This is a genomic window from Deinococcus deserti VCD115 (assembly GCF_000020685.1).
Taxonomy (GTDB): Bacteria; Deinococcota; Deinococci; order Deinococcales; family Deinococcaceae; genus Deinococcus; species Deinococcus deserti.
Map to the genome: position 1 here is coordinate 57,672 of NC_012528.1, position 57,671 is coordinate 115,342.

General features: G+C 62.2%; 48 protein-coding genes and 2 pseudogenes (2 of these 50 cut by a window edge). 27 read left to right on the forward strand and 23 right to left on the reverse strand.

Features of this window, described 5'->3' with window-relative positions:
• From DEIDE_RS16260 to cuyA, 4 genes are all read right to left on the reverse strand, one after another.
• Window positions 1-30 carry the start of an LLM class flavin-dependent oxidoreductase gene (locus tag DEIDE_RS16260; protein ID WP_012694822.1) on the reverse strand. Its footprint begins 993 nt before the window's first position, so the window shows 30 of its 1,023 coding nt (coding positions 1-30); the start codon lies at window positions 28-30; the stop codon falls past the left edge of the window.
• A 124-nt stretch (window positions 31-154) separates the two neighbouring features.
• The gene (locus DEIDE_RS16265; protein WP_012694823.1) at window positions 155-1,435 is read right to left on the reverse strand and encodes a carboxylate--amine ligase; all 1,281 of its coding nucleotides are present in this window, start codon (window positions 1,433-1,435) and stop codon (window positions 155-157) included.
• Window positions 1,432-2,163, reverse strand: a complete 732-nt coding sequence (gene cuyB, locus DEIDE_RS16270) for a cysteate racemase (protein WP_012694824.1) — start codon at window positions 2,161-2,163, stop codon at window positions 1,432-1,434. Before cuyB ends, DEIDE_RS16265 begins: the two co-directional genes overlap by 4 nt.
• Window positions 2,160-3,155: a D-cysteate sulfo-lyase gene (cuyA, locus tag DEIDE_RS16275; RefSeq protein WP_012694825.1), complete on the reverse strand. Its 996-nt coding sequence runs from the start codon at window positions 3,153-3,155 to the stop codon at window positions 2,160-2,162. Before cuyA ends, cuyB begins: the two co-directional genes overlap by 4 nt.
• Window positions 3,156-4,074: 919 nt before the next feature.
• Between cuyA and DEIDE_RS19420 the strand changes: the two are divergent.
• Window positions 4,075-5,056: pseudogene (locus DEIDE_RS19420) on the forward strand (IS630 family transposase).
• 16 nt (window positions 5,057-5,072) lie between these two features.
• Here DEIDE_RS19420 and DEIDE_RS16290 read toward each other — a convergent pair.
• Both DEIDE_RS16290 and DEIDE_RS16295 read right to left on the reverse strand, forming a co-directional pair.
• Window positions 5,073-5,558, reverse strand: coding sequence for a DinB family protein (locus DEIDE_RS16290; RefSeq protein WP_012694828.1), 486 nt, complete (start codon window positions 5,556-5,558; stop codon window positions 5,073-5,075).
• Window positions 5,559-5,850: 292 nt separating this feature from the next.
• Window positions 5,851-6,498: a phospholipase A2 gene (locus tag DEIDE_RS16295; RefSeq protein WP_012694829.1), complete on the reverse strand. Its 648-nt coding sequence runs from the start codon at window positions 6,496-6,498 to the stop codon at window positions 5,851-5,853.
• A 1,012-nt stretch (window positions 6,499-7,510) separates the two neighbouring features.
• On the opposite strand from DEIDE_RS16295, the gene DEIDE_RS16300 reads away from it, so the two are divergent.
• Together DEIDE_RS16300 and DEIDE_RS19830 are read left to right on the forward strand one after the other, a co-directional pair.
• On the forward strand, window positions 7,511-7,945 hold the full coding sequence (locus tag DEIDE_RS16300) for a response regulator (protein WP_012694830.1): 435 nt from the start codon (window positions 7,511-7,513) through the stop codon (window positions 7,943-7,945).
• A 31-nt stretch (window positions 7,946-7,976) separates the two neighbouring features.
• The gene (locus DEIDE_RS19830; RefSeq protein WP_012694831.1) at window positions 7,977-8,192 is read left to right on the forward strand and encodes a response regulator; all 216 of its coding nucleotides are present in this window, start codon (window positions 7,977-7,979) and stop codon (window positions 8,190-8,192) included.
• 610 nt (window positions 8,193-8,802) lie between these two features.
• Here the strand turns inward: DEIDE_RS19830 and DEIDE_RS16310 are convergent.
• The 4 genes from DEIDE_RS16310 to DEIDE_RS16325 all read right to left on the reverse strand — a co-directional run bounded on the left by DEIDE_RS16310 (window position 8,803) and on the right by DEIDE_RS16325 (window position 14,981).
• Window positions 8,803-9,819 carry an alpha/beta fold hydrolase gene (locus DEIDE_RS16310; RefSeq protein ID WP_012694833.1) on the reverse strand — a complete coding sequence of 339 codons (1,017 nt, stop codon included), beginning with the start codon at window positions 9,817-9,819 and terminating at the stop codon, window positions 8,803-8,805.
• 355 nt (window positions 9,820-10,174) lie between these two features.
• Window positions 10,175-12,739, reverse strand: a complete 2,565-nt coding sequence (locus DEIDE_RS16315) for an alpha-mannosidase (RefSeq protein WP_012694834.1) — start codon at window positions 12,737-12,739, stop codon at window positions 10,175-10,177.
• 113 nt (window positions 12,740-12,852) lie between these two features.
• On the reverse strand, window positions 12,853-13,485 hold the full coding sequence (locus DEIDE_RS16320) for a response regulator (protein WP_012694835.1): 633 nt from the start codon (window positions 13,483-13,485) through the stop codon (window positions 12,853-12,855).
• Entirely contained in the window at window positions 13,482-14,981 is a 1,500-nt protein-coding gene (locus DEIDE_RS16325; RefSeq protein ID WP_012694836.1) for a sensor histidine kinase, read from the reverse strand. Before DEIDE_RS16325 ends, DEIDE_RS16320 begins: the two co-directional genes overlap by 4 nt.
• A gap of 86 nt (window positions 14,982-15,067) precedes the next feature.
• Here DEIDE_RS16325 and DEIDE_RS16330 point away from each other — a divergent pair, with 86 nt between their 5' ends.
• Entirely contained in the window at window positions 15,068-17,017 is a 1,950-nt protein-coding gene (locus DEIDE_RS16330; protein WP_012694837.1) for an APC family permease, read from the forward strand.
• A 5-nt stretch (window positions 17,018-17,022) separates the two neighbouring features.
• The gene (locus tag DEIDE_RS16335; protein ID WP_012694838.1) at window positions 17,023-18,378 is read left to right on the forward strand and encodes a TrkH family potassium uptake protein; all 1,356 of its coding nucleotides are present in this window, start codon (window positions 17,023-17,025) and stop codon (window positions 18,376-18,378) included.
• A gap of 391 nt (window positions 18,379-18,769) precedes the next feature.
• On the opposite strand, the gene DEIDE_RS16340 is transcribed toward DEIDE_RS16335, so the two are convergent.
• Window positions 18,770-19,978, reverse strand: a complete 1,209-nt coding sequence (locus DEIDE_RS16340; RefSeq protein ID WP_012694839.1) for an MFS transporter — start codon at window positions 19,976-19,978, stop codon at window positions 18,770-18,772.
• Window positions 19,979-20,173: 195 nt separating this feature from the next.
• On the reverse strand, window positions 20,174-20,515 hold the full coding sequence (locus DEIDE_RS19285; RefSeq protein ID WP_041228007.1) for a DUF5615 family PIN-like protein: 342 nt from the start codon (window positions 20,513-20,515) through the stop codon (window positions 20,174-20,176).
• A gap of 191 nt (window positions 20,516-20,706) precedes the next feature.
• Here DEIDE_RS19285 and DEIDE_RS19290 point away from each other — a divergent pair, with 191 nt between their 5' ends.
• Window positions 20,707-20,961: a hypothetical protein gene (locus tag DEIDE_RS19290; RefSeq protein ID WP_162485729.1), complete on the forward strand. Its 255-nt coding sequence runs from the start codon at window positions 20,707-20,709 to the stop codon at window positions 20,959-20,961.
• A 339-nt stretch (window positions 20,962-21,300) separates the two neighbouring features.
• Here the strand turns inward: DEIDE_RS19290 and DEIDE_RS16365 are convergent, their stop codons facing one another.
• From DEIDE_RS16365 to tcuA, 3 genes are all read right to left on the reverse strand, one after another.
• Window positions 21,301-22,923, reverse strand: coding sequence for a bifunctional metallophosphatase/5'-nucleotidase (locus tag DEIDE_RS16365; RefSeq protein ID WP_012694843.1), 1,623 nt, complete (start codon window positions 22,921-22,923; stop codon window positions 21,301-21,303).
• A 457-nt stretch (window positions 22,924-23,380) separates the two neighbouring features.
• Window positions 23,381-24,328, reverse strand: a complete 948-nt coding sequence (locus DEIDE_RS16370) for a Bug family tripartite tricarboxylate transporter substrate binding protein (protein ID WP_012694844.1) — start codon at window positions 24,326-24,328, stop codon at window positions 23,381-23,383.
• A gap of 63 nt (window positions 24,329-24,391) precedes the next feature.
• On the reverse strand, window positions 24,392-25,921 hold the full coding sequence (gene tcuA, locus DEIDE_RS16375; RefSeq protein ID WP_012694845.1) for an FAD-dependent tricarballylate dehydrogenase TcuA: 1,530 nt from the start codon (window positions 25,919-25,921) through the stop codon (window positions 24,392-24,394).
• 96 nt (window positions 25,922-26,017) lie between these two features.
• On the opposite strand from tcuA, the gene DEIDE_RS16380 reads away from it, so the two are divergent.
• From DEIDE_RS16380 to DEIDE_RS16390, 4 genes and pseudogenes are all read left to right on the forward strand, one after another.
• Window positions 26,018-26,752: a GntR family transcriptional regulator gene (locus DEIDE_RS16380; RefSeq protein ID WP_242403029.1), complete on the forward strand. Its 735-nt coding sequence runs from the start codon at window positions 26,018-26,020 to the stop codon at window positions 26,750-26,752.
• Window positions 26,753-27,050: 298 nt separating this feature from the next.
• Window positions 27,051-27,450: pseudogene (locus DEIDE_RS19700) on the forward strand (hypothetical protein); the annotation flags it as partial.
• Window positions 27,451-27,653: 203 nt separating this feature from the next.
• The gene (locus DEIDE_RS16385; protein WP_041228013.1) at window positions 27,654-30,332 is read left to right on the forward strand and encodes a GAF domain-containing protein; all 2,679 of its coding nucleotides are present in this window, start codon (window positions 27,654-27,656) and stop codon (window positions 30,330-30,332) included.
• Window positions 30,329-30,703: a response regulator gene (locus DEIDE_RS16390; protein WP_012694849.1), complete on the forward strand. Its 375-nt coding sequence runs from the start codon at window positions 30,329-30,331 to the stop codon at window positions 30,701-30,703. The genes DEIDE_RS16385 and DEIDE_RS16390 overlap by 4 nt, the downstream gene beginning before the upstream one ends.
• Window positions 30,704-30,735: 32 nt before the next feature.
• Here DEIDE_RS16390 and DEIDE_RS18780 read toward each other — a convergent pair whose 3' ends face one another.
• The 5 genes from DEIDE_RS18780 to DEIDE_RS16410 all read right to left on the reverse strand — a co-directional run bounded on the left by DEIDE_RS18780 (window position 30,736) and on the right by DEIDE_RS16410 (window position 34,621).
• Window positions 30,736-31,122, reverse strand: a complete 387-nt coding sequence (locus DEIDE_RS18780; RefSeq protein WP_083764313.1) for a DUF433 domain-containing protein — start codon at window positions 31,120-31,122, stop codon at window positions 30,736-30,738.
• A gap of 565 nt (window positions 31,123-31,687) precedes the next feature.
• The gene (locus DEIDE_RS19295; RefSeq protein ID WP_041228015.1) at window positions 31,688-32,020 is read right to left on the reverse strand and encodes a hypothetical protein; all 333 of its coding nucleotides are present in this window, start codon (window positions 32,018-32,020) and stop codon (window positions 31,688-31,690) included.
• A gap of 191 nt (window positions 32,021-32,211) precedes the next feature.
• Window positions 32,212-32,607 carry a hypothetical protein gene (locus tag DEIDE_RS16405; protein ID WP_012694854.1) on the reverse strand — a complete coding sequence of 132 codons (396 nt, stop codon included), beginning with the start codon at window positions 32,605-32,607 and terminating at the stop codon, window positions 32,212-32,214.
• Window positions 32,608-33,213: 606 nt separating this feature from the next.
• Window positions 33,214-33,363, reverse strand: a complete 150-nt coding sequence (locus tag DEIDE_RS19300; protein ID WP_162485730.1) for a helix-turn-helix domain-containing protein — start codon at window positions 33,361-33,363, stop codon at window positions 33,214-33,216.
• Entirely contained in the window at window positions 33,347-34,621 is a 1,275-nt protein-coding gene (locus tag DEIDE_RS16410; RefSeq protein WP_012694856.1) for an MFS transporter, read from the reverse strand. The genes DEIDE_RS19300 and DEIDE_RS16410 overlap by 17 nt, the downstream gene beginning before the upstream one ends.
• 776 nt (window positions 34,622-35,397) lie before the next feature.
• Here DEIDE_RS16410 and DEIDE_RS16415 point away from each other — a divergent pair.
• Window positions 35,398-35,844 (forward strand): SMI1/KNR4 family protein, encoded by a 447-nt coding sequence (locus DEIDE_RS16415; protein ID WP_012694858.1) that lies wholly within the window; start codon window positions 35,398-35,400, stop codon window positions 35,842-35,844.
• A 311-nt stretch (window positions 35,845-36,155) separates the two neighbouring features.
• Here DEIDE_RS16415 and DEIDE_RS16420 read toward each other — a convergent pair whose 3' ends face one another.
• Together DEIDE_RS16420 and DEIDE_RS16425 are read right to left on the reverse strand one after the other, a co-directional pair.
• Window positions 36,156-37,532, reverse strand: coding sequence for an IS701-like element ISDds6 family transposase (locus tag DEIDE_RS16420; protein ID WP_012694859.1), 1,377 nt, complete (start codon window positions 37,530-37,532; stop codon window positions 36,156-36,158).
• 402 nt (window positions 37,533-37,934) lie between these two features.
• On the reverse strand, window positions 37,935-38,753 hold the full coding sequence (locus tag DEIDE_RS16425; RefSeq protein WP_041228019.1) for an SDR family NAD(P)-dependent oxidoreductase: 819 nt from the start codon (window positions 38,751-38,753) through the stop codon (window positions 37,935-37,937).
• Window positions 38,754-38,895: 142 nt separating this feature from the next.
• Here DEIDE_RS16425 and DEIDE_RS16430 point away from each other — a divergent pair, with 142 nt between their 5' ends.
• The 15 genes from DEIDE_RS16430 to DEIDE_RS16505 all read left to right on the forward strand — a co-directional run bounded on the left by DEIDE_RS16430 (window position 38,896) and on the right by DEIDE_RS16505 (window position 54,871).
• Window positions 38,896-40,467, forward strand: coding sequence for an ABC transporter substrate-binding protein (locus tag DEIDE_RS16430; RefSeq protein ID WP_012694861.1), 1,572 nt, complete (start codon window positions 38,896-38,898; stop codon window positions 40,465-40,467).
• 66 nt (window positions 40,468-40,533) lie between these two features.
• A complete protein-coding gene (locus tag DEIDE_RS16435; protein WP_012694862.1) occupies window positions 40,534-41,472 on the forward strand; it encodes an ABC transporter permease in 939 nt (312 codons plus the stop codon).
• Window positions 41,473-41,506: 34 nt separating this feature from the next.
• Window positions 41,507-42,364: an ABC transporter permease gene (locus DEIDE_RS19705; protein WP_012694863.1), complete on the forward strand. Its 858-nt coding sequence runs from the start codon at window positions 41,507-41,509 to the stop codon at window positions 42,362-42,364.
• Window positions 42,361-43,362 carry an ABC transporter ATP-binding protein gene (locus tag DEIDE_RS16445; RefSeq protein ID WP_012694864.1) on the forward strand — a complete coding sequence of 334 codons (1,002 nt, stop codon included), beginning with the start codon at window positions 42,361-42,363 and terminating at the stop codon, window positions 43,360-43,362. Before DEIDE_RS19705 ends, DEIDE_RS16445 begins: the two co-directional genes overlap by 4 nt.
• On the forward strand, window positions 43,359-44,396 hold the full coding sequence (locus DEIDE_RS16450; RefSeq protein WP_012694865.1) for an ABC transporter ATP-binding protein: 1,038 nt from the start codon (window positions 43,359-43,361) through the stop codon (window positions 44,394-44,396). The genes DEIDE_RS16445 and DEIDE_RS16450 overlap by 4 nt, the downstream gene beginning before the upstream one ends.
• Window positions 44,396-45,406: a GntR family transcriptional regulator gene (locus DEIDE_RS16455; protein ID WP_041228020.1), complete on the forward strand. Its 1,011-nt coding sequence runs from the start codon at window positions 44,396-44,398 to the stop codon at window positions 45,404-45,406. Before DEIDE_RS16450 ends, DEIDE_RS16455 begins: the two co-directional genes overlap by 1 nt.
• Window positions 45,396-46,124 carry a creatininase family protein gene (locus DEIDE_RS16460; RefSeq protein ID WP_012694867.1) on the forward strand — a complete coding sequence of 243 codons (729 nt, stop codon included), beginning with the start codon at window positions 45,396-45,398 and terminating at the stop codon, window positions 46,122-46,124. Before DEIDE_RS16455 ends, DEIDE_RS16460 begins: the two co-directional genes overlap by 11 nt.
• On the forward strand, window positions 46,121-47,152 hold the full coding sequence (locus DEIDE_RS16465) for a ketopantoate reductase family protein (RefSeq protein ID WP_012694868.1): 1,032 nt from the start codon (window positions 46,121-46,123) through the stop codon (window positions 47,150-47,152). Before DEIDE_RS16460 ends, DEIDE_RS16465 begins: the two co-directional genes overlap by 4 nt.
• Window positions 47,149-47,778, forward strand: a complete 630-nt coding sequence (locus DEIDE_RS16470; RefSeq protein ID WP_012694869.1) for an RraA family protein — start codon at window positions 47,149-47,151, stop codon at window positions 47,776-47,778. The genes DEIDE_RS16465 and DEIDE_RS16470 overlap by 4 nt, the downstream gene beginning before the upstream one ends.
• A gap of 1 nt (window position 47,779) precedes the next feature.
• On the forward strand, window positions 47,780-49,306 hold the full coding sequence (locus DEIDE_RS16475) for a carboxypeptidase M32 (protein ID WP_012694870.1): 1,527 nt from the start codon (window positions 47,780-47,782) through the stop codon (window positions 49,304-49,306).
• Window positions 49,303-50,058 (forward strand): SDR family oxidoreductase, encoded by a 756-nt coding sequence (locus DEIDE_RS16480; protein ID WP_012694871.1) that lies wholly within the window; start codon window positions 49,303-49,305, stop codon window positions 50,056-50,058. The genes DEIDE_RS16475 and DEIDE_RS16480 overlap by 4 nt, the downstream gene beginning before the upstream one ends.
• 276 nt (window positions 50,059-50,334) lie before the next feature.
• Complete coding sequence (locus DEIDE_RS16490; protein WP_012694872.1) at window positions 50,335-51,711, forward strand: amidase; 1,377 nt, start codon at window positions 50,335-50,337, stop codon at window positions 51,709-51,711.
• Between the two features lie 52 nt (window positions 51,712-51,763).
• Window positions 51,764-52,528 carry an SDR family NAD(P)-dependent oxidoreductase gene (locus DEIDE_RS16495; RefSeq protein WP_012694873.1) on the forward strand — a complete coding sequence of 255 codons (765 nt, stop codon included), beginning with the start codon at window positions 51,764-51,766 and terminating at the stop codon, window positions 52,526-52,528.
• Complete coding sequence (locus DEIDE_RS16500; protein WP_012694874.1) at window positions 52,525-53,925, forward strand: dipeptidase; 1,401 nt, start codon at window positions 52,525-52,527, stop codon at window positions 53,923-53,925. Before DEIDE_RS16495 ends, DEIDE_RS16500 begins: the two co-directional genes overlap by 4 nt.
• 4 nt (window positions 53,926-53,929) lie before the next feature.
• Window positions 53,930-54,871, forward strand: coding sequence for a succinylglutamate desuccinylase/aspartoacylase family protein (locus DEIDE_RS16505; RefSeq protein WP_049760578.1), 942 nt, complete (start codon window positions 53,930-53,932; stop codon window positions 54,869-54,871).
• A gap of 507 nt (window positions 54,872-55,378) precedes the next feature.
• Here DEIDE_RS16505 and DEIDE_RS18255 read toward each other — a convergent pair.
• Complete coding sequence (locus DEIDE_RS18255; protein WP_162485732.1) at window positions 55,379-56,368, reverse strand: ankyrin repeat domain-containing protein; 990 nt, start codon at window positions 56,366-56,368, stop codon at window positions 55,379-55,381.
• Window positions 56,369-57,109: 741 nt separating this feature from the next.
• Here DEIDE_RS18255 and DEIDE_RS16520 point away from each other — a divergent pair.
• Window positions 57,110-57,671 carry the beginning of an ABC transporter substrate-binding protein gene (locus DEIDE_RS16520; RefSeq protein WP_012694878.1) on the forward strand. 923 nt of this gene lie beyond the right edge of the window, so 562 of the gene's 1,485 nt are visible here — the first part of the coding sequence; its start codon is at window positions 57,110-57,112; its stop codon lies beyond the right edge, outside the window.

Here is a 57,671-nt window from a genome sequence, read left to right on the forward strand (position 1 = left end):
AAAAATAGGCATCCAGTAACCAAAACGCATGACGTCTCCTTAAAGTGTCTGCCAAAAAGACAATCTCTTTCTGGCTGAGTGCAGTGGGTAGGTAAAAAGGGGCGCCTGGGAGATCCAGGGCGTGAAGCAGGCCTCTCCGTCTCGGGCCGCCGGTCTAGCAGGCGCAGGTATAACGAAACCCGAACAGCTCACCCTTGAGCACTTCGTAGAAGGGTTCGGGATCGTCGGGATCGAGGATTCCGTCGACCAGGGTGCCGCCTGCTGGAATTTCACCCCGGATCAGGCTGAGCCACTCGTCTTTGGTGACATGCTCCTGCGGCATGACGCCCGCGCGTTCACGGACCAGCTTCACGTAGTCGCGCAGAAAGGTCCACCGCACCCCATCCCGCTGCTGCGGGGCGTCGAACGCCTCGCCAATGGCGTCGCGGTAGGCCAGCGATGGCAGATCGATGCCGCTGGCGATGGGCAACCCGATCCATTTCCAGCTGCGGGTGTTCACATCGAGCAGGAGGTGCTCGCCTGTATCAGGGTCCTGCACGAACTCGATCTCGCTGATGCCGTGAAAGCCCAGCGCCTGTAACACCCGCACGCCCCGCTCGGCGATTTCAGGAACAAACCGGGCGTCTGCCAGGCAGGAGGTGCCGAAATCAGGCGGGTACTGTTCGAGCTTGCGTCCGACAAACACGCCACGCGGACGGCTTTGCGCGTCAAGGTAGCTGCAGACACTGTAAAAGCCGCCCGGCCGGGTCCGAACGATGCGCTGGGCGACCAGCCGAAGACCCTGCTGCGCCGCTTCCTGCACGCGGGCTTCAAACTCACTGGGAGTTTGCACGACAAAGACCTTGGCCCGGAAGGCTTCGTAAAAGGCGCGCGACTCATCGGGTTTGAGGATGACGGGGTACGGCACCTGCGCTGCAACCTGCCGCACCTGTTCGTGTGGCCCTGCAGCCAGGTCTGCCACAGGCACGCCGTCCAGATACCAGCTTTGCGGAATGGGAATGCCAAGTTTCTCCGCGGCCCGGTACAGGCTGGTCTTGTTCAGGGCCGTGTCAATCACATCCTGTCCACTGAACGGCACATGGTAGAAACGCTCCAGCTCGGTTTTATGGCGCGAAGTGGCGAACACCCAGTCGTCATTCGTAGGAAAGAGAACCGGTTTCTGTGCGAAGTGCGGGCCCAGGTCAAGGAGGAAGTCGGTGAACTCGCGCCCGCCGTCCGCCACGTCCGGGCATAGGGCCAGGGCGCTGAGGTGCCGGCTCCGCTGTCCCAGGCCGCCGCCTTCGCGGTCCAGGCCAAGAACCGGGATGCCCTGTCGTCCCAGACTGCGCGCAATGGCGAGTGCGGTGATGTGAGTGTTGAAAGTGATCGCGGCGGGCAGACCCACCCCGTTGAGCTGGTCAATTGCAGCAAGCAGGTCGGAACGTTCAGTAATCATGCGGGGGTCTTCACACTTCTTTCGGGAAGGGGCACCAGGCCCCGGGCGTACTGGAGCGTGCGCTCCACAAGGACATCGGTCGAGTTGACGAGCGGCACGGGCACATCCTGCGCGTCCAGCACCAGAGGGACCTCGGTGCATCCTGCCACCAGCACCTCGGCCCCCGAATCCACCAGTTCTAGCGCAAGCGTACGCATCTCAGCCCGGACGCGGGGACCGGTGTCTCCCGCCTTAATCTGGTACAGGAGGTCCATGAAGCGCGCCAGAGCGGAGCCTTCCAGGGCAAGGGTACTGACGCCATACGGCGCGAAAGCTGACTGGTACAGACCGGCGCCGAGGCAGGTGCTGGTGGCAAGCAGGCCGACCCGTTGCAGTCCCGGCTGTTCACGCAGAGCTGCGTCCCGCGTCTCCTCGATCAGGCTGACGAAAGGAAGGGTGGTGGCGTTGAGGATGTCCTCCTCAAAGGCGTGCGCGGTGTTGCATACCATCACCAGAAAGTCTGCGCCGGAGGCCTGCAGCCCGCGCGCCATCTGCGCCAGTACGGGGCCGGGGGACTCGCCCCGGCCGGACAGCGCGGCGTTACGGTCGGGAACACCGGGATTGTTGTCAATCAGAAGGCGGAGATGGTCCTGGTCACTCCTGGCCCCAGCCCGGCGCAAGACTTTGGCAAAGAAATCCAGCGTGGCCTCCGGACCCATGCCACCCAGCACGCCGACAGCCCTGTTCATGCGAGAAGCACGTCCTGGTAGGCATAAAGCGCGGGTGCTCCCCCGGTGTGCACAAACAGGACCTTCTGCCCCGGCTTGAATTCGCCCCGGCGCACAAGGCCAATGAGTCCTGCCATCGCTTTGCCGGTATAGACCGGGTCAAGCAGGATGCCTTCCAGGCGTGCGAGAAGCTGAACGGCCTCGACCATATCGGTGGTCGGTAGAGAATAGCCCGGCCCCACCCACTCATCCAGAGCCCGCACCGTTTCCCGGGGAATCTCTGGCACGCCCAGCAGCTCCGCCGTCTGTTGTGCGAGGGCGTGCACGTTGCCTTCCTGCGTCTCGCGCTCGCGACGGACGTTGATTCCCGTCAGCGGGAGGTGTGCGTTGTTGCCGGTCAAACCGACAAGCAAACCAGCATGCGTGCCGGCACTGCCACTGGCACACACAATATGATCGAGGTCCAGGCCCATCCTGTAGGTCTGCCCCAGAATTTCTTCGGCGCAGGCGACATATCCCAGCGCTCCAAGGGCGTTTGAGCCGCCCCCGGGAATGACATAGCCCTTACGGCCCTCCCGGGCAAGATCGTCGGCAATGCTCTGCATGGTGCCCGCCAGGTCGGCGCCACCTTCCACCACGGTGAGGCTTTCGGCTCCCAGAAGCCGGAACAGGAAGTTGTTGCCGCTGGCGTTTTCCTGGTAACTTCCCGCCACACGCTCTTCAAGCACCAGGCGGCACTGGAGGCCTTCTTTAACGGCAGCAGCCAGTGTCAGGCGGCAGTGGTTGGATTGGACCGCTCCGACGGTGATCAGGGTGTCGGCGCCGCGCGCGAGAGCATCGGCCACCAGGAATTCCAGTTTGCGCGTTTTGTTGCCGCCTCCAGTCAGGCCGGTCAGGTCGTCCCGCTTGATGTAGATGTCTGGCCCGCCGAGAAAAGCGCTGAGGCGCTCGAGTTTCTCGATAGGTGTGGGATCGGCCGTGTACTGACGCCGTGGGAAGCGGGCAAGATGCATGGAATCCTCCTTAAAATCTGACTCAACCTATATTGGTTGATAAACCTTGTCAACAAGGCAAACAGGCCTCAGTCAGGGTCAACTGTTGGGTGCGCTGATGGACCGAGGAAAGTAGTTGGAAGTGCGTGACACAGCTGGACCAGATTGAACAGGTGTGGCCTGCGCGACCCTGATTTCGGGTGGCCACCATAAGCATCCGACGACGATACAAGGGTAGCCAGCAGATCAAAGATTTCCTTGAAAACGAAGTGTACGCCATTCAAGGGGTCCAAGGGGCTCTGGAAAACAAGGCGGCTTTCACCATTCGTTCAGAGGAGCGCGGGTGGAGATTGGCTGAAGTGACCAGATGGGCCTGGTGCGTGAAGCGATGGCGGCAACGCAGGCGTCGAAATTCTCGAGGCTATGGGAAAACCAGGCCGCCAGTCGTGAGCGATCATGCTTTCAGCGCCGCAGAGGTATGCCGTAACAGAAACGTAGCTGAACGGGCAATCCGAAAAAGGAAGCTGATCAGGCTGGTTCACAACCGGGGATACTTCTGAAGCAGCGCGCCCGACTCGATAAGCTTCACAAGCCCCGGATCACTCACAGGCTCATGTTTGTCCCCCACGGCCCTTCCCCCACCGCGCGGGGAAAGTCGTACACCCCTGCGACACCTTTTGACAGGAGATTGATTGTCCTGGCAACCCGCCTCGTACCTGAGCAAGGGCGCATGCCACGGTTTACGGCGTGGCATACGCCCTATAAGGGCGATGAGCATCAACCCAGGCACTCGGTCGTACCATACTTGTCAACGGTCTGTTGCACGGACGCCTCTTTCAGAGAAAGCATTCGCAGGTTCACGCACTGCAGCTTTTGCACCCACGCGTCTTATTGATACCTGCGTAATTTGGGAACAGCTTACCCTGCGGCTATGCCACAGATTTGGCGGCCTGAAAGGCTGACCCGTCCTCAACTGGAGGAACGGCGTTTGTTCGCGGAACCCTACATCCGAGAGGACAAGCTCAGTTCCGCTCAGCTCAGCGAGCTGTGCGGCGTGGGTTCCAGCACCGTCCGAAAATGGCGTCAACGACTGCGTCACCAAGGTTCACTGGAAGCGACCTTTGCCTGAGGCCCGCCCAGACGCCTCCCGGATGAGCAGATAGCGGATGTGATGGCTCTGCTGCAAGCAGGGCCTGATCCACACTTTTACCCCGACCAACGCTGGACCTGCCCCCGAGTGCAGGAAGTCATCGGCGTGAAATTTGACGTCTGGTACCACGTGGATCACCTGAGTCGCTTACTCCATGCGTGGGGGTTCTCACGGCAAAAACCGACGAAGCGGGCAGCAGAACAAGATCAAGAAGCGGTCATGTCCTGGATCCAAATGTGGGGCCTGAGCTCGAAAAGAAGGTGGAAGACGGAGAAACGCTTGCTTTTCTAGTTGAAGTGGGTTTCAGTTTGAAACCCACGGTATCGCGGACTTGGGCGCCGTGTGGGCAGAGCCCAGTGCTCGACGCCAAAACGAACTGGGACAAGGTGTCGACGATTGGGGCGATCACGACGACAGGCAGTTCTTGCAGCAGACTCATCAGGCCGCCATCAAAGGCACCCAGGTCATCCATTTCCTGACCCATCTGCTCCGACATGTGCCTGGGAAGGTCACAGTGATCCCAAGCATTCACAAAACGAAGGCGCTGAGCGCCTTCGTCGCCGGTGAGGTTCGTCTGTCTCTCAAGTATCTGCCGCCGTACTCACCAGAGTTGAATCCTATTGAACTGGTCTGGGCCTACATCAAGCAACACATGTTGGCGAATTTCTGTCCAAAAGATTTGCTCACTCTGAAGTCACGACCGCTTCAGGCGTGGCAGCGTGTTTGGTACATCCAACTCTCGACCCGATTGTTTTACGGCAGCCAAGCGTGACCGATTTAAGAAGGTATCAATAATGGCGGAGGGTCACAGCGAGGAGCCGGATTGCACCCAGGTGATAAGCACTGTGCGTCAGGATGCTCAAAAAACCACCGATGGGCTCGTCGTCCCAGACCTCAATCTGATGGAGGTGCGTCATGGCAGCGGCATACTCATCACGAATTGCCCGCTTGAGGTCGCTCCATTCCTCAGGGGTGACCGTACGGGTTTCCCAACTTCCCGGCCAGTCAGGTCGCACATCTTCCTCCTGGGCGATGAAGCGGCGGAGAATGTGGATGTAATAGCGAATGTGTTCCGTGTGCGCCGCAATGGTTGCTCCATCCGGCTTCAGAGGTGTTGAGGCGAGTTCATGATCAAGATCATCTAGTGTTTCAAAGACGCTCCCGTGGCCTCTCCCATCGATGTAATGGCTTCCTTGGCCGCCTGTCCCTTCAAAGGTTTCGCGGAGAAGATCGGTTAAGTTGCTGAGGTAGTCCGGAGCATCAACCGTAGGCATAGTGCCTCCAGCGCGCCTTATAAGGCGACGCAGAATAAGTGGGGCGTGGGCGACGCGTTGGCCTCGCCTTGTGGTGACTCAATTCGGTTTAAGTGGGGAGTACGAAGCGTGGTTGGCCATGACACACCTGTCGGCGCATACGCGAGATCAGCGGAGGCGCGCGGAACACTGCACACTCTACGCGGTTTATGACGTGTGAGGTCTGTTGGCCTCACTGTTCCTTATCTACGCAGGCATCAATACTGGCAACCACGTCATGGCCTGAAAAGCGCAGGCGGTTGAACTCGTCACATCAGAAGCTGCCGCCGCCGCCCACGCGCACACCCTGGTAATAGGCATACGCAGCGCTGTAACAGGCTGGTTCGGCATACCAGGATTTTGCGGCGCAAATCACTTTCATGTTGCTGTAAAACACGTCGTCACTGGTCTTTCGGTTGGCATCTGTTCGTTGATAGACTTTGAGATTCCGGTACGCAAAGTCATGAACGTTGCAAGCGGGGCGAAAGTCTTCCCGGTAGCCGAGACCGAGTCCGTCGGGTGCGCTGCATCCATCCCGTGTCCAGTTCAGGCCGCTATAGGGCAGTGTGGTGCCGGCATAGCTCGCGTATTGACCGTTGTAATAAGTGACCGTCCTCCAGCCGACACGCTTGATATAAGCCAGGCGGTCAGCAGCAAGATCCTGGCCTGTGATCGTTGGTGTCTCTGGGAAACTCAGAACTGTAGGCCGCTCGCCATAAGCTTCCTGAAGCGCCTGAACCAGTCCTGGATCGTTGGCATATCGGCTGAGGATCGCCTGCGATTCCGGATCCTGTAATTCGGGTCTCTCTGCATAGGCGCCCACCAGAGAGTCCCCTGGAAGTGTGACGGCGACGTCGGGGACAGTCTGTCCACAAGAGGCCAACAGAGAGACAAGAACAGCAGCAGAGAGCACCTGGCGCATAAGACTCCTTGTTTTCGGAATTGAATAGGGATGCTTTCTGAGTGTACTCAGTTCATTTTCTGCTGATACCACTAGCTGACGTAAGTAAACGAATGATGAAGCTTATGTAAATGCAGGAATAAGCGGCTCCGATGACGTACGCTTTTTCGCCCAGCTGATAGATATGGCCAGGCGCTTGATTCCTTGTCAGGGAGCGGGAGCCTGACCGTTACATTTCAAAGCCAGGAAAGCCTTTCGAAATGGGGGGTCAGATCTTGGCCATGCGCCCACGCACTCTCAGTGACGCCTGAACGCTGAAACATTACGAATCATGACGGTCATGAGGACCGGAGGCACCATTCCAGAATCCCGGTGATCAAGGCGCGAGCCCTGTCAAGTTGGCCCGATGATGTTGTGTCGTCAGCCTTTGCAAGTCTCCGGTCATGCGGCTGACGACGCCTCGCCCAGCGCCTGGCTCCAAACTGTGTCCACCGCATCTACGTGCGCCGCCTGATAGGGCTGGCACCAGGGTGGTGCTGAGCACGGCTGCATCGTACCGGGGAGAGTCCACCGCCATGTGGCCCTGCCATTCTTAGGAAGGCCCCTGTTCGCCATCTTGCAGGACTGAAGGTGCCATTGATACATGCGTTCGTGGTGACCGATGAAGGTGTCGGTCTCCGCGCAGGGCTTGAGAGGCAACGAGGAGAGGGAGATATGCATTTTGATCCTCGCACCACTGGAAACCGTCGTGGGCGCCGGACTCCTCTGAAGCGTACATCCCACCCGGTACGTGTTCAAAGGATGCAGAAGCCGCCATCCAGGACTTCTCAGGCTGAGAGGCGCAGTCTGTCTCCCCCTCATAATCCTGGCTGGTTATGGAAAATGCAGCTCGATAAGGGAGAATTGGTTGTCGAAGCTTTGGCTGTCGCCAGAGCTTCTGCGAATCAGCCTCTCTTGCGTCGTTCTGCTCCGGACGTGTTCACCTCACCTTGGTTCTCCTGCCTGCCTCTGCTCCCCGCTCGTATCCTGAATTATGAGCATCGCCCCGCGCCACTACCTGCTCGTCGATGACAACCCCACGGACCGCCTGCTCGCCCAGGAAGCTTTTGCAGAACTCCAGCCGGATTGCACGCTGACCTGCGTCGCAAGTGGCTTAGAAGCCCTGGACTTCCTCCAGGTGGCTGTCCCCTTGCCAGACGTGATTCTCCTGGACATCAACATGCCTGGAATGAATGGTTTCCAGCTGCTGGAGCGATTGAAAAACCGTCCGGAGCTCAAAGGGATCCCTGTAGTTATGCTGAGCACTTCAAATGCTGCCGAGGACATTCGGCAGGCATACACGCTGCACGCGAGCTCGTACGTCGTGAAATCACCCTCCTTCGAAGCGTTTATGGCGCAGGTGGAGGCATTCTTGGGGTACTGGCAGGCGACGCGGGTGGCGCGCCCATCAACCGCTGAGCAGCCTTGACCCTGGGGTTCACGCCATATGCTCACATGATATGCCGGTACCCTGCCATGCCCTTCTGATCGGCGACAACGCCAGCGGCCGGATGCTGGCGCAGGAAGCCTCCGAGCAGCTCCGCCCAGAATGCACGCTCACCACCACGGCAGAAGGCAAGAAAGCCCTACAGCTGCTGCGCAACGAGTCCCTTCTGCCGGATGTGGTCCTGCTGGACATCAACATGCCGGCAATGAGCGGATTTGAACTGCTCTAGGAATTGAAGAAGGATTCTGCCTTACGGGAGGTCCCGGTGGTCATGCTGACGACCTCGAGCGCCCAGCGCGACATTACGCAGGCGTACAGTCTGCATGCGAATTCATACCTGGGAAAGTCTCCAGCTTTTGAAGCTGTTCTGGAGCAGGTGGAGGCTTTTTGAAATACCGGCAGGCTAATCGGTTGACAGGCAGGTGAACGGGCGAGCTCTTGCTTAAGCAGGAGGAGCGCAGCGGGCTGAATTCCTTGTGGCCGTGCAGGTGATGACGCACCTGGCAGAATTCCTTTTGCATGTGCGGCTACCGGTCGTCCTCCGTGGCCGTCTTGGTATTCTTCGTGGCGTTCACAGGCCTGCCCATTATCGTCCACTCTTTGGGAAAGATGCCATTTTGCCCGTGCGGCCGCCGTCTTCCTCAGTCGTGTTCGCCACGCTGCCTGAAGGAACTGAGTCCGCCGCCAGATACAGACAAAGGAAACAAAGGTTGGAAAGCGCAAACCGTTTGCAGGTGATGGCTGCAGGTACAGTTTCCGTGACCGTCTCTGTCCACCCACCAAGAGGCATTCAGGCCCTTAACGGGGTTAGTTCGCTTCTCCATCGAAACTTACTCCCTTTATTCTGCGAGCCAGTTCTGTACAGCACTGCTCAGGAAGGTCAATTCCTCAGGAAGTCCAGCGGGACTTCCTGCACGGTGGCCCCAGAGGCTCGGGATCGATCGCAGCTCTGCGGCTTGCAGATACGGCAGTTCTGCGGCATTGTCAGCCACCCGAAAATAGAGGTCGGTCTCGCTGGGCATCAGCAGAACCCGCGCCTGGATGCTGGCCAGTGCCTGGCTAAGGTCCCCGCCGTACAGGTCATTGCCGCTGATGTCACCGTGAAACCAGCTCAGAGCCTGAGCATAGAGATTCGCTGCCCGGTACGGAGCAAACCTCACCTCCCAGTCCGAGCGCAGATACGTCTCCAGGTCAGGGAACCCCAGGACCGTGCGGAACAGTTCCGCGCGGTAGAAGTCCTGGCTCAGCCCCCAGCCTGCGTAGATATGCCCGAACGCCTTGAGCGCCTCGTGGGGCTCAGCAGCGAACCGCCCGTTCCCAAGGTGCTCTGGTGCGGCTTCAAGCGTCCTCAGCAGGCCAGAGAGAAATACCTTGTTGTGCAGGGACGTGCGGGCACTTCCGCAAACCACGATGGCCCGTTCAACCTGACCTGGAAACAGGGCGGCCCAGTGGTAAGCCTGCATCGCCCCCATCGAGAAGCCATACACCGCGGCAACCCGTTGCACTCCGAAAATCTCGCGGAGGAGCCGGGACTGTGCAAGCACGTTGTCCCGCAGAGTGACCAGGTCAGGGTAATCCGGGGTTTCAGCCGCCCCCGAGGAGAGCCCGTTGGAGAACATATCGGGAATGACGATGAACCACCGCTCCGGGTCCAGCACGCCACCCGGCCCGATCAACCAGCTCTGACTGTCATGGGTCGCGGCATAGCTGCAGGGGTACACGATGACGTTGTCGCGGGCGCTATTGAGGGTGCCGTGGGTCTGCCACGCCAGCCGGGCCCCCTGAATAACACCTCCACGTTCGACGTTCAGGTCACCCAATTCGAACACACCCTCCTGCACCGGCCAGGAAGTCATGTCAGCCTCGGGAGCGTGGACTGGAAGGAAGGCTGATCCTGGCTCGGACGGGACATGACCTCACCTTACGCTGCTTGAAACCTCTTTGCGGGTGTTCGACCCAACCTGGCTGCACCCATAGAACACGAGAATACGCATGTACCCACTGACAGGCGCGTGGTCGCGACCCGAGGTAACACTGCTCTGGCCGATATCGGCGGCATCGTTCGGGCAGGGGTCTGCTGCAATAGCGTCCTCGAGCAGCCTTCGCGAGCACCCCGGTTGAAGTGGCGCTCTGGTGGAGGCTCAGCTGCGTCACAGTCTCGGCGCACGTGTGCTCACGTCTTCGGCTGCCCGAGGGCGTGACAGTCCAGCGTCACTGCTCAAGGAAATTGACCTCGCTTTGAGTGCCGTCCTGACCCAGGCGGAACGTTTTGATCTGATGCGGGGTAACCGTCGCTTCAAAGGACAGGTTGAGGAGCGGTACGGTCACTTGAACTGCAGCCGGGCGCCCGTACGGCTCGTACAGACGCAGAATCCAGTCCTCACCTTCCTCCGCCTGTTTGAGCGCTGTAACGAGAACCGCGTCAGGGGGCTCGACCGTCAGAAACGATAGGGTGCGTGGCAACCGGCCAGAATGCGCGAATTCCCGCACGAAGGTGAGTGGCTCGTTGAAATCCTGCGCCGCCGCTACGACCCCAGCGTCCTGCCAGGCTCCCATGTGCGGCATTAACGCCCAACGGGTCTCCGAGAGGCCCTGGTCGAGATACTGATCCACTGGCCTGGGCTGCTCGGGGCGGTCGCCTCCCCCATAGATCGGACTGCGCAGAATGGACAGGCGTACCTCGCCACCGTGCACATCCGCACCGTACTTGCTGTCGTTGAGCAGCGCCACGCCGTAGGGTGCCCGGCCTGCGTGCCGCTGGGCCATGGAGCCGGCCTGATCCCCGAGCTGCTGAAAGTTTGCCTCGGTCGGCTTCCCCGAGCTGGCAAGCACACCGCTCACAGCAAGCCACGCCTGCGAAGGCTCCTCCTGCCCGCCTGCCGGACGCGTGACGTACCCAAATGGCACGGAGAACGTGGCCGTCGTGTCCTCCAGTGCAAAGGGAAAGGCGAGTTTCGCCATTCGGTACTCTTCGTGCCAGTCCAGCTGCAGGTGGCCATGAATGGCGGGGCTGTCCCGGTAGATCGAGAGGTCCTGCCGGGCGGTGGAGCGGCCCCAGCGGGTGGTGACCCGCACCGTGGCCCGGACCGGGCCGGTTTCGAGCAGTTCGATGTGCGGATCGCCGAACACGCCGGCCAGATGGCGGAAGTAGTCGCCTTTCCCCCATGGGTTGGTGGGATCCTCGATCACCAGCACCTGTGCAGCGGCGCCGGCAAGGAGTTCGCGGTCCAGCCTCTTGTCGCGGAGGCTGCGCAGTGCTCCCGTGCGTGGGTCAAGTTCCAGACGCCACCAGGCGTTTTCAAGAACACGGTCAGTGGCGCTGAGTGGACGGGCGTCGGCGCCAGGCTGGTGCGGAGGCCGGTCCACGATGCGGTACACGCGGTATCCCAGTGCGGGAACGTCGGCGAGGAACGCGGCCCGCTTCCGGGGCGGCCCAGCTTCGCCCATGGCAAACTGGTGCACCACCGGCTCGTTGCGGTCATCCAGCACCTGCATGTCCAGGACGTGCCAGTCGTTGAGTTCGACGTCGATCACTTCCTGCCGCGGCCAGGGATTCGGGTTGAACACCACCACCGGGACACCATCGCCCATATCAGCCACGACATTGCCTGCCCCTGTGCGGACACGGCGCATGGTTTCTTCCACCACGACGTCATCGGTGCTTCGTGTGTCGATGTGGCGGGCAATCACCTGCACCGCCTCGTGAAGCGTCCTCTTCGCGGTGCCGACCGCCTCGCCCTGCTCATACCGGGCGTCATCGTACGCCCGGGGAATACTGGTACCGCAGATGATGTCGTGGAACTGGTTGAATAGGAGGTGTTTCCAGGACCGGTCAAGTGCCGCGCCCGGGTAGGCACGGCCGTAACGGGTCGCGATCGTCGACCATTTTTCAGCGGCGCTCAAGGTGTGTTCACCCAGGCGGTTGAACCGTTTGACGCTGCTGTGCGAGGTGTAGCACCCGCGGAACGTGTACTGCAGCGGCGCATGAAATTCAGCCTGGACGTCCCGCTGGGCTGCGCGAGCGAAAAAGCCGGCAACAGTCCCCATCTGCAGGGTAGGCCAGTCGGGATCAACCATCAGGGCGCGCATGTTCGCGATGGCTTTCTTGGTGGGGCCTCCACCGTGGTTGCCGACACCGTACACCACCAGCCATTCCGGGCTGTCCGCCGGTCGCCAGTCGATAGACGCGTTCAAGGTGTCGACGACGTCGCGAGGATTGGAGTTATAGGACTCCACGCGCGCACTCAGCACGCGTGTGCCGTCTGGACCTTGCCACCAGAAGAGGTTGGACGGCAGGTCGACCTCATGAGGGTGGGGGCGCCAGAACACGAAGTGATCCAGTCCAGACAGTTTGAACATCTGCGGCAGGGTGTGGGGGTGCCCGAACGTGTCAGGCAGAAAGGCCACCCGGGATCGTTGACCGAAGGTGTGCTCGAAATACCGCTGTCCGTGGAGCGCCTGGCGGGCCAGGGACTCGCCGGACGGGATGTTCACGTCGGGCTCCACCCACTGTCCCCCCAGCAATTCCCACTGCCCGCGGTCAACTGCTGCACGGATTTCGGCCAGCAGGTCGGGATCCACGTCCATCCATGCGTACTGCGCTGCAGACGTGTGCCCAAACATCAGGTCCGGGTTTTCTTTGAGCCGGTCTAGGACGCTCCGAAAGGTGGCCTTGACGGCTTCGAGACCTTCCTGGCGGTCCCAGAGCCAGACTGGGTCAAGGTGAGCGTGGCCAACCAGGGTGAAGGTCAGGTCTTTGCTGCGGGGGTCAGCCATGGTTCATCCAGTCTACAAATTATTTCAAACTTTTAAAGAATCCGGGCATCGGCCAGGTCAAGCTCTGCGATATGGACCATTTCGGTTGCCTATCTCTACATTCTGCTCTGGAATCACAGCAGGCCCTGACGCAGCGCTTTCACTGCCGCCTGCGTCCGGTCCGACGCCTGAAGCTTTTCCAACAGGTCCTGAACGTGCAACTTCACGCTGCTCACGCTGATCTCCAACTGCATTCCAATTTCCCGGTTTCCCAGTCCGTCGGCGATCAGACGCAGCACCTCCAGCTCCCGGGCCGACAGCTCCACCGGCACGCCCGGCGTGCGCATCGCGCCCAGCACGTGGTGCGCCACCTGTGGGTCCAGGAAAGCGCTGCCGACCGCAGCCGCCCGGATGGCCAGCAGCAGCAGGTCCGGCCGGGCACTTTTCAGGCAGTAGGCGTCTGCCCCGGAGGCCAGGGCCGCCAGAACCTCCGCGCGCAGGTTATGTGCCGTGAGCATCACCACCCGCGTCTGCGGATAATGCCTGCGCACTTCACCCGCCGTCTGAATGCCGTCCATGCCCGGCAGCCCAATGTCCACCACGGCCACATCCACGGCGGTGCGGGAGAGCACCTCGAGGGCCTCCTCGCCACTGCGCGCTTCGCCCACCACCCGCAGGTCCGGTTCGAAGTTCACCGCCACGCGTAAGCCGTCCCGGGTAAACGCATGATCTTCTACCAGCAGGACCCGGATGGGGGAGGCCGTCATGTCGTTTCACCCTTCGGTACGGTCAGCGTGAACACCGTACGCGCCTGGGCAGTCCTGCGGTACGACACGGTGCCGCCGTGCGCTTCCGCGATGCGCCGCGTGAGGTACAGCCCCAGGCCCGTACTGCCGCCCGCGCCACCGGTCCGGAACCGCTGGAACAAATTTCCCGTCCGCGAGGAGGGCACGCCCGGGCCCTCATCGGTGACCTTGATCAGAGCGTCGTCCAGGTCCAGTTTCAGTTCGATGGTCACGGTGCCCTCAGACGGACTGAACTTCACCGCGTTGTCGACCAGGTTCTGCACCGCCCGCCGCAGGTCGTGTTTCGAGCCGTACACCCGGACACTGTCAAGGCGCAGGTCAAACCCCACCCGGCGGGCCTGTGCCCGAGGCTGCACCTGGTCCACGACGCCCAGGACGATGCTGCGCAGGTTGACCTCCTGCGCTTCTTCCTGCGCTTCACCGCCTTCGTAGCGGGCGACCGTGAGGAGCTGATCGGCCAGGCTCAGCAGACTGTCGTTGGCCTCCAGGCCATTGTGCAAGGTGCGGCGGTACTCTTCAGGCAACGGACCAAAGGCTCCCTTGAGGGCCTGTTCCATGTGCAGGGCGTTGGCCATCAGAGGAGTCCTCAGGTCGTGGGAGAACGCGTAGATCAGGTCACGGACCACTTCACCCTGCTCCGCAAGGTGCGCTCGCTGGGCAGCGAGGTCGTCAAGCAGGGTCGTCCGTTCCAGAAGTGGCCGCAGGGTGGTGATGGCCTCGACGAGTTGGGCCGCGTTCACCTGTGGCTGGTGCACACGAACCAGCAGATCCCCGTCTCGTCCTGGCAGGAACGCCAGCAAGTCTGACTCCTGACTGGCAGTCCACACTGATCCGTCGCTCGACGGCGGAACCCGCACATCGAGCGGCAGGGTCTGGTTCAGGTGATGCCGGGCCCCGGCAGGAAAAATGGCGTGCGGGGTTCGCATGGTCGTGCGGTCCACCCGGCCGATCTCCACCTCCTGCGCTCCGGTAAATGCTGCGAGGCCCTCCGCTGCGCGCGCCACGAACGCTTCCAGACCGTACGGACCGCTGACAAACTCCACCAGCGTCCGCAGGTTCCGTTCCTGCTCAGCACGGCGCTTTTCCGCCTCCACCTGCACGGCACGCTCGGAAGCCAGCCGGGCCCGCCAGGTCAGTCCGCCCACGAGCAGCGTTGCTCCCAGACTCACTGCCCGGTTGAGGACATCGAATGTGGATGTGGGCAGGTCATGCCAGTGATGGAAGCCTGCTCCCACATTCGCCACCACAGCGAACACCAGCAGGCCGAGCGCAAACCGCCACGAACTTGCCAGCGCTGCCAGCGCGACCGGCGCGCTGAGCAGCGTCCCGACCACCAGTGCGGGGGGCGTGGCCAGGTCGGCCAGGAACACAAGTGCGGCCAGTACGACAGCGACCACTTCCAGTCCCTGGAAAGGCCTGCGGGACGTCGAGTGTGAGGATGGCAGGGCGAAGTGCATGCGGTATGGAGCTTACTGCGCGCGGACGAGCGCGTCTTGGCCACCTGGCCAGGACAAGGGCACCCAGCGCGGCTTAGCGTACGGTCATGTCGACCGCCCGGACTTCTGGCTCATTTAAACAATGGTTTCTGGAAATTGAGCAGTCCGAGCCAGAAGGGTTCTACGAAAACGAATCTGCCGTACGCGTGCAGCACCACCAGCATCCATGGTGGAAAGTGATGTGCCTGACCGGGGTGGATTACTTCTCCACGCTGGGGTACCAGCCTGGAATCGCGGCGCTCGCCGCAGGGCCGCTGGCACCGGTGGCCACCCTGGTGCTGGTCCTGGTGACCCTGTTCGGCGCCCTCCCCATGTACCGGCGGGTCGCGCAGGAAAGCCCGCATGGGGATGGTTCGATCAGCATGCTCGAGCGGCTGCTCAGCTACTGGCCGGGCAAGCTGCTCGTGCTGACCCTGATCGGCTTCGTCGCGACCGGATTCATCATTACCATCACGCTGTCGGCGGCGGACGCCACCGCACATCTGGTCGAGAACCCGTTCCTGAAAGCGCGTCTGGACGGGTACCAGGTCCCCTTGACGCTGGCGCTCATTGGGCTGCTCGGGGGGGTCTTCCTGAAAGGCTTCAAGGAAGCCATCGGGATCGCCGTTGCCATTGTGGTGCTCTACATCGGTCTGAACCTGGTGGTGATCGGGAAGGGAACTCTGGACGTGCTGGCCCAGCCTGCAGTGCTGACAAACTGGCAAACCGGACTGGCCCAGGCGTACCAGTCGCCGCTGGCCATGACCGGCGCAGCGCTGCTCGTTTTTCCCCGCCTTGCCCTGGGTCTGAGCGGCTTTGAGACCGGCGTGGTCGTGATGCCGCTGGTCCAGGGAGGCCCGGGGGACGCCCGGAAGCGCCTCGCGGGGCGAATCCGGAACACGAAAAAACTGCTGACGACTGCTGCGTTACTGATGAGCGCGCTGTTGCTCGGTTCGGCCATGGTCACCACCCTGCTGATCCCACCGGACGCTTTCCGACCGGGGGGGGAAGCGAGTGGACGGGCCCTGGCGTACCTGGCCCACGAGCGGCTGGGGGACGCTTTCGGCAGCCTCTATGACGCGGCCACCATCCTGATCCTGTGGTTTGCGGGTGCGTCGGCGATGGCGGGCCTGCTGAACATCGTGCCGCGGTATCTGCCCCGATACGGCATGGCGCCTGACTGGTCGCGCGCCTCCCGGCCGCTGGTGGTGATCTTCGTTGCTCTCAGTGCCCTGGTAACCATCCTGTTCCGGGCCAACGTCGAGACCCAAGCTGGCGCCTATGCCACAGGTGTCCTCGCGCTGATGACCAGCGCCGCTGTCGCCGTGTTCTTGACCGAAGTCCGGCGCAAGCATGCCCGGAGCGCAGCCGTGTTCGCTGTCATCAGTGCCCTGTTCATCTATACCAGCGTCGTCACCGTCGCCGACCGCCCAGAGGGACTGTTTATCGCCCTGCTGTTTATCGCTGCCATCCTGACCGTGAGCGTGGCGTCGCGCGTGAGCCGGTCCACAGAACTTCGTGTTCAACACGTCACACTGGATGGGCCGGCCCAGCAGCTGCTCCGAGAAACGGTACTGCGCGGCCTGCCGGTCCGCTTCATCGCCAATCGCCTGCACGCCGGGGATTCCACTGAGTACCACTTGAAAGAATTGGAGGTTCGCCTGGACACGCACCTGCCCCAGGGTGAACCAGCACTGTTTCTTGAGGTCGCCATCACAGACGCCAGCAACTTCACGGATACCGTCCAGGTCCAGGGCGTCCGGATCGGCCGGCACGCAGTTCTGCGTGCCGGTGGGAGCAGTGTGCCCAACACCATTGCTGCCGTGCTGCTTCATGTGCGGGACGTTACCGGCAGCCCTCCACATGTGTACTTTGAGTGGAGCGAGACAGGACCTGCCGCAAACGCCTTGCGCTTCCTGCTGGCTGGCGAGGGCGACATTCCCCCGCTCACGCATGAGGTACTCCGGGTGGCTGAACCAAACCAGCAGCGCCGGCCGATCGTGCACGTGGGCGGCTGAGCACCATGACCAGTCCGAACCGTCGCCTGCTCCTGAACCGCCTGACGCCACCACAGCTGATCGCCTTGTCGTTCGCCGTGGCCATTCTGGTGGGCACCCTGCTGCTGTATTCCCCTGTCACGCACGCTCCCGGGAAGAACGTGACCCTCCTTCAGGCGCTATTTACTGCCACCAGCGCCACGTGTGTGACCGGCCTGAACGTCCTCGACCCGGGCAGCACCTTCAACCGTCTTGGCGAGGTGATCCTGATGGTCCTGATTCAGGTTGGTGGGCTGGGCATTATCACCTTCGGAACTCTGTTTGCCAGCCTCCGGGGCCAGCGGGTAGGCGTCCAGGAACGGCTGCGCACTGCCCAGCAGGCCAACCTGAACGAGTTTGGGGATGTTACCCGGGTCATCAAAGGCATCTTCATTTACACCCTGCTGACTGAACTGATCGGCGCGCTGCTGCTGATGGTCCACTTTGTGCCGCTGGAGGGCTGGGACCGTGGCATCCATCTTTCCGTGTTCCATTCGGTGAGTGCCTTCAACAACGCGGGATTCGGGTTGTACCCGGATAACATGATCCGTTTTGCCGAAGATCCGCTGGTGCTGCTGACCACCAGCACCCTGGTCATCCTGGGGGGTCTGGGGTACCTGGCAGTGCTGGGCGTGGCGCTTTACCTGCGCGACCCGCGCCGGAACCGTCTGAGCCTGAACACCATCATCATTCTGGTCACTTCAGCGTTCCTGATTGTGCTGGGCACCGTGGTCGTCACCGTCCTGGAGTGGAACAACCCCGGCACGCTCGGTCCACTCAGTACAGGCGGCAAACTGCTCAGCGGGTACTACCAGGGGGTCGCCCCGCGTACGGCGGGCTTCAATTCCGTCGACTACGGGGCCATGCACGGGGCAACGCTCTTCATCACGATGCTGCTGATGTTTGTGGGGGGCAGTCCCGGGTCCACGGCGGGAGGCATCAAGACCACCACGTTCTACGTGCTGGTGTCGAGTATCGTGTCTCACGCCAAAGGCGAGCACGAGAACGTCTCGTTCCACCGGCGGATCGAAACCGAGGACCTGCTGCGCGCCTCGGTGGTAACAGCGCTCAGCCTGGTGGTGGTGACGTCCGGAATGTTTCTTCTGCTGGCCACCAATCCGAAACTGCCGTTCGTGAACGTTGCCTTCGAGGCGTTCTCGGCGTTCGCCACAGTGGGCCTGAGCATGAACACCACGCCGCTGTTTAATGCACCCGGGCAGCTGGTGCTGATCGGGCTGATGTTCCTGGGCCGCATCGGGCCACTGACGTTCGCCATCGCGTTCGCCCGGCAGCAGCGGCACCGCGTCCGGTACCCTGTCGATAAATCCATCGTTGTTGGCTGAGTCACTACGTGGTGGCTGACGTGCGGCTCCGATGAAAAGATCGGATCCACGCGCTACTGTCGCATCTACATCATCAGAAACCTCAGAAGAATCGGTGTGAGGTCACGACAGCCACAGGCCCGTTCGAAGGAAATGAATGAAGAATCACTCCTCCTTCACCCATGGAATAACTGAAATTGCGACACCTTGATAGAAGGTCATGCAGTAGCGTCAGCCTGCCGGTATGTGTCCTGCGGACCTGCATAAGGCGTGTCGGCCAAGATTGGCTATGAGCTTGAGGCCGGCAGGCTTGGCCGCTGTGCCCAGAAGAAATGACTGACGATCAATGGCAGCGACTCGCCTCACTCCTTCCTGCACAAGTCGGCTTGGGAAGGACCTCATCGCCCGGCGGCTACTGGATCAGGTTGTCCGCGTCGTTCAAGCGGGGGTGCAGCCGCGCCGGAAGCGTCAGGCATGCGAGGCACGCCAGCACCATCACCCCGGCGAACAACGAGGACGAGTGACTCAGCAGCACGCCGGGCGCAAGCGGCGCAACGGTGCGGGCCAGCAGCCCGGACAGGGACACCAGCGCGTTGTACCGGCCCAGCAACTCCCCGGGCGCCACCACGGCAACGAGCGGGGTGAGGCTGGGAGGCATCAGCAGCTCTCCCAGCCCGAACAGCAGCATGCCCAGCACCAGGAGGGGCACCACCAGCCCAGACGAAGCGGTTCCCAGGAACAGAACCGCCAGCCAAGCAGCGACCCACACCAGGAACATCAGTCGCAGGGCGCTTGTCCGCCGCCGGCCACGCAGCGCACGCGTCACCGCCACCTGCCCGAGAACAATCACGAAGGCGTTGCACGCCACGGCAGCCCCAAAGACGCCTGTCGGGACCGCGCGCACATCCATTGCGACGAGGGCGATGCCGGTGTTGAGCTGGCTGATCCCGATAAACACAAAGGCGAACATCAGGGCGCACAGCAGCAGCAGGCGAGGGTCGCGCAGCGCAGTACGCCAGCCGCCACGCCCACGCGCACCGGACCCGGAGGGTGAGAACAGCCGCGGCAGCCGCGAGGCAAGCCCCCCGGCGAGCAGCAGCAGCAGGGCTTGCAGCCAGAACAGCCGGGCGAATGACGTGAGGTCATCCGCGTGTACGATCACGCCACCGAGCAGCGCGCCAACGCCGATGCCGGCATTCAGTCCTGTGGCGCGCAATGAGAACGCGTTCGAATGCAGGTGGGCAGGCAGCAGCAGCGCGAGCGCGGACAGCACCGCTGGCCCCACCACTGCCTGCCCCGCAAAGACGAGCACCGCGCCGCTCAGCACCAGGGGTAGCGTCGTTGCCACGGCCATCGTCATGGCGCCGAGCAGCGCCGCTCCCAGGCCACCCAGCAGGGTGGCGCGACTGCCAAGTCGGTCCGTCAGGCTGCCCGCCAGGGGGGTGGCGAGCACACCGGCCAGAGACACCAGCGCAACCAACATCCCTGCCTGCGCCGCGCTTTGTTGGTGCACGCGCTGCCAGTACAGCATCAGGAAGGGGAACATGACGCCGGTGGCCAGCCAGGTCAAGGTATCGGCCAGCAGCACAGCCCACGCTGGCCCCCGTATGGACGACGCCACAGGCGGCATCTCCTTCACGCGTCCAACTTCTTGCCGCCGGCGGCCGGCGACCGGCCGCACAGCCACGACACCATCGTGAGGGCATGGGGACGGGGCAGGAGTGACACCAACGGGGACCGAACCAGGCTTGCCATCATGACAGTCTCCACGTTCGCCGGCACCAAAGGCCAGACCTACATACAGCCTGACGCCTCGTTATCCGTCTGCGGAATCGGCGAGCGCGTCACCAAGCTCGACCACGGGTTTTCCCAGGCCAGGCAGCCTGTTCGCCTCCGAAGAAAACTCCTCGAACACCTGCTTCAGAAACCGGGTGCTCGTATGGCCGCAGGTGATGTAGAGCAGCTGGCGCGAAGAGCCCAGGCTCGTGACCCGGTCAGGAAAACCAGAGTCCTTGGAGACGACCACCGCTCCGGCAGCCCGCGCGGAAGACACCCCGTCTGCGGCATCCCGGTATCCCAGATCACTGGCACTGGAGGCTCCGGTACCAATGGTCTGGGTGAGCCAGCGAGCGAGTTGCGGCCGAAGCCGGGCGTCCAGCCAGTACGGGCCGGCAGCATGTCAGGCGCTCAAACACCTCAACGTCCTGCTGGATACTGTGCCGGAAAACGAGTTGTGCCTGATGCTCAGCCCGTGCGAAAAAGCTATTTGCACCGGCAAGTTCGTGGTCGTGCGGATTTGCGGCACGTACCGACTCTTCGGGTGCTTCCAGATTAACGACGGTATTCAGTGTGTCGGAGCCGCTGACCGCCCGCGATGAGTTGTGCCTCGCCTTTAACGCCAGCGAGCATGACGTGCAGGCCGCAGCGTACACCAACGGTGGGGACCAGTACCTCGTTCATCCGGGTGCAGCGGGCGGCGGGACGTTCGGCTCAAACGTGCAGCAGAGCTTCCAGAAGTCTGACGGTAAAACTGCCGTTCCGGGTCAGGATGCCGGACCCCAGCTCCCTGCGGGTGCTGAAGCTGCGGGATGTCCGTCTGGATAACCTCGCCGTTCGCCCTATGCACGCAGGAGTCACGGCTGCTCCCACCGTTTCAGCCTCGGCACCCATCACCCTGAACGGGAAGTACACCTCCGCATTCAACAACTGCAAAGCCGTGGTGTCCGGCATAGTGACCTGCGCGGTGACGCTCACACCCGTCCGGTAAGGCCACCAGCCTTCAGACTCTGGTCGGAGCAGAAAGTGCGACTTCCTCACGCACTCCCTGCTTTCTTGACGGGCGGTGAGGCGGCATGTTGGACCGGACAGACCCGGTGCGTTCGCCTGCTGACGTCGTTTCGCTTATGCCGTGCCAGGCGAGCATCGTCCAGAAAGGTCCTGTGCTCAGCTGCCACCCACGGCCCGGATGCGGGTGCCGGTGGCAGGCGTGATGGTGCCGCGCTGCTGGATATACTCCAGCACGACTTGAGCGTCGGGTTCCCGGCTAACCCCCTGCCCGTCAGCGAACATGGTGTACTCGTCGCCGCCAGCGTTGGTGAAGTCCGACAGTGCCAGAGTATAGGTCGTGGCGTCCCGCAGGACCGGGGCTCCGCTGTCGAGGGTGACACTCACGATGCGTGAGCCGACTGGCCGGCTGACGTCATAGGTAAACGAGAAGCCGGAAATCTGAAGGAAGCGTCCGCTGGCACCGGGAAGCGCGGAGACGCTGTTCTCCAGCGCGGCGTACAGCTGCGAGCCGGTGACGGTGCGGGTCACCGCCGTGTTGCCGAACGGCAGCACGCTGTACACGTCCCCCGCGACAATGTCATAGGGCGGACCCGGCTGGTACCCGGGGGCCGGCCGGCGCAGGGATTTGTCCTGGGGGGTATAGCTTGAAGGCAGGGCGCTGCGGATGCTGCCGCCGTTCTGGATGGCGAGTTGCGTGCCATACCGCGCACGTAAGGCATCCGTGATCAGGTTGCCCAGGGCCACTTCACGTAGACGTTCGATGTTGCTGCCGCGCGCGAACACTTCGGTGGCCACGCCAATCTTGCGGTCGAGCTGCTGGGCGAGCTGGGTGCGGTAGGTCGAAAGCACCTGCTCGACCGCCGGATCCGGCGTGACCCCGGTGGTGACGGGCTCGATGAAGGTGTTGATGCGCTCGGTGACCTGCCCGGTGGAGCGGTCTACCGTCACGTTCACTTTGGAGTAGGTTGCGCCCTTGCTGAGGTTTTCTATCACCAGGGCACCGTTGATGGTGGCGCTGAACTGCTCGTTGGTGTGGTCGCCGAAAATCACGTCGAAGCCGTTGACACTCTTGGCAAAGTCGATCAGCGGACCGGTGTGCGCCTGCGTCACCGGATCGCGGCCAGTTACACCGAGGTGAGCGATCACCACGAAGACGCGTGCTCCCTCCGCCTGAGCCATCAAGCGGGCCTGCGTCGCGGCCGCCACCGGGTCCGTCACACGGAGGGTGCCGAGCGCGCCGGGAGCCACCAGCGTCGGGGCTTCAGGATTCGTGATGCCGATGACGGCGACCTTCACGCCGCCCACCGTAAAGATCTGGTAGCGCTTCACCTTGGTCAGGTTCGCTTCAAGGTTTTCGAGGTTCGCGGAGACGTACTGGAATTTCGCCCGGTCAATCAGGGGTTGCAGGCCCTGAATTCCACGGTCGAAGTTGTGATTCCCGAACGTGTCGGCATCGAAACCCATCACGTTCATTGCCTCGATAGCGGGCACTTCGTTGAAGAAGCTCGACAGGGGCGGTGAGCCACCGTAGGCGTCACCACCGGTGAGGGTCAGCGTGTTGGGGTTTGCGGCGCGGTCCTGCTTGAAGTAAGCGCTGAGCGTAGCGGCGCCCCCGACGGTGCGTTGTGTGGTTCCGCTGCCTACCGTCAGCGGATCAAGCTGCGCGTGCCAGTCAGAGACGTTCAGGAACTGGATCGTGACCGGGTCTGGTGGAGCGACACTCAAGCAGGCGGTGAGGAGGACGGTCAGGGCGGTCAGCGGGAGAAGCCGGATCGACATACAACCTCCTGAAACTGGTGGGCCGTCACCTTTCAGGCTGAACTGCCTGAAGAGATCACCGGACCCTTGTCGGGCACGTATTCGCTCGCTTGAGCGTACGACACGCCGCTCACAATGGTGACCATGATCAAGGGTTTTTCAGTTGGCCTGAGAGGTTAGCCCAAATTGCACAGGCCAGTGGACCAGCGTCAGGTAACTGAACTGATGATGGTAAGAATGTATGCCGGCTTGTATGCCTGTTTCTGCCAAGCCGCGATCTAGGGTGCGACCGGCACCGGGATGCTGGGTAACAGTCAAGAGGCAGATTACTCACCGACCGCTTCACGTCTGACCGGGGGGTCCTTTTCCCTTGAGCCTGCTCAGAATCTCTCTTAACCTCAAGATTCTGAGCGCAATCCGTGTGATACGGATTGCGCTCATTTCGTGGCGCGAGCCCTCAGGCACAGCGCCTGTTATCTCACTTGACGAGGCCGATGGACTTCAAGACCTTCCGGGCACGCGTCTGCTCGGCGGTGAGGAAGGTGTCGAATTTCTCGCCACTCAGGTACATATCTACCCATTTCCTCTGTCGCAGCGTGTCCTTCCAGGCTTTACTGGCATGGAGCTTGTCAAAGGTGGCAATAAGCTGCTTCCGGCGCTCGGGGCTGATGCCAGGAGCCGCGACGACGCCTCGCCAGTTCAACATTTCCACGTTTAGCCCCTGCTCGCGGAACGTTGGCGCGATGATGCCGGGAATGCGCCGTTTGCTGGAAATCCCCAACAGACGCAGTTTGCCTGAATTAATATGCTCAGCCATTTCATTGTAGCCGTTGACGCCCGCGGCCACCTGGTTGCCCAGCAGCGCAGTGAGTGACTCGCCTCCACCGGAGTAAGCCACATAGTTCATATTGGCGGGGTCGATGCCAGCAGCTTCAGCCAGCAGTCCGGTCAGCATGTGGTCCGTGCCTCCCGCACTGCCACCAGCGATGGCAAGTCTGGGGTTGGCCTTCCAGGCAGCGACAAACTGCCTGAGGTTCTTATAGGGACTGGCTGCAGGGACCACGAGCACCTCATATTCCCCGGTCAGCCGTGCAATAGGCGTGACGGTTTCCAGCGTGGCTTTGCTTTTATTTGTCTCGATTGCGCCGACCATGATCAGCCCCATGGCCATCAGGAGGTTGTTGTCACCCTGGGCGTTGTTGAACTGCGCGAGACCAATGGTGCCGCCCGCACCGGATACGTTGAAGACCTGCACGCTTTGGGCAAGTTTCGTGTCGTGAAGGGCAGACTGAATGGCCCGAGAGGTCTGATCCCATCCGCCGCCGGGGCTGGCAGGCGCCATGATCCGGAGACCAGTCAGGGGCTGTGCAGAAGCGGAAAGGGGGAGAAGGAGAAGAGCGGCGGCGAGAAGGGAAAATCTGGTCATGTGATGCTCCTATGAGGCGGCCGGGCCGCTCAGTTGGTTGGCGGTTGGTGTAGGGGTAGAAGATCAGGACGTGAGAGCGAGGCTGGAGGCCTGCACGTACTGTGCCGAGCTTTCTCCAGCGAGTTTTCCGAAGACGGCGCCGGACATCAGGCCGGAACCCCCGGGATAGTTCTGGTAGAAGATGCCTCCGACCATTTCACCTGCCGCGAACAGGCCAGGGATAGCCTCCTGATCTGCATTCAGCACTTCTCCCTGAGGGCTGACCCGTACGCCGCCGAAGGCGAAGGTGATGCCGCACGTAACCGGGAAGGCGTAGAAGGGACCCTGTTCAACAGCAAGCGCCCAGTTGCTTTTGGGAGGTGTGATTCCCACGGTGCCCTTGCCGTCTTTGACGGTTGGATTGTAGTCTCCGTCCTGCACAGCGGCGTTGTAGGTGCCGATGGTTTCCAGAAACTGTTTTTGATCGACGTCAAGGAGCGAGGCGAGCTCTTCCAGCGTGTCCGCCTGGTAGAAGGTGGCTTCTTCCAGGTTGTATTCCTTACGCAGCATCGGCCGGACCTGCGAGTCAAAGATCTGGTACGCGACGTGCCCAGGCTGCTTCAGGATTTCGCGCCCGTATTTCGCATAGGTGTAGTTACGGAAATCAGCGCCTTCATCCACAAAGCGGAGCCCTGATTTGTTGATCAGGAGACCAAGAGGGTAGGAATGCTTCTTGTAGATGTCGCCCGGCTTGCCGAAGTCTCCAACCTTGGGAGCGCCTGCGTCGGTGCCGATGGCGTGGCAGCCCGACCAGTCTCCGTAGCGCTGAGCTCCGACGGCCAGGGCCATGCTGATGCCGTCACCTGTGTTGAACTCCGTGCCTCTGACGATGGCAGCGTCCCACTCCTGGCCGATGTGCTCAGCGCGCAGCTCGCGGCTGGCCTCGAAACTGCCACACGCCAGAACGACGCTGCCTGCCTGTAACGTGATCTCCTGCTCCCCACGCTGCACCAGCACACCAGTCACCCGGCCCTTGTCGGTCAGAAGGCGAGTGGCTCTGGACTCGTACCACACCTCAATGCCCAGTTCCTCTGCCCGGACGTTGAGTCGTTCGATCAGGCCGACTCCCTTGCCGTCGGTTTTGACGGGCAACCCACCCCAGAAGTGATACTTTCCGTCTTTCAGAAAAGACTGGTTGTCATAGATCAGGTCAAACTTCACGCCGTGATCCCGCATCCACCGGATCGTGCTGGGTGACTGCGTGACGATCTGTCGGGCGAGTTCAGGATCACTCTGGTTCCCAGTCACCCGCATCAGGTCACCCAGATAGTCCGCTTCGGAGTAGGACGGCATGACGATCTGCTCAGCTTCCTCATCGCTGATGCGAGGAATCACGTCCCGGATATCGTTGAGGTCGTTGTACGCAAACCGGATGGCCCCATCGGTGAAGTACGAGTTTCCGCCACGCTTTCCATGTGGGCCGCGTTCAAGCACCAGAACGCGCATACCACGCTCACGGGCGGAAAGCGCGGCGCACAGGGCGGCGTTTCCAGCACCTACCACGACGGTGTCAAAAGTGTGTTGGTCAGAGGGTGAATCAGAGTTGAGGTGCATCTGTGCTCCTGAAGAGACCAGTCTCCTGGCCAAAATAATGGGATGCTGGAAGTATACTTCTGTATACAAAGAAGTACAATAGGGACACCCGGAGGAGTGTCGGAAGCACAAACACTCTCCTGGCAGCTAAGATCAAACCAGGGACCTTTTATGGCATTGCCTCCTTTTCAGATCGACACCTCTATCTCACTTGCAGCAGGGCTCTACGAAGCGCTGCGAGGTGCCATCTTGCGAGGAGAATTGAAAGCGGGTGAAAAGCTTACGGAAGTCTCTCTGGCCGAGCATGTGCAAATCAGCCGCACGCCCGTACGTGAGGCGCTCCGTCACCTGCAGCTTGATGGCCTGCTGGAATCGGCCGGGCGCAGTCTGATCGTGGCTCCCGTCAATCTCGACGCCATGATGGAAATGTGCGTAGTGCGTGAAACCCTCGAAGGCCTTGCAGCGCGGCTCGCGGCCTCTTACCGTGGTGAAGCTGATTTGCTGGCGCTTGCTGACCTGCAGGAAACGATGTGCGCCGCCTCTGCTGTCAATGATGTTGCAGCTGTGGTACGTGCCAACCACAGATTTCATGCCACGATCTGGCATGCATCCCGCAACCGCTATCTTGCCCGGCAGCTCCAGGACTTGCGCCAGGCCATTGAACGCCTGCAGACAAGTACGCTTAACTCCTCACAACGCCGGGCTGAAGCTGAACAGGAGCATGAAGAGATCCTCGCGGCGCTGCAAGCAGGAGATATGGAATGGGCAGAGCGCGCAACGCGGCAGCACTTCCGGAACGCTGAATTACTCAGATTACGCCTGCTCCGCCTGAAGGCAGACACGAGCTTCTGAGGTACGGATCGGCGCTTTGCGATGCATGTAGGCCCTGGTCAAGCAGTGCATCCAAGAAGGCCAGGAGCCTGGTGACCTCCCCCGGGAGCCCGACGCCAGTTGGCTCGCCGAACGGCTGCTTGACCCCTGGCAGGGCGTGCTCATGCGCATGAACACCACGCGCTTGCGGGTCTCGCTGCACAATGTCCTGACGTTGTATTTCGATCACTTTCTCAAGCCTTGACCCAGCCCGCACCTGGCCGCACGCCTGACGTGTTCCGCACCTGGCGCATGCGCGGCCTCGATGTAACAGTTCACGTCCTGGGTGTATGGCGGCTGGATGCAGGCGGCTATCACCCATGCTGGACGTCCTTCATACCTACCGGTGGGAAATTGAATGATCGTTCTCTGCTCTGAAGTCACGCGGGCTGAATCTGGGAGCCGCGCACATGACCGCAGTGGGCTGAATCTCCAGGCTGTTCGGGTTGCTCTGCATCGCACGGGCCTGGATGGTATGGGTGAGCAATGACACGCAGGGAACCGCCCCACCGACTCTCGACAAACGGGGTCGCACGGCGCGAAGCCGGGCGAGGCTCGGATGGACCCAGCTCGGTCAGGCCGCGCGGTGGGCTCAGGACGCCTTCTGGACGCACCTTGAGCTCCTTCATACTCCTTTGCCCGCGCCAGCTACGCAACAATCTCGAAGAGTCAGCTGCTGAGGTCCACGGCATAAGGTGTCAGAAAATTCTAGAAGGACCCTCAAGCAGAAGCATTTTTGCGCTGCTTCCGACATCCAGTCAGGGTAGGCCCCGAACGGACGCCAGAGGGATTGCCCGAGGCTTCTGCGGTGCGGCAGGCATAAGCGTGATCCAGTGTGGCTTCAGGAGCTCCCCGTGTTCAGGTTGAACGCTATGCTGGCCAAATGCCCGAATCATTCGGGGCGTCCACCGCGCCCTCCTCCCTGGCGGAGCGCCTGCAGGACGTGACCGAAGCGCTTGCCGCCGCGACCACGCCCGCTGCCGTCTTCAAGATCGTACTCCAGCCCGCTCTGGTGGCGCTGGACGCCGTTGCGGGAGCGGTTCTGCTTGTCAGCGACGCGGGCGACCGCCTGGAGATCGCCGCGACCCAGGGCCGCGAGGACGGAGCGCAGACCATCTGGCAGGACGGCCCGCTGGACGACACGGTCCCTGCCGGGGACGCCCTGAAGCAGCACACGCCGCTTTTCTTCGAACATCAAGGCGAGCTGACGGCCGTCTACCCCGACCTTGAGGAACGCGCCGGAACCACTGCCCCAGTGGCCAGCGCTGTGCTGCCGATGTTCCTTGACGGGCAGCCCCTGGGCGCGATCGTGCTGGACTTCAAGGAACCGCACCACTTCACCCCTGCAGAACGGCGCTTTCTGCGCACGCTGGCTGCTCAGTGCGCCGTTGCGCTGGGCCGCGCCCGCCTGTCGGGCGCCCTGCACCGGCAGGTGGAAGCCCGCACCCGTGAGCTCGAAGAATCCCGCGCCCGCGCGGAGGTCCTGGCCACTCTCGGCGACGCCCTCCAGCGCGCCCACTCCCCGGAAGACGTGGCGGTTCAGGCCCTGGAGCCCCTCGGTCATACCCTCGGAGCAAGCAGTGTCATGGTCGTGCAGTTAGAGCGCGGCCGCCTGCATGTGCCGACCATCTGGGGTGAAACTCTTCCCGCGATGGCGGCTCTGCGGACCAGCGGCACCCCGCTGAAGGAGGCCGCCCTGCTGGACAGGTGCGCCCGCACGAAGAAGGCTGGGTACTACGCGGATTACGACGCGGCGGGGGGCGTGCTCACCGGGTTGGCGACATTGGCCTTCGCGGTGGAGCCCATCCACGCTTCCGGGGATGATCTGGTTGGATTTCTTTGCGCGTGGCGCCTCCCGCGGACTGAACCCTGGCCAGCGGGTGACCGCGACCTGCTGCGCCGCTCTGCGGGCACTCTCGGTGTGGCCCTTGAACGCGCGGTCACCACCCAGGCCCTGCAGGAGCGAACGGAGGCGCTCGACGCCTTCGTGGCCTTCACTGAACGGGTGGCGGGCGAGACGGACGTCCGTGCTCTGATTGAGCACGCGGCTGACGTGCTGCGGGCCACCCTGGGCGACCTGGGCGTGGGGTATTACGAACCTGAGGATGGGCGGTGGAAGGCGCGGGCCTGGTCAAACGGCATTCCCCGCGAATTTGTGGCCCGGATGCAGGCGGGGTTCGAGTTCAGCACGCCCCGGTTCGCGCACGCCATCCGTGACCAGCAACCACACTTTATGCAGGAATGGAATTCGGCCAGCGAGGACCTTCCTGGGGCGCGCCGCACGGGGGCCATGGCCACCTACCCGTACTTTCAGCACGGCCGGCCTACGGGCGTGCTCTCGGCAGGATCAATGCAGACGTTGGGATGGTCGGAGCGTGAGCAGGCGATCATCCGGGCGGTGGGCCGCAGTCTGGGTCTGGCGATGGAGGGCACCCGCAGCGCAGCCGAGCTGCGGCGGGCGTCGCGCTTCAATGAGCTGGTGCTTAACAGCCTCGGGGAGGGCGTCACCACGATAGACGCCCAGGGCCGCTCCACGCTGGCGAATCCAGCGGCCCTGAAGATGCTGGGATACACGGCCGAGGACTTCATGGGGCGCCCCCAGCATGCTCTGATTCACCACTCGTACCCGGATGGGTCGCCCTTTCCCAGAGAAGCCTGCGAAATCTATGCCGCCTTTGTAGACGGGCAGGTGCACCGCGCGAATGACGAGGTGTTCTGGCGCAAGGACGGGTCGTCCTTTCCGGTGGAGTACACCAGCACGCCCATCCTGAACGAGAGCGGGGAGATTGAAGGCTCGGTGCTGGTGTTCCGGGACGTCACCGAACGCCAACGGGCCGAGGCCACGCTGCGGCAGGCGAACGATGAACTCCGCCGGTCTAACGCGGAGCTCGAGCAGTTCGCGTACGTCGCGTCTCACGATCTGCAGGAGCCCCTGCGGACGGTGACCAGCTTCTCACAGCTGCTGGCGAAGAAGTACGCCGGGCAGACTGATGCGCGGGGACAGATGTACGTCCGGCTGATCACTGAGGGCACCCAGCGCATGACGCAGCTTCTGCAGGATCTGCTTGCGTTTTCCCGGGTGGCAAAAGGCGCCGCGGACCCTGTGCGCGTGAACACCGGCGTGATCCTCGCGCAGGTCAGCCAGGATCTCGCTGCGCAGATTCAGCATACGGGCGCCCAGCTGCACATCGGAGAGGTTCCGGACGTCCTGGGCGACGCTTCCCAGTTGCGCCAGCTGTTCCAGAACCTGATCGGCAACGCCCTGAAGTTCAGTCACCCGGAGCGGGGGCCCGTGGTGTGGGTGGGCGCTGAGTGCGATGGCGGCCTCGTGCGCTTCCGCGTGCAGGACAATGGCGTCGGCATCGCGCCGGAGTATTTCGAGCGCATCTTCACGATCTTCCAGCGCTTGCACACCCGCGAGCAGTACGAGGGGAGCGGCATCGGCCTGTCCATCGCCCGGAAGATCGTGGAACGGCATGGAGGGCGGATATGGCTGGAGAGCACGCCGGCCCTCGGCACGACCTTTTATTTCACCCTGCCGGCAGTGGAGGGCGGCGCATGAGGTCGGTGACGCGGGTCCTGGTGGTGGAGGATCATTTCCCGGACGCCGTGCTGCTGGAGGAATGGCTGGAGCTGGCAGAGGTTCAGTGGGAGGTGGTGCACGTGGTGACTTTTGCGGAGGCCACCTCGCGCTGGCCGGACGGCCGCTTCGATGCCCTGTTGCTGGACCTCGACATTCCGGATGGCTTTGGGCTGGACCTGGTGGAACGCGGACTGGCGCTGGCCGGTGCCGTACCTGTGGTGGTGCTAAGTGGACGGGCCGATGAGGCGGTGGCGGCTGGGGCAGTGGGTCTGGGCGCGCGGGCCTACGTGGTGAAGGGACCGGCATCTGTGCACGAACTCCGGGCCGCCCTGGAGGGGCAGCGGGATTGATGTGGTTCAGGCAGCCACACATCGGCGTGCGCTCAGGTGGGTTGGAAACGCCCCGATGGCCCCGACTCTCTTTGGGCCTGCAGCTGATGGGCGTAGGCGAGGCAGGCGCGAACATCAAGTTCGTCGAGGCTGGGCCGGAGCTCAAAAAGCTCTTCCAGGGTGCGGCAGCGCCGCGCGATCCTGAGCACGTCCGGGACGGCCACGCCCTTGCCGCGGACCCGCGGTCGCCGCTCGCTGCCGCGCAGTTCGATGCGTGCCATTAGTTCCAGGGTTGGCGTGAGGTCCAAATGGATCAGCAGGCGTCCCAGCGTCAGGGTAAGCGGAGGGGTGAGCGTGGGTGCCGATGTGATGCGGGGGGTTCGCTCCAGGGTGGGCAGGCGCGCCCGGCGGGGAGAAAAAGCAAGGGTAACGTCGTTCAAGGAGGACCTTTCCAGGAAGCGTGAAGGTTGGACTGAGGCTTGATGCGGAAGTTAGCACGTAAAAATGCTGACTGTCCTTGCGGGAGGGTCCGTGCAAAGTGCGGCACTGTCGCTCAGGAACACCTCGGTTCCAGGACACTTATGTTCCGTCTGTGCTGCTACCCTCGCCCTGGGCAGCCGGCTGCGTGCCTGAAGCTGGGACCGGTGGGCGGAGGCACACGGCGCATGGGCCTCACTCCACAAGACGCTGCGCTGACTGAAGGACTGTGGCAATTCGTGCGGGAAGCGTCTTCATTACGCCTGGTCGGAGAGATTCTGCCGTTGACCGTTTCTGCCCTGTCAGTGTTCCTGCCAGCCTACCAGCTCACACAGTCCACGCCAGCGGGTCAGGAACCCCTGTACAGGGGCGGACCGCAGCCACACACAGTGTTCCGGCCAAGGACCAAGGTCCGGCGGTCTGTCTGGAGGATGTCGGCTGCTGCGCCCAGGTCATGAACCACGAGGCTCAGGGTGTTTCGCAGGCTCGGGTACGACAAGGACACGAATTCCTTCTGAACAGTGCCATTCAGCGGGTGGGCGTGTGGCGTGCGGCGCGGCGGCCCAGGCTGCTTTTCAGGCGGCGGGCCACCGCCTGCACGCAGGCTCGGCAGGTCAATGGGCCTGTCACCTGAGGCGCCTCGGCGTAGACCTGAGGCCCGCGGCCACAGAGAGCCTGACCGTCGGAAAGCCGTACGAGATGGGTGGCGCCGCCAGGGGCCAGCTGGAAAGCGTGCGGCTCACTCAGGTGGTGGCGCGCGGCGATTTCAGCGCACGCCTGGTCGAACGGCAGCGCGGCCAGGTCGGTGTGCGTAGGCGTGGCACGGGCGCGCAGCGCAGCGGAAGAGCGGGGTGCAGCCATGCTCAGGAGAGTAGCGCGGCTCTGAGGCGGAGGGTGGTGGGTCAAGTGACGCCTTGCCGAAGCAGTCCGCCATGCAGGTGAATAACCGGCCGGGTAACCCTGGGGCCATCACCAGGCGAATTCATCCTCCAGCGCGTCGCTGCCGTGGAACCGCGTTCAGTTGTCCGCTGTGAGGACAATGGACTGTGCCATCAACAAGGCGCCCATCCATGGTGGCAATAAAGTTCACGTGTCATCCGCTGCCCCTGTCGGGGCGGGGCCAACGATTCGCCTACCTTGTAGCGGGAGGACCAGAGCGTGACCAGCACACTCGCCGTGACAAGGAGCAGGAAGGCTGAGGAGCGCAGCCAGGCGCTGCTTTTGTAGATCGGGAGTTTCAACGGGCGCTCTCTGACCTTCCCGGCAACGAAAAGCTGGGGAAGGCTATAGCCGCAGCTCATCAGCGCCGGAATCAGGCCCACCAGAGTGTTAGAGGCGCCGAGTTGGCTGGCAAGCGGGGCAAGTACGATACCTGAATTCAGGCAGGTGTCACCAATGGACCCGAACCAGCCGTTGATGACGCCAAGACGGTAATTGCGGTTCCGCATATCCTGGAGAAAAGCGCGGGAGGAGCGCAGCGCGCGGGGGAGGTGAAGCACCAGTCACCGTCCTTCTGAATCCAAGGCAGAGAGGAGTGCAGGAAAGCTCCAATTATTTTAGATTTTTAAGCAAAGACACTGTACCTGCTTCCCGAGCACTGCGAAGCGCGTATCGCGCTGCTGCCAGTCATGCCACGCTGCCTTCGTGTGAGGTAATCGTAAGTCAGGGACCCGCACACTGCAGGCACCTCAATCAGAAGAACAGTTCCCGTGAAGCGATTGCTCACCACAGTCATTCTGCTCGCCGTGACAGCCTCCGCCCAGGAGGGACCCGCCGTCAGTTCAAGTCTGCTTCGCGTGCCGCTCTCCACAGGTGCCGTCCGCGTGGCTGACGCTGCAGCCGCCCGTGAGTTTGGACAGGTCCTCAATGGGCTTGCCAGGAACCAGAACAGCGGATGCCAGACCAGTGAGTTTCTGGTGTGGGATGACGTGGACCGCGCCGAGGAGATCAGCACCCACCTCGCCACCCAGTTCAACACCGCGGCGAGGTTAACCGTTGTTGATGAAATCCATCCAGAAGGCCCTGTTTCGGTGCGGGCTACGTCACTTCCACCCTCATTTCAGCAGGTCGCCCGGCAGGCAGTCGAGAACGCGGTATATCGCGTCCTGGGTACTGAAGCGGATGGCCCGTGCCTTGCCTGTTTTCAGCGTACTGACCGAGCGAAGTCCCAGTGCTGGAGCACAAGGGTTAGAAAAGTGGTCCATCCGACTCTGATTCACGCCTGGCCAGCCAGAACGCCAGGAGGAGCAGCAGCCCGCTCAGGATGGCAATCACCACGAAGAGGCCGTGTGGGGAAACCTCGAAGATTGCCCCTGCCAGGGCCGCCGCCGGGATGGCGCACAGCAAGGTCAGGGTCTGAACCGCGGAATACAGGTCGGCCGTACCTTCTCTGGGCAGCCGGCTGAACAGCGCGGCGTCACGGTAGGTCTGTGTCAGAAACGTGGCCCCCCCCAGCAACCCGACCACGGCCAGCATGACGGCCACATTGCCCGCGGGAACGAACAGCAGGAGAGCCGCGCCCAGCAACCCCAGGACGCGCGTGACGACCAGCGTGCGGCCCAGCGGCAACCTGGAGAGCTGAGGGAGGCCCACCCAGTACAGAAGCACAGTCACGAAGGCACCGACGAAGGGAACGAAAGAGAGCGTCTGGGCACTGAACTGTAGAGTTTCTTGCAGGAACAGGATCTGAAACAGACTGAGCTGCTCAATAAAAACAGTCAGCAGGTAAAAGGCAGTCATGCCCATCAGGCCGGGATGTCCCCGCATGCCTGCCACCATCGCCATGGTGTGACAGATGCTCTGGCCGACTCCCAGGGCCCGGTGCTGCGCCATGGCTGCCACACCGCTTTGCGTTTCCTGGGTGATGGCGTTGCGCCACAGGAACATGACGGTCATGCCGACGCCACCGGCAATGTAGTAGGCCCGCATGGTCGCGGTCACACCGTGCTGCGCGATGATCAGACCCACAAGCGGAGTCAGCAGACCACAGACCGTGACAATGAGGTTGATGATGCCGAACACCCGGGCCCGCTGCCGCTCTTCGACGTCCTCGATCAGCAGCAGACTCCAGGACAGCGCCACGATCCGTCCGACAGCACTCAGCGCCGCAGCCACAGCGAACGCGGCGAAGCTGTTCGCCGTGGCCCAGACGAACATGGGAATGGTCCACGAGATCAGGTCGCCGATCAGGGTCGTGCGTTTGCGTCCCAGGCGATTGGTCACCGGCGCGGCCACCGCCTGAAACAGGAAGGAGAGGGCCAGCGTGACCGAGCCGAGCAGCCCGATCTCGGTGCTGGAGAGGCCCACGCTCCGCATGTAGAGGGGCGCGTAATAGATGACGACGGTGCCGAAAATAGCCCACAGTGGCTCCATCAGTATCGCGTTGCGGGCGTTCCTGGGCAGGCCCGCGAGGGCTCTGAGCTGCACGCCCCGGGACTTGTATTCCAGCTCGTGGGGACTCATGCCTGGTCGCTGTTCTCGCAATCGGTCGTTTTTGTACAGGAAGCTGCGTGCCTGAGACGGTTCACTGTGGCAGTGGAGCCGACAACCATCTCGGACTCCCAGCTGGTGGGAAGATTTCCGAGCGACCCATCCGCACTTTCAGGGTTGTCGGACAGAAAAGCGCGGCTGCCGAAGGAATACCAGTCGGACGCAGGGGGAGGAGGAACTGTTGGCATGTATCTCCAGGATCATATGAAGGAAGCTGAGGGTGCCGGGCATTCAGGCTCAGAGCGGGTATAAACCAATGGCTGGGGCGCTGTCCATCTTTGCAAGGAGCTAAAAATGGCTGATGGAGAGCCCCGCCAGACATGGTGAAAGGGAAACAGGCCATCATGGCCCGTAGGCTCAGCGGCAGTCCGGTGAAAAGCAGCGGCAAGGATTGGGTATGCTTGCGAAGCGCCGAACTTCCTACATGCGGCATTGTGGTCTTCGGCTGCACCGTGACCGGGGACGCCGTAGCCTCGGCACGCACCATTGTTCAATTCCCCGGACATGTTTTCGAGCGTTGCACCGTACGCCTTGCAGGACACGCCGTTTAATACATGACGCGTGGGCAGTCGAGCGGTTTTCACCGGTGATCGGTCCCCAGGACCCGATAGTGCAGTTGTTTGAGGACACAGGACTCCATCGGCGCTTCACCTTCCAGGGCGTGCATGGTGCATGCACTTAGTAGGACTTTGTCACTTCCGATCAAGACCTGTGTGCGTGCCGAGGCTTGGAATGCGTACGCTAAGCAGGTGGGCCAAGAGGAACTGTTTAAAAGACTCAGAGCGGGAGGCGTGCCAGCCCCATTGATTCCCAAACTGCCGGATGATCGGGAAATTGATGCGCTAGAGGTTCTGTTGGAGACTCGTCTTCCACCGTCGTACCGCGCCTATTTACTGACTCTCTCCGATGTTCTGGCTGGTGCCTACTGGCCGTTGGTAATTCATCACGAGTTGACTGGCGGACGACTGCTCGACCAGACGCGTGATCTCCGGGCTATTGGCCTTCCTCAATTTCTTGTGCCATTTGAGACGAGTCAGGATGGAGACGCCTTCTGCTTCGACACGCGCTCTGCTGGACCAGAGTATGCGGTGGTGCGGTGGGTGCACGATGACGGCTCATTTGACACCTACCGCTGGCCTAGCTTCATTGCTTGGGTTCAAGACGAGTGGCTCCCCACTGTGGAGGATCAAAAATAGAAATAACATAGTCCTAACTTCAATAGACAAAGAATCAAGTGAAATAGGAGCACTCATATGAAAGTTCCCTTGGATTCCATTCCAGTTCATGTGCTCCTCAACTTGATAGAAGCCTGCATGGGCTGCATCGTGGGCGAGCACCAGGCAATTGTCATCTCATACGATGAGGTTGGTCCGCATGTGGAACTTGTCGGGTACTTATCATCCTCGACGGAAACTGCTCTTGAGCAGCATCAAGAGATTGCAGACGAGCTTGAAGTCCGATTGAATTATTCCGGCATCGCTGTCCGTAGTCAGGTAGTTATTAATCATCAAGGTGTGTTGAAGTTATCAGAAAGCGACAGGGTCTTTTTCCTTCGATACGGGTTCGAAATCCTCACCTTCAGTCCCGGAAGTGGTGTCGATCCCACCTGAACCACCTCACCGCAATGCGGACATCGCCCAAACCAAATTTGTTCCAACGCCCGGCTGGTGGTACGTCTGAGTTCCGGTAGGGTTGGAATCTCGGCAGCAACAGAACATTGTTGCTGTCGAAGGGTCTGCAAAAACATCATGGTCAGCAGTACCAGCACGATGTGGTGTTCAAGGCCTAGGAGTGACCGACCCTCGAAGTGGTCCAGGCCGAGTTCTTCCTTGCTTTGCAGGTGCAGAACCTCGCAGGCCCACCTGGCTTTGATGTCGCGAACCACCTGAGCCATGGATGTAGATGGTGCGTGATTGGTCACGTAGTACTTGATCTCACCTCCCCGCCGTTTCTCTCCCACCACCCAGACTGCTTCGCCTGGAAGATGCAACCCCCGCTTGTTCGGAAGGCCATCGGCAATCCGGCCACGGACCACCAGCCAGCGGGAACTCTTCGCTCCTTTGACCGTATGCCAGCGGTACGGAGGAATCTCATGGAGCACGTCCTTGACAGGACGTGCGATTTCGCTTGGGATCGGGTGTTTCCCGGGCCGTCCTCCAGTCTTCTGTGGCGGATCGCGCAGCGTCACGTCCAAGCTGAAGACCTTCTGGATCCCCACAATGCCCACCGCCCAAGTCAAGCCACGCTGGGACAGCGCTTGCCGGAAGTCCTTGTTGATGCCATAGCCCGCATCGGCCAGGACTACCCGAAACGTCACACCGGCGTCCAGCGCCCGGTCGAGCTCTTCCATGGCAATTTCACCCTTGGATCTGTAGTGCTGGCGTACCACTGGTACGCCAGCACCCTGACATCGTTCCGGATTCCCTGCCCACGACCCGGGCAGGAAGAGCCGCATACTCAAAGGGGCGAACAGGGAGCCATCCGACAGGGTGAGGGTAACCAGCGATTGGCAGTTGGCGATCTTGCCCAACGCTCCGCAGTACTGGTATGCAACCCCTACGCTTGCGTCTCCGCTTTTGGGCAATGCCGTGTCGTCAATGATCAACACGGCATTTTTACCCCCACAAAGTCGTTGAGCCTGCCGTTTCAGTCGGATCTCGATCTGCTCTGCGTCCCAATGGCTGACGTTCACGAAGTGGTGCAGACGCTGGTACGGCATGCCGACATGTTCAGCGATTGGTTGAGTGCTCTTGCGCTCCAGAGGGGCCAGCAGTCCGCGAACATAGCGGGGCAGGCATACCCGCTGTTTGGCATTGTCCAGGGTCTCCAGGTAGGGGGAGAGAAAGCCTCGGAAGGCACGCTGCCAGTTGTGTGGGACCGTCATGTCTCCAGCATCTTCCACCTGGGAAACCAGCGCCTACACGCATTCCAAGAGTGACAAAGTCGTGTTAGCAGGTGTATGACAAACGCACTGGCGCTTTCATCTGGGTTTCGCTTAGTAATTGAAAGCCTTCACTGTCAATGTAGAGGGGCATGACGTCATGTCTTACATGAGCTTCATACGCGGAACCTGTCCGGGTTTTCGCAGCCTGCTCATCTAAGCCGAGCGGAGAATGTGGTTCAAGAACGATTGAAGATATTGGGCGCTTGATGGCATGCTTGTCTACCTATCGTCAAGCGCTCAGCTTCAATATTGTTTGCGCCATTCACGAAGCTACGTCTTTCATGACACGGTCGTAGCCCATAACTGGACAATTCGCCCGTATTTAAAATCTCTGGCATCAAGCTAGTCGTGGTTGAATGTGGCCGTGCACCCCCCGTCTACAGTAACGATGGAGCCTGTCATAAACGAGCTCTCACCAGACGCGAGGAATATGACAGCCCTTGAGATTTCATCAGCGTGGGCCTGTCGGCCGAGAGGTTGGCGCGCTGCATTCGCTTCCCGGCGGTCGTGCGCTGCCTGTGCTTCCTCAGGCGGAAGGCTGGCACGGCGCCCTCCCATGTCGGTGTCTACGTAGCCTGGGCACACGGCATTGACGCGCACTCCACGCTGGCCGTAATCAACGGCCAGCTGCCGCGTGAGGTTCACGACTCCGCCTTTGGAAGCGCAGTAGGCAGGTGCATTGGGGGCTCCGATCAGACCGTAGGTCGACGCAACATTCACGATGACGCCCGAACCACTTTGCATGAGGTGCGGCAGAGCGTACCGGGCACAGAGAAAGGGACCGCGCAGGTTCACGGCCATGATGCGGTCCCAGGTTTCGAGGTCGAGCTCATGGGCGGGTGCGTTGTCACCGCCAATTCCAGCATTGTTGACAAGGATGTCAAGCTGTCCGAAGCGGTGAATGGCCGCCTCCATGAGATCGCGAACTTGAACATCACTGGCGACGTCACACGGAAAAAAAGTGGCCTCGCCGTTCGCTGCGGTGATGGCAGCCAGGGTCTGTTCTGCGCCCTCGGGGTGCACGTCAGCTATAACGACCTGTGCGCCTTCGGCAGCGGCTGCGAGAGCAATAGCGCGACCAATTCCACTGGATCCTCCAGTGACGAGCAGAACACGATCAGAGAGGCGTCCGACCGCACGGTCGTGCTCAGGTTTTTTCATGTCGCCTACTGTACACGGCACAAAGCAAATCAAAGATGCGCTTGGCGGATAGACTTTCTGTTCATTGGGTGTTATGCTCATCCATAACAACCATAACAACCATAACACTAATTCCGCGGTCAGCATCCATGGAGGTGCCCGAATGAATCGATTCATCCGAACCACGCTCGCTTTGAGTAGCATGCTCGCGTTCACTCAAGCTCTAGGGGTCACACGAGGTGGCGAGCTTGTCTATGGACGTTATGCAGACTCGCTGTTCCTCGATCCGGTTCTAAACGACGCCAATGTCGATATCTGGATCCTCACCAACCTGTACGACACCCTTCTTCAACCCACCGCCGACGGCAAAGGTGTGCAGCCGGGCCTCGCCTCCGCGTACACTGTTGCCCCCGATGGAAAAAGCATGCGGCTCACCCTGCGTCCCGGCCTGCGGTTTGCCGATGGCAGCGCTCTGACTGCGCAGGACGTCAAGTGGTCGCTCGACCGCGCCCGTAAGCCCGACAACGGCGCGTGGAGTGGCTCGCTGGCGTCCATCAGTAACATTGTTGCCAGTGGCAACACGGTCACACTGAATCTAAAGCAGCCCGACCCGACGCTTCCAGCGGCCCTCGCCACCTTCAACGCCGCCATCATGCCGCAGAAACTGTTCAACGCCGCGCGGGGCAGCACCGAAGCGGCCAAAGCCAAAGCCTTCGCCGAGAAACCCATCGGGTCCGGACCATTCGTGCTGAGCTCCTGGAAGAAGGGATCGTCAATGGTCCTGAAGCGCAATCCGTACTACTGGAAGAAAGGTGCAGACGGCAAAGCCCTGCCGTACCTGAACTCGATCCGTTTCGAAATCATTCCCGACGACAACACCCGCATCCTCAAACTGCAGGCGGGAGAGCTCCACGGAGCAGAGTTCATCCCGCTCAGCCGGGTCGCTGAACTCAAGGCCAACCCCAAGATCAACATGCAGCTGTTCCCTTCCACCAAGGTGAACACTGTTCTGATGAACAACCGTCCGAAGCTCAAGGACGGCACCGCGAACCCCCTGAGTGATGTCCGGGTCCGTCAGGCCCTGAACTACGCTACCAACAAGGAAGCTCTGGTTCAGATTGTTACCTTCGGTAACGGCAAGCCGATGCGGTCATTCATGTCCGCGACCACGCCGCTGTTCGCGCCGCAGGCCAGCTACACCTACGACCTGGCAAAAGCCAAGCAGCTTCTGGCCGACGCTGGATACCCAAACGGTTTTGAGGTGGTCACCCTTGCCACAAGCGGCAACGCAGACGACCTCGCGCTGCTCACGACGCTGCAGCAGATGTGGGGCGCAGCCGGCGTGCGGCTGAAGATCGAGCAGCTTGACAACGCTACCAAGACCGCCCGCTACCGGGCTGCCGACTTCCAGATGCGCACTGCCGCCTGGACGAACGACATCAACGACCCCAGTCAGATCACCAGTTACTTCGCTATCTACGACAACATCCAGTCGCTGTACACCGGCTACAAGAGCGCCGAGATTGACCGCCTCTTTGCGCAGAGCCAGCAGGAAACCAACCCTGCGCGCCGCGCCAGTCAGTACAACCAGATTCAGGGCATCTACATGAAAGCGGCGCCCATCGTGTTCCTGTATGAGACGCCGTACCCTGTTGCCTTGTCCAAGAACGTCAAGGGCTTCGTGCAGATCCCCCTGGGCAACAACATCTTCGCTGCAACGTCCTTAGAGAAGTAAAGCACCTGACGGGGCCGCGCCACTTTGACCGGTGGGCGTGGCCCCGTCAGTTTCTGGAGGAAAGTCATGCGCGCCACGTATGTGATCAAGCGGCTCCTGCAGATCATTCCCACGTTCATCGCGGTTCTGATCCTGGTGTTTCTGCTCGTGCGGCTGCTGCCCGGCGACCCGGCAAGCGCCATTCTCGGGGACCGTGCTACACCGGAAATCGTGGAGCGCACACGGCGCGAACTCGGGCTCGACAAGCCGCTGCCGGTGCAATTCGGCATTTTCGTGCAGAACCTGCTTCGTGGTGATCTTGGAGAAAGCAGCAGCCTGAAGGTGCCGGTCTTCCGGTTGATCGTAGAACGCCTGCCCGTCACGCTGTTCCTTTCGGCTTACGCCGCACTCATCGCTGTGCTTCTCGCTGTGCCGCTCGCGGTGCTGGCGGCCGTGCGCCGTGACACCTGGGTCGACAGCCTTATCCGCGGTGTCTTCCAGGTGGCGCTATCACTGCCGGTGTTCTACGTGGCGCTGCAGCTGCTCACGCTGCTCGGGGCGAAACTCGGGTGGTTCCCCATCGGGGGATACGGTGACAGCCTCAAGGACCACCTGTACCACCTGTTTCTTCCGGCCCTCACGCTTGGCTTTAACCTCGCGGCCATTCTCGTGCGCACCCTGCGCAACTCCATTCTGGAAGTCCTGACTGCGGAATACGTTGAATTTGCCCGTTCCAAAGGTCTGCAGTCCCGGGTGGTGATGCTGCGGCATGTGCTGCGCAATGCGTTGATTTCCACCGTCACGCTGCTCGGATTAAACATCGGTGCCCTGATCGGAGGCGCGGTCATCACGGAGTCGGTTTTCGCCATCCCCGGTGTGGGCCGCCTGATGATCGATTCCATCTTCGGACGCGACTACCCGGTGATTCAGGGCCTCACGCTGGTGTTCGCGGTGCTGGTGTCGCTGGTGTTCCTGATGACTGACCTCATTCATGCCCGCCTTGACCCACGCGTGGAGCACGCATGAATTCGCTGCTCGCTTACGCCAGACGGAGGACGCCGTGACCACCCTTACCCCAGCGACCCCTGCTGCGGCCGCACCACGCCGGACACGCAGACGTCCAAAACCCACGCTGGTGATGGGTCTGCTCTTACTGCTGCCCATCCTGGCCGCGACGTTCGCGCCGGGCCTCATCGCGCCCTACAGTCCCACGGAGTTCGACTACTCGGCCATTCTTAAACCTCCCAGCGCAAGCCATCTGTTCGGAACGGATAATTTCGGCCGGGATGTGTTCAGCCGGGTGGTGTACGGCACCCGCATCGATATGCAGATCGCGCTGCTGACTACGCTTTTTCCTTTCGTGTTCGGCAGTCTGCTGGGCGCGTTCACTGGATTCATCGGCCGTTGGCCGGACATGCTGGTCGGCCGCATTGCGGATCTCGTGGTGGTGTTTCCGTTCCTGGTTCTGGTTATCGCGATCGTGGCCGTCCTTGGACCAGGCCTGACCAACATGTACATCGCCGTGAGTGCGGTCGGTTGGGTCGCGTACTGGCGCCTCGTGCGCGGAGAGGTGCTGGCGCAAAAGGAAGCAGAGTACGCCCAGGCCGCGCGCGTTCTGGGTTTCAGCCCCTCGCGGGTGCTGCTCAGGCACATCCTTCCGAATGCGGTAACGCCAGCCATCGTCTACCTCATGACCGACATGAGTCTGGGTATTCTGCTGGGCGCTTCGCTTGGGTACCTCGGACTCGGCGCGCAGCCACCCACGCCCGAATGGGGTGTGATGGTGGCGGACGGCAAAAACTTCATGGTCACCGCGTGGTGGATTTCCGGCTTTCCCGGCCTTGCCCTCACCCTGGCTGGCGTCACGTTCAGTCTGATCGGCGACGGCCTCGCCGACGCCCTGAGGCCCCGCTCGTGACCGGTTCTCCGTCTCCGGTCCTGAGTGTCCGGAACCTGAACGTTCATATTCCAACCCCGCGGGGTGAACTGCACGCGGTGCGCGGTGTCGACTTCGATCTGCAGCCGGGCGAGGTGCTCGGCCTGGTCGGCGAGAGCGGCAGCGGCAAGAGCGTCACTCTGCGGGCCCTGCTGCAGCTGCACCGCAAGCCCATCCGGGTCACGGGTGCTGTTCAATACGACCGGCAGGATTTAATCGGGCTGTCTGAAAGCCGATTACGAACCATACGGGGTGCACAGATAGGCATGATCTTTCAGGAGCCGATGACCGCCCTGAATCCAGTGCTGACCATTGGGGAGCAGATCCGCGAGAACCTGCACGAGCACCGGGGTCTGCGGGGGCGTCCAGCCGAGGACCGCGCCGCAGAACTCCTTGACCTGGTGGGCATTCCCAGCGCCCGTACCCGCCTCAAGGACTACCCGCACCAGTTCTCCGGAGGTATGCGTCAACGCGCCATGATCGCCATTGCCCTCGCGGCCGAGCCGCGCGTGCTGCTGGCTGACGAGCCGACCACCGCGCTGGATGTGACCATCCAGGATCAGATTCTCCGGCTGCTCCTGCGCCTGCGTAAGCAGCTCGGCATGAGCATCATTCTGGTGACACACGACCTGGGTGTCGTGGCACAGACCTGTGACCGGGTCGCCGTGATGTACGCCGGACGCTTGGTGGAAACCGCAGGCGTAACCGACCTGTTCCGGCAGCCGAGGCATGCCTACACCCTCGGTCTGATGCGCAGCCTGCCCGATATCGGTGCGCATCGCCGTCCTTTGCAGCCTATTCCGGGTTCGCCGCCTGACCTGCGGGACATCCCGCAGGCATGCGCGTTCAGTCCGCGGTGCGCATACAGCACCCAGGCCTGCCTGGGCGCGGAACCTCCGCTTGTGCCTATCGATGACGGACGGGCAAGCGCCTGCGTTCATCACGCAGAACTGCCTGGTGTGGCTGAGGTGACCGCATGACACACGAACCGCTGAATTCGGAGCCTCTGCTGAACGTCGAAGGCCTCACCAAAACCTTCCCTGTGTGTCAGGGCCTGTTGGAGCGCTGGCAGGGCAAACCCGCCAAGGCCGTCCGCGCGCTGACCGACGTGAACCTGAGCGTACAGCGGGGCGAGACCCTTGGCCTCGTGGGGGAAAGCGGCTGTGGCAAATCCACGCTCGCCCGCTGCCTGGTGCGGCTGCATCAGGCGGACAAGGGAAGCGTACGGTACGCGGGACAGGAGGTGCTCCTGTTGCAGGGTGACGCGCTGCGGCAGTATCACCGCCGCGTGCAGATGATCTTCCAGGACCCCTTCTCCTCACTCAATCCCCGCATGACGGTCGGACAGGCCCTGCGGGAAGTGCTTACCGTGCATCAGTTGCGGCCTAAGGCGCAGCACAACGAGCGGGTACATGAACTGTTGAACCTGGTGGGGCTGCCTGCCGAGGCTGCAGGCCGTCTTCCTCACGAATTCAGTGGAGGGCAGCGTCAGCGTATCGGCATTGCCCGCGCGCTGGCACTCGAACCAGAATGCATCGTTGCGGACGAACTTGTCAGTGCCCTTGACGTGAGCGTTCAGGCTCAGGTGGTGAACCTGCTGCTGGAACTGCAGGAGAAGCTTCACCTGACGGTGTTATTCGTCGCGCACGACCTGCGCCTCGTTCGCCATCTCTCGCACCGGGTGGCGGTCATGTACCTCGGACGGGTCGTGGAAATAGCCGCCACGCAGGATCTGTTCGAGCAGCCTGCCCATCCTTACACACAGGCTCTGCTGGCGGCCGCGCCACTTCTTGAGCCTGGCCAGCGCGCGGAAGTTCCCGCCCTGACCGGCGAGTTGCCCAGCCCACTCAACGTCCCCAGTGGCTGTCCGTTCCGCACGCGATGCCCGCATGCCTTCGACCGCTGCGTCACCGAGCGGCCTGAACTCTCGGAGATCCGTCCTCTGCAGCAGGTCGCGTGTCACCTGTACGATCCGGTGGACCAGGAAGTCCGCCTCCCGGTTGGGGTGGGCTGATGCCTCAGGAGGGAGAAGCGGACACCTCGCCCTTCGTGGTTGACCGGACACTCAGCGTGCCTCTCAGCGTGCAGTTGCGTGGCCAGATCGAATACGGCATCGCCTGCGGAGAGCTGCCGCCGGGCGCACGGCTCCCCAGCGTCCGCGACCTCGTGGCGCAAACAGGTGTCGCACACGTCACGGTCGCGCACGTATACAGGGATCTGGCTGCACGGGGGCTGATCGTTACTGTTGCTGGCCGGGGCACGTTCGTGGCGGATCCCAGTTCTTCGGGTCCCATGCAGGATGTCGCTGCATTACGTGGGTTGTTGAACGATGTGCTGTTCCAGGCTGAACGGGACGGCATTGAACCGGAGCGGGTCGTTGCGCTGTTGCAAGCCATGATCGCGCGCGGACACACGGCGCGCGATGTAGGAGTGCGGATTGTGCTCGTCGGTGTGTTGGATGTCGCCACCCGGGCTTACGCTCGGGAACTGCAGGCTCTCCTTCGCCCGGAAGACCGTGTGAAAGCTTGTACGTTCATCCAACTCGCCCAGCCTGCCCTCATTCAGGAGGTGCGGAGTGCGGACATCGTTCTTACCTTGGGCCACCGGCTTGCCGAGGCGCGAGCACTGCTACCGGGCCTGGACATCCTCCCGATGCGCGTTACCGTGTCCCATGAGACGCGGGAGCACCTCGCTGCCCTCGCGCCGGACACGCGTCTGGCACTGATTGCTACCTTCGATGACTTTCTCCCGACATTCCTGACCGGCGTGCACCGGTACGCGCCGCAGGTTCTGGACGTCCGTGCGGCTCACCTCGCAGAGCAGAATCTCCCGGAACTGCTCGCGTGGTGTGACGCAGCCGTGTATGCCAGCGGCGCAGACGGAATCGTCACAGCCCTCAACCCTGGCACGTTCGCCTTCGAGTACCGACATGCCGTCCACAGGCCTGATGCGGAGCGGACACTTTTACCGGTCATTGCTCAGCACCGCGCCCTGGTGCGCGAAAGGAAACATCATGAAAATTGAAGCGATGAACTGGATGCAGGTCGAGGCTTACCTCAGGGAAGATGACCGTTGCGTCCTGCCGCTCGGGAGCACCGAACAACACGGGTTTATGAGCCTGGCCGTGGACAACATCCTGCCGGAGCGACTTGCACAAGAGGTCGCTGCGCCGCTCGGTGTGCCGGTGTTTCCCACCCTCAATTACGGCATTACACCCTACTTCCGTGCTTACCCCGGCAGCGTGACACTGCGTGTTCAGACGTACCTGAGCGTCGTCCGTGATGTCCTCGACAGCCTGTATGAGCAGGGTTTCCGCCGCATTCTGATCGTCAACGGCCACGGAGGAAATTCGCCCGCTCAGGGCTTCTCAGGCGAATGGTCAGCGGACCATCCCGGGACGCAGGTGCTGTTTCACAACTGGTGGAACGCACCCAGGACCTGGCAGGAAGTGCAGCGGATCGACCCGGTCGCGTCACACGCCTCCTGGATGGAAAATTTCCCCTGGACCCGCCTGCCCGGCGTGACCCTGCCTGAGATTCAAAAACCGATGGCCGATCTGGACCGGCTGAGGCTCCTGTCGCCCGCTCAACTACGCCAGACCCTTGGCGACGGCAATTACGGCGGGCTGTATCAGCGCAGTGACGAGGACATGCTGGCGTTGTGGGCGGTGGCGGTCCAGGAAACATCAGGCCTGCTGCAGAACGGGTGGGTTCCGGCCAGCAGGTCGGAGCAGCAGACATGAAGCTGCTGATATGGGGAGCAGGCGCCATAGGAGGAACGATCGGTGCTTACCTCGTCCGGGCCGGGCATGACGTCACTTTCGTGGACTGCGCCGCGGATCACGTAAAGAGTATCCGCGAGGGCGGCCTGCACATCGAGGGGCCCATCGAATCGTTTACGGTGCACGCCGCGGCCTTCACGCCCGGCGAGGTCACAGGCCAGTGGGACCATGTGCTGCTGTGCACGAAGGCGCAGGACACCGCGAGTGCCGCAGGGCAGCTCGCTGACCACGTGACGCCCGCCGGGTGCGTCGTGTCGGTCCAGAATGGGTTGAACCCGCTTGTGCTGAACGCCACCTTCGGACAGGACCGGGTGCTGGGGAGCTTCGTCAATTTCGGAGCGGATTACCTCAGCCCGGGCGTGGTGCATTACGCCGGGCGGGGCGTGGTCGTGATCGGCGAGCAGGACGGGCAGCTTTCGGAGCGTGCGCGGGCCCTTCACGCGGCCCTGCGGGATTTCGACAGTAACGCCGTGCTCAGCGCGAACATGTTCGGGTATCTGTGGAGCAAACTCGGGTACGGTGCGTTGCTGTTCGCCACAGCCGTCACGAACGATGGCATCGCCGACGCCCTGGCGCGACCGGAGGACCGGACGCTGTATATCGCCCTGGGACGCGAAGTGATGCGCGTCGCTCTGGCCCACCAGATCACTCCGGAAGCCTTTAATGGTTTCAATCCTGCCGCCTTTCTCCCTGGCGCCAGCGATGACATGGCCCAGGCCAGCATGGATGAGATGGTGGCCTTCAACCGCCGGAGCGCCAAGACACACAGCGGCATCTGGCGTGACCTCGCGGTCCGCAAACGCCGCACGGAAGTGGACGCTCAACTGGGCTGGGTGGTGCATTTCGGTCAGGAGCACGGTCTTCCAACCCCCATCACGGCCCGCCTCGTCGACTTGATTCATGAACTCGAAAGCGGTCAGCGAGAGCTGAGCCGTGAGAACCTCGCGGAGCTTCACGCGGTGATCCCGGCCGTCACCCCGGCGACATGACAGCCGTGATAGACGGCCTGCGGGCCCTGCTGCCTTCCGGTGACCTGACATGTGTCGTGAGCGACGCCCTGGACCGTGGCTGGGCCCTCAGCGGCGCCTTCCGCCCCGTCTGGTCCGGTGCCTGCTGCGCCGGGGAAGCGGTCACCGTACGCACGTTCGGAACGGATCTCAGCGCCGTGTTCGACGCCATCTCTGTCGCCGAACCAGGGAGTGTCCTGGTGATCGACTCGCATGGCATCACAGGCGCCGCCTTCTGGGGGGAGCGCACGACCCGCGCCGCACTCGCCCGCCGCCTCGCTGGAGCCGTGATAGACGGGGGGTGCCGGGACGTGACGGCTGTACGTCAGCTGGGCTTTCCAGTATTCAGTACGGCCATCACGCCCAACGCAGGGTTGCCGGGAGGACGCGGCGCCGTCAACGTTCCCATTCAGGCTGGAGGCATTCCCGTGTCACCAGGAGATGTCGTCGTGGCTGACGAGAACGGAGTTGTGATCGTGCCGCAGCATCTCGCACCCGGCACACTCGAGCGCGTGCGGGTTCTGCTCGCTGCGGAGCAGCAGGTCTTTGCTCAGGCTGACCGGGGCATGGCTGTGCCACCGGAAAGCACAGAAAAAGGGATGGTTTAAGGTGAACGAATTCCAGCAACAGTCTGCCGAAATCAATGACCTGCTCTGCATCCTCAACCTGCTGACCTGGGACACACGCACCCAGATGCCGCCCGGCGGCAGCCAATCCAGGGCGCAGCAGACCGCGACGTTAAGCGGGCTCGCGCAGCAGCGGCTTCTTGATCCAGCGTTTGAGCATGCAGCGCGGGCGGCACTCAGCGCCGCAGAGCCCGCGAGCGTCCCAGCTCGTGCGGCCCAGCAGGCCATCAGCGCCGTCCGCGCGCTGAAACGGGTGCCGGTCGAGCTGACCCGCGACCTCGCCTTGACCAAGAGTGCCGCTCAGGACGCCTGGGCGGACGCCAGGGCCCACAGCGATTTCAGCCGGTTCGCGCCGCACCTGACGCGCATGGTGGACCTCCAGCGGCGACTGGCGGATGCGCTCGGGTACGACGCTCATCCTTACGACGCACTGCTCAACCTGTACGAGCCAGGACTCACGGCGGCCACGCTTCAACCCCTCTTCTCGCAGCTTCGCACGCATCACCTGTCACTGCTGCGCGAAGTCCAGGCACAGCCCCAGCCCCGCCTGGACTTTCTGGAGCGCGACTACGACGTCGCGGCGCAGCAGATCCTCGCGCTGGAACTCGCGCAGGCCATCGGGTACGACCTGACGCGTGGCCGGCTCGATGCGTCCGCGCATCCTTTCGAGATCAGCTTTACCCGGGAGGACGTGCGCATCACGACCCGCTATCATCCGAATTTCCTGCCCGGCGCGCTGTTCGGAGTGCTGCACGAGGCGGGACACGCGATGTACGAGCAGGGCGTCTCTTCCGAGCTGAGCCGCAGTGTCCTCGCGTCGGACCTGCTGGGGCTGTACGCCGTGGGCGGCGCGAGCTACGGCACGCACGAAAGTCAGTCGCGGTTATGGGAAAACCGGGTGGGCCGGTCCCGCGCGTTCTGGGACCAGCACTACCCGCGGGCCCAGGCGCTGTTCTCCTCGCAACTCGCGGACGTCACGGTGGTTGAGTTTCACCGCGCCGTGAACCGGGTGCAGCCCAGCCTGATTCGCGTGGAAGCCGACGAACTGACCTACGACCTGCACATCATGCTTCGGGTAGATATCGAGTCGGCGCTTATCGCCGGGGACCTCAAGGTCCAGGACCTCCCGGAGATGTGGAATGCACGCATCGAGTCGGACCTGGGCCTGAAGGTGCCTGATGACGCTCGGGGCGTCCTGCAGGACATTCACTGGTCAGCGGGCCTGTTTGGCTCCTTCCCGACATACACAGTGGGCAACATTATGGCAGCCCAGTTTTACGAGGCGGCTCACGCAGCGCTTCCCGACCTTGAGGCGTCTCTCGCCAGGGGAGAGTACGGCCCGCTCCGCATCTGGCTGACCGAGCAGGTGTACCAGCACGGCCGGACCTTCACCCCGCACGAACTTCTCGAACGCACAACGGGTCGCGGCCTGGACGCAGCGCCCTACCTGACCTACCTGAGCGGCAAATACCGTGACCTGTACGGCGTTACGGAAAAGGAGACGGCATGACATTACGGTCTGATGGTCTGGCAGGAAAGGTTGCAGTCGTGACGGGCGCAAGCAGCGGCATCGGTGCGGCGACAGCACTTGCACTCGCGGCGCAGGGCGCGAGTGTGGTGCTGGTCGCGCGGCGCGAGGACCGCCTTCAGGACCTGGCGCGGCAGGTGCAGAGCTCCGGTGGCCACGCTGAGGTGGTTGTCGCGGATCTCGCCGATGAAGCTCAGGCACGGCTCACGGTGGAGCGCGCCGTGAGCGCATTCGGGCGGGTGGACATTCTCGTGAACAACGCCGGACTGATGCTGCTGGGACCGGTCACCGGCGCTGACACGACCGACTGGCGCCGCATGATCGACGTGAACCTGCTGGGGCTGATGTACACCACCCACGCGGCCCTTCCACACATGCGGACCCAGGGCGGCGGGCATATCGTCAACATCTCCTCGGTCTCCGGGCGCGGCGCAAGCCCGACTTCTGCCGGGTACAGCGCCTCCAAATGGGGCGTCGGTGGCTTCAGCGAGGGCCTGCGGCAGGAAGTCCGGCTGGACCGCATCCGCGTGACGGTGATCGAGCCGGGCGTCGTGGCGACCGAACTGACCGATCACATCACTCACCAGGACACCAAGGTCGCTTACGAGGGCCGCATTCAGACCATGATTCCCCTGGAAGCCGAGGACATTGCCGCGGCTGTCGTGTATGCCGTGACGCAACCGGAGCGGGTCAACGTCAACGAAATCCTGATCCGCCCACTCGACCAGGGTTGATGAGGCGCGCCCATGTTTGAACGAGGAGATCCGCACAAGGACGGCCGTGTCAGTTGCCCGGACCGTCACGGCGGCACCTGATGTGCCCGTTCAAGGTGGCGCGAGGGCGCACCCTCGCTGAGGGCGGGAAAGTCACCGTGAAGAGGGCCGTGAGTCCATTCCCGGCCGGAGATTTCATCACGTCCGTCAACGTCAGGCTGGGGTGGGACACGTGCTTGACTGATCTGGACCTGCACCCGGGGCCTGTTGGCAGACCAGCGCGGCAGAGCGTAGCGGATGCGTAACTCCGAGATCCTCTTCGCGTCCATTCCGCAGGTGGCAGCCTGCTACCGGAGCGGTTCCCTGTCTCCCGTCGAGGTGACTCGCGCGTGTCTGGCACGCATCGAGGAACTCGACCCAGCGCTGAACGCGTTCATTTCCGTTACAGCGGAGCTGGCCCTTGCTCAGGCGGTGCAAGCTGAAACAGAACTGCGCAGTGGAACCGACAGGGGACCGCTGCACGGCATTCCTGTCGCGCTCAAGGACCTCACGGACACCGCAGGAGTCCGCACCACCTGCGGCTCCCGCCTTCTTGCGGATCATGTTCCTGGCCAGGACGCGGTCGTCACGGTGCGGCTCCGGGAAGCCGGCGCGGTCCTGCTCGGTAAAACGAACCTGCTGGAGTTCGCGTACGGCAGCGTGCACCCGGATTACGGCCAGACGAACAATCCCTGGGACGTGACCCGCACGTCCGGCGGCAGCAGTGGCGGCTCGGCCGCGGCTGTCGCGGCTGGCCTGTGCTTCGCGGCATTCGGAACAGACACAGGCGGATCTATCCGCATTCCCGCGGCCTACTGCGGCGTAACCGGGCTCAAACCCACCTATGGACTGGTGCCCCTCGATGGTGTTTTTCCTCTGTCCTGGTCGCTGGATCACGGCGGTCCGATCGCGCGCAGCAGCGGTGACGCCGCCCTGATGCTTGCCGCCCTGACCGGAGGTCCGCACGACGCTGCGCCACGTGACCTGCAGGGCGTCCGGCTGGGAGTGCTGGCAGAACACGCCCGGGGCCCCGACATGCAGCAGGGAGTGGTGGAAGTCTTCGACCAGGCGTGTGACGCCCTGCGTAGGGCCGGAGCAGTTCTGGTTGAAGTGCACATTCCGCAGCTCGACCGTATGGATACCGCGATGATGCATGTGCTGCTTCCCGAAGCGAGTGCCGTACATGCGGCGTGGTTGCAGCAGTCTCCCGGGGCGTACGCGCCGGACACCCGCATGCATCTCGAACAGGGATTCGCGGTCAGTGGGGTAGAGCATGTGCGCGCACAGCAGTACCGCCGCAAACTCGCACTCGACTTCCTCGCGGCTCTCACTGACGTCGACGCGATCCTCTCACCAACCGTGGCGTGGGTCGCGCCGCACGAGGACCCCGTCGTCTCGGACAACGAAGGTTCCACCGAAGCGCGGCGCACCGCCCCAGCCAACCTCACAGGCTTCCCAGCACTGAGCCTCAACGCAGGCTTCTCTGAGGGTCTGCCGGTCGGTCTGCAGATCACGACCCGGCCCGGTGCCGACGCCCTGGCCCTCTCGCTTGGCATGAGCCTCGAAGCGCTCCTGGATGGCAACCGGATCCCGCCCCTCGGGGGCACACCAACGACCGAAAGGAGAACCCCATGAATTCACCCTGCACCTCCGCCCGGCCCTCGATCTTTTGTGTGATGGTACGCCCATGATCGTCCGTTTCGACGGCCAGACCGTCATCGTGACGGGCGCCGCTCACGGCTTCGGACGGGCGATCAGTCTGGCGTTCGCCACACGCGGCGCCAACGTCTGGGCCTGTGACGTGAACGAAGCTGGGCTGCGCGAAACGGAGACCCTCTCAGCTGAACAAGGCACTCCATTGCAGGTTCGCTCGGTCGATGTCGCAGACCGGGAGGCGGTGCGCGCCCTGGTACTCGAAGCGTCAGGAGGAGAGCGGGTCGATGTCCTCGTGAACAACGCAGGCGGCGTCCTCGGTCAGGTCGGCCGCCCCATTGAAGAGATCAGCCAGGACGACTGGCACGCGATCTTCCGGGTGAACCTCGACGGTGCGTTTTACTTCAGTCAGGCGGTCGCGCCACTGATGAAGGCCCGGGGCGCCGGGCGCATCATCAACATCAGCAGCGGCGCCGGGCTCGGCGTGAGTCTCACAGGCATTCAGGCTTACGCCAGCGCGAAAGCTGCGCAGATCGGGCTGACCCGGCAGCTGGCGCACGAACTCGGCACGTGGGGCATCACCGTGAACAACGTCGCGCCGGGCTTCGTGTTGAGCAACCCCACCACGGAACGGCAGTGGCAGAGCTACGGCGAAGACGGGCAACGCCGCTTGATCGACAACATTGCCCTGAAACGCCTCGGCAGCCCGGATGACATCGCGCACGCCGTCCTGTTCTTCGCGTCCGAGTACGCCGGCTGGGTCACCGGGCAGATCCTCAGCGTGGACGGAGGAAAATGATGGACGACGTCCTGACCTACTTAGAAGAGCATTATGAGCGCCACCTGGAAGACCTGCGGACGTTCGTCCGTATTCCAAGCGTCAGCACGGAGGGGCAGCATGCGCCCGATGTGCGCCGCGCTGCGGAATGGGTGGCCGCGCGCCTCAGCTCCGCCGGCCTCACAGACGCCCGGGTGACCGACACGCCAGGCCACCCGGTGGTGACGGCCTCATGGACAAATCATCCCGGTGCGCCGACCATCCTCGTTTATGGCCACTACGATGTGCAGCCGCCCGATCCGCTCGAACGGTGGGACAGCCCCCCATTCGAAGCTACCGAGCGGGACGGGAACATGTACGCCCGCGGTGTGTCGGACGACAAGGCTCCCATGCTGATTCCGATCCGTGTGACTGAGGCGTTTCTGCAGGCGCGCGGGGCACTCCCGATCAACGTCAAGTTCCTGTTCGAGGGCGAGGAGGAAATCGGCAGCCCGAACCTCGGGGCGTTCGTGCGCGACCACGCGCAGCAGCTTCAGGCGGACTTCGTCCTGTCGGCCGACGGGGGTATGTGGCGCGCGGACGTCCCGACCCTGACCGTAAGCGCGCGCGGGCTGGTCGCGTTGGAGTTCACCGTGCGTGGCCCGGGGAAGGATCTGCATTCGGGACGGCATGGCGGCAGCCTCCACAACCCGCTGCATGCGATCTCACGGATGGTCGCGAGCCTGCACGGTCCCGACGGCCGGGTGAGTGTCGAAGGCTTCTATGACGATGTGGTGCCCGTATCGCCCGCCATTCGGGCAGACACGGCCGCCCTGCCTTTCAATGACGAAGCGTACCTGAGGGAGGTGGGCGCGCCTGCCACGTTTGGAGAGCCAGGCTACAGCACGCTGGAACGCCAGTGGTACCGTCCGACACTCGAACTGAACGGGCTGTGGGGGGGATACACCGGTGAGGGCGCTAAAACCGTCCTGCCAAGCGAGGCGCACGCAAAAATTACCTGCCGACTCGTTCCGGGTCAGGATCCGGACCGCATCAGGGAGAGGATCGAGGCTCACCTGCGGCAGCACGCTCCTCCTGGGGTGACGGTCACGTTCGAAGAGAGCAGACACGGAGCACCCGCCTACCGAATTCCCCCGGAGCATGTGGGGTTACGGGTCGCTCGTGAGGCAATCCGGAGCGTTTACGGTCAGGATCCACTGATGGTCGGCATGGGCGGCTCGATCCCCATCTGCGACACGTTCCGTGACGCGCTCGACATGGACACCGTGTTCTTTTCGTTCGCGGTGGGCGACGAGAACATTCATGCTCCGAATGAGTTTTTCCGCCTCGCCCGGTTTCAGGAGGGCGCGCGGGCATGGACAGCTTATTTCGAAGCTCTCGCCCGATCCGTCGATGCTGTGGTCACGGCCACGCGGTGACACCATGAACACCCTGATCCAGTCCACGCCCCCAGGGACAGTCGCGCGGGGAGTGCTTGACGCGCCACTCAATACCCGAACACGCGTGCCGTACACCGTGGTACGCGGGGCAGAGGACGGTCCAACCCTGCTGGTGACCGCCGGGGTGCATGGCGCGGAGTACGCCAGCATCGACGCGGCCTACCAGCTCACACAGACCAGTCCGTCTGATTTGCAAGGAACGCTGGTGGTTCTGCCTATGGTTAATCCCAGTGCATTCTGGCAGCGCAGCATCTACGTGAACCCCATTGACGGGCGCAACCTGAACCGCCTGTTTCCGGGTCGTGCGCGAGGAACTTACGCCGAACAACTGGCTTCGTGGCTACACGAGGAGTTTCTGTCGCAAGCCGATGCGCTTATCGACCTGCATGGCGGAGACCTTGTTGAGGCTTTGAAGCCGTTCTCGGTCTACGTGCGGGACCATGAGCCGTCACGCCAGCTGGCGCTCGCGTTTGGATTGCCGCACCTGATTGCCAGCGACAGTCGCGGCATGACGTTTGAGGTGACCCGGACGCATGGTGTTCCCGCCATCATCGCTGAGGCGGGCGGTCAGGGCCTGCGTAGGGCGGCCGACGTCACCCTGCTGGTGAGGGGAGTTCGTCAGGGCATGCGTCACCTTGGCATGCTGTCATGCGACCTTGAACAGTCTTCTGAAGTCATCGAGCACGATGAGTTCGCCTGGCTTTCGGCGCCAGCTTCCGGCTTATGGCACCCGAGAGTGGCGGCTGGGGACACAGTGTCCAAAGGGCAGGAGATTGGAACATTGAGGGACATCAACGGAAATGACTTGCACACCTTCGGCGCGCCAGAGAGTGGCACCGTTTTGTTCCTCGTGACGAGTCTCGCAATGAACGAAGGGGATCCGTTGCTCGGTATCGGTGTTTCCTCTGTCCCACCGGTCTGCTGAGCAGTTCGGCGAGGCACAAGAAGGAGTGCCCTGTGCTCTGCATCCACCATCCGGTTGTTCTCTGGCGTCATTACGCTTCCTCGGGCCTCTGGCTAAGGCTCATTCAGGGGCGCCCGGTACCGGGGGTACGACACGGGCGCTCTGGGGTTCTTGGTGCATACTGGCTGCCGAACGCGGCGCCGGCTCAGGGTTTCGTTAAAAGCCTTTCGGGACGCGGGTACACAGCATTGGAAAAGAGAGCATGGCATGCAGGTGGTCGAGCGGAGTAGCACGAAGCTGCTGGTGATCACGCAGCAGTAGGACCGCACCGGGAAGCTTTCGTTCGCGAACTCAGCGCGGCCACCACAGTCCTGCTGACGCAGGTGACCCGCGTGAAGTGAGCCCCATCAGCAGAATGTTTCCGGTTCAACCTCGCGTGATCTCTCTCAACGTGTCCTGGGCCCTGAGCCACCCCCAGAAAGGGACGCCCTAGCGCTGGAGGCCTGTTGATCCTGGGGTGCAGCCAGTTTAGAGGCGTGAGCCGGCGTAATGCGAGCAGCAGGCGCTGGAAATAATGATGGTGTCTCCCAGTGCACTCCCCGTGCGGGAGTTGTTGTACACCAGCCAGTCCGCCCCCTGCGGGCCAGCACGCAGCAGTACACCCGGCCCGTCCGGGTTCGGGACCCAGCGCCCACGCAGTAACTGCTCGCCTCCGGTCGACTGGACGCGCCAGCTGTACGTTCCGTCCGCATTGATGCGCAGGGGTGGCAGGCGCAGCCCGCCACTGTACACGCGGTACACGTCGGTGCCCCTGACGACGGTATTTACGGCGACCGGGACGTTCACGCGCCAATCTCCCACGAACCAGGCGGTCCAGAACGGCTCGCGGTTCACGCCCACCACGAAATTCGCGTCCTCGCTGCCGGTCACTCCGGTCAGGTTATACCCGTACTTCGGGTCGATGCTGCGGATCACGCCGCGCGTCCAGGTTTTCCCGGCCGTTCCGCTATACAGCACGCTCTGGCCGGGCTTGTACTTCCCGAGTTTCGGCCAGGCGGTGTGCGCCTTCGGCGGCGCACTCGTCGGCGCGCTTGGTACCGCGGTCGGTGAGGGTGTCTTGACGGCCGGGGCCCGTGGTGTGGCTGGCTCAGCGGCTGTGCTGCGCGGGCGCGCGGGCGTGGTCAGCAGGGCCAGTACTGCCTGGTGGTTGTTGAGTTTCGCGAGGTAAGCAGCATCCCAGCCGGCGGACGTTTTCACGCTCAGATCAGCGCCGCGCGCGATCAGCAACCGGGCAATGTCCGTGCAACCGGAGTTTGCGGCCATCATCAGGGGTGTGTAGCCGCCGGAATTCCGGGTATTGATGTTCACACCCTGTGCGATCAGCGCGATTGCCTGAGCGGTGTCACAGTAGTTGGCGGCGTTGGAGAGCTGCATTTCTGCGAGGTTCTGCTCTGCCAGGGCCGCGCTGCACATCAGCGCAATGCACATCCAGGTCCGTGATTTCGATAGAGCGTTCACGACATTCTCCTTTCCGCAGCGTCCGGATCACGGAAGCGTTCCCTGCAGGTCGAGGCGTTGCTTGTCAGGCAAGGTCCTCTGGGATGAAGTTACCCGAGGGTACCGCCCGGCCTCTGACGAATCACTAACGGATGCTGGGCGTCCTAGGCGGTCAGGAGGTGTACTTTGCCGCGAAGGCCGGTCGCCGGCGGTACCGCATTCTCCCGGTCGGCCATGCGCGGAGAACGGAAGGCCGTGGACGCTGCGCTTGGGGATGGCGGGTGCGTCACAGCAAGCCATCTGTAGATCGCGAAGGCCACGCATGGAGTTGAACGGGCCCTATCAGACTGCCAGGAAGCTTGACTCGAATACCTGTGGTGTTATAGTTGAACATAACAACCTCGCAACTGGCTACCGCCTTTATAAGGAAGGCAGGTTCTCAGGCACCTTCATGGGCGGCCTCACTTCCTTTCAGTCTGATGTGTCCGTGAAGGAGGCCGAATGAATGAAGGAGTCCTAACGCCCTGTGCTGTTTTTGCAGGCGTAACGGTAAAGAATTGCTGACCTGCGGGGTGCCGAGGCTGAAGTTCACAAAGACCGTCAAAACGGACCCGAGCAACATGCATTTTTCTGAACGGTCAACTCATTTCAGATCCATGCGCAGTCAAACGCCACGATATCCACCGAGAACACGTCAGTGAAACCGCGGCTCGTCGTTCGCCTCTACTAAAGGTCCTCTAACTCGCTCACAAGGAGTCGAACATGCTTAGCACGAGATTATCATCGTCTTTGATCACGCTTACTATGCTTGCCGGAAGCATTGCGGGCGCTCAAACCCTTACGGTTGGCATGGATGCTGACGTGGTTCGGCTCGATCCAGTCTTGTCGGCTGCGGCTGTTGACCGACACGTGCTGTACCAGGTATTTGACCGCCTTGTGGATGTGGACGAAAACCTCAAAATCGTTCCGTCCGTCGCCAGGAGTTGGAAAATCAGCTCGAATGGCCTCACGTACACGCTCACGTTACGGAGCGGAATTAAATTTCATGATGGCACATCCCTCAATGCCGCCGCTGTCAAGTACTCACTGGAACGCAGCTTGAACATGGATGGTAGCGCGCGGAAAAACGAACTTTCTGCAATCAAAAGTATCACGGCGGTGAACCCAACCACCGTTCGCATTGACCTGCACGCGCCATTTGGTCCGTTACTCGCGATACTTAGTGATCGTGCTGGCATGATTGTTTCACCAACTGCAGCGGCAAAGTCTGGCGCTGACTTCGGGCGTGCGCCTGTTGGCAGCGGACCGTTCTCATTTGTCAGCC

Coding starts and splice junctions, on each gene's coding strand:
- DEIDE_RS16495 (WP_012694873.1), top strand. CDS start 51,764: ATGATCGTCCGTTTCGACGGCCAGACCGTCATCGTGACGGGCGCCGCT.
- DEIDE_RS16425 (WP_041228019.1), bottom strand. CDS start 38,753: ATGAAAAAACCTGAGCACGACCGTGCGGTCGGACGCCTCTCTGATCGT.
- tcuA (WP_012694845.1), bottom strand. CDS start 25,921: ATGCACCTCAACTCTGATTCACCCTCTGACCAACACACTTTTGACACC.
- DEIDE_RS16320 (WP_012694835.1), bottom strand. CDS start 13,485: ATGACGGCCTCCCCCATCCGGGTCCTGCTGGTAGAAGATCATGCGTTT.
- DEIDE_RS16330 (WP_012694837.1), top strand. CDS start 15,068: ATGTCGACCGCCCGGACTTCTGGCTCATTTAAACAATGGTTTCTGGAA.
- DEIDE_RS16370 (WP_012694844.1), bottom strand. CDS start 24,328: ATGACCAGATTTTCCCTTCTCGCCGCCGCTCTTCTCCTTCTCCCCCTT.
- DEIDE_RS16405 (WP_012694854.1), bottom strand. CDS start 32,607: ATGCGGAACCGCAATTACCGTCTTGGCGTCATCAACGGCTGGTTCGGG.
- DEIDE_RS16315 (WP_012694834.1), bottom strand. CDS start 12,739: ATGGCTGACCCCCGCAGCAAAGACCTGACCTTCACCCTGGTTGGCCAC.
- DEIDE_RS19300 (WP_162485730.1), bottom strand. CDS start 33,363: ATGGACCACTTTTCTAACCCTTGTGCTCCAGCACTGGGACTTCGCTCG.
- DEIDE_RS16390 (WP_012694849.1), top strand. CDS start 30,329: ATGAGGTCGGTGACGCGGGTCCTGGTGGTGGAGGATCATTTCCCGGAC.
- DEIDE_RS16460 (WP_012694867.1), top strand. CDS start 45,396: ATGAAAATTGAAGCGATGAACTGGATGCAGGTCGAGGCTTACCTCAGG.
- DEIDE_RS16265 (WP_012694823.1), bottom strand. CDS start 1,435: ATGATTACTGAACGTTCCGACCTGCTTGCTGCAATTGACCAGCTCAAC.
- DEIDE_RS16500 (WP_012694874.1), top strand. CDS start 52,525: ATGATGGACGACGTCCTGACCTACTTAGAAGAGCATTATGAGCGCCAC.
- cuyA (WP_012694825.1), bottom strand. CDS start 3,155: ATGCATCTTGCCCGCTTCCCACGGCGTCAGTACACGGCCGATCCCACA.
- DEIDE_RS16385 (WP_041228013.1), top strand. CDS start 27,654: ATGCCCGAATCATTCGGGGCGTCCACCGCGCCCTCCTCCCTGGCGGAG.
- DEIDE_RS19830 (WP_012694831.1), top strand. CDS start 7,977: ATGCCGGTACCCTGCCATGCCCTTCTGATCGGCGACAACGCCAGCGGC.
- DEIDE_RS16470 (WP_012694869.1), top strand. CDS start 47,149: ATGACAGCCGTGATAGACGGCCTGCGGGCCCTGCTGCCTTCCGGTGAC.
- DEIDE_RS16465 (WP_012694868.1), top strand. CDS start 46,121: ATGAAGCTGCTGATATGGGGAGCAGGCGCCATAGGAGGAACGATCGGT.
- DEIDE_RS16505 (WP_049760578.1), top strand. CDS start 53,930: ATGAACACCCTGATCCAGTCCACGCCCCCAGGGACAGTCGCGCGGGGA.
- DEIDE_RS19295 (WP_041228015.1), bottom strand. CDS start 32,020: ATGGCTGCACCCCGCTCTTCCGCTGCGCTGCGCGCCCGTGCCACGCCT.
- DEIDE_RS16490 (WP_012694872.1), top strand. CDS start 50,335: ATGCGTAACTCCGAGATCCTCTTCGCGTCCATTCCGCAGGTGGCAGCC.
- DEIDE_RS16435 (WP_012694862.1), top strand. CDS start 40,534: ATGCGCGCCACGTATGTGATCAAGCGGCTCCTGCAGATCATTCCCACG.
- DEIDE_RS16295 (WP_012694829.1), bottom strand. CDS start 6,498: ATGCGCCAGGTGCTCTCTGCTGCTGTTCTTGTCTCTCTGTTGGCCTCT.
- DEIDE_RS16480 (WP_012694871.1), top strand. CDS start 49,303: ATGACATTACGGTCTGATGGTCTGGCAGGAAAGGTTGCAGTCGTGACG.
- DEIDE_RS16290 (WP_012694828.1), bottom strand. CDS start 5,558: ATGCCTACGGTTGATGCTCCGGACTACCTCAGCAACTTAACCGATCTT.
- DEIDE_RS16335 (WP_012694838.1), top strand. CDS start 17,023: ATGACCAGTCCGAACCGTCGCCTGCTCCTGAACCGCCTGACGCCACCA.
- DEIDE_RS16420 (WP_012694859.1), bottom strand. CDS start 37,532: ATGACGGTCCCACACAACTGGCAGCGTGCCTTCCGAGGCTTTCTCTCC.
- cuyB (WP_012694824.1), bottom strand. CDS start 2,163: ATGAACAGGGCTGTCGGCGTGCTGGGTGGCATGGGTCCGGAGGCCACG.
- DEIDE_RS16455 (WP_041228020.1), top strand. CDS start 44,396: ATGCCTCAGGAGGGAGAAGCGGACACCTCGCCCTTCGTGGTTGACCGG.
- DEIDE_RS16430 (WP_012694861.1), top strand. CDS start 38,896: ATGAATCGATTCATCCGAACCACGCTCGCTTTGAGTAGCATGCTCGCG.
- DEIDE_RS16325 (WP_012694836.1), bottom strand. CDS start 14,981: ATGCACTTCGCCCTGCCATCCTCACACTCGACGTCCCGCAGGCCTTTC.
- DEIDE_RS16300 (WP_012694830.1), top strand. CDS start 7,511: ATGAGCATCGCCCCGCGCCACTACCTGCTCGTCGATGACAACCCCACG.
- DEIDE_RS16310 (WP_012694833.1), bottom strand. CDS start 9,819: ATGACTTCCTGGCCGGTGCAGGAGGGTGTGTTCGAATTGGGTGACCTG.
- DEIDE_RS16410 (WP_012694856.1), bottom strand. CDS start 34,621: ATGAGTCCCCACGAGCTGGAATACAAGTCCCGGGGCGTGCAGCTCAGA.
- DEIDE_RS16450 (WP_012694865.1), top strand. CDS start 43,359: ATGACACACGAACCGCTGAATTCGGAGCCTCTGCTGAACGTCGAAGGC.
- DEIDE_RS16365 (WP_012694843.1), bottom strand. CDS start 22,923: ATGTCGATCCGGCTTCTCCCGCTGACCGCCCTGACCGTCCTCCTCACC.